This window comes from Actinomycetospora lutea, from assembly GCF_028737205.1.
GTDB classification, from domain to species: Bacteria; Actinomycetota; Actinomycetes; order Mycobacteriales; family Pseudonocardiaceae; genus Actinomycetospora; species Actinomycetospora lutea.
Map to the genome: position 1 here is coordinate 1 of NZ_JAQZAL010000017.1, position 55876 is coordinate 55876.

Genomic DNA, 55876 nt, shown 5'->3' on the forward strand with positions numbered 1-55876 from the left:
ACGCCACCAAGCCCGAGCCCGCACCTGCCACTACCGCACCCGAGCTAGACGACTACAACTCAGGCTGTAGTACTAGATGCCCAGCTCGCCCTCGAAGGCGCCGCCCTCGAGGCGGTCCTTCATGGTGGTGAGGAAGCGGGCGGCGTCGGCGCCGTCGACGATCCGGTGGTCGTACGACAGGCACAGGTAGGCCATCGAGCGCACCGCGATGACGTCGCCGCCCGAGTCGTCCTGGAGCACGACCGGCTTCTTGACGACGGCGCCCGTGCCCAGGATGCCGACCTGGGGCTGGTTGATGATCGGCGTGTCGATCAGGGCGCCGCGCGAGCCGGTGTTGGTGATCGTGAACGTGCCGCCGGCGAGCTCGTCCGGGGTGATCTTGTTGGCGCGCGTGCGGTCCGCGACGTCGGTGATCTTGCGGGCGAGCCCAGCCAGGTTGAGGTCCCCGGCGTCGTGGATCACCGGCACGATCAGCCCGGCCGGCGAGTCCACGGCGATGCCCAGGTGTTCGGCGCCGTGGTAGGTGACCTCGCTCTTCTCGGTGTCGATCGAGGCGTTCACCGACGGGTGGGCCTTGAGCGCCTCCACCGTGGCCAGCGCCATGAACGGCAGGAACGAGAGCTTGACGCCCTCGCGGCGCTGGAAGTCGCCCTTCACGCGGTCGCGCAGGCGGGCGATGCGCGTGACGTCGGCCTCGACGACGGTCGTGAGCTGCGCGGAGACCTGCAACGACTCGACCATGCGCTTGGCGATCGTCTGGCGACGCCGCGACATCTTCTGCGTGGTGCCGCGCAGCCCGGAGGTGTCCGGGGCCGGCGCGCTCGACGCGCCGCGCGCCGCGGCGGCCGCCGGCTTCTGCACCTCGCCGCCGTGCACGGTGCCGCTGCCCGAGCCGCCCGAGGGCGCGGCCTGGGCCGGGGCGTCGCCGGCCGGGGCCGCCTGCTGCTGGTCCCGCTCGTCGGCCGCCTTGACGACGTCCTGCTTGCGGATGCGCCCGCCGACACCGGTGCCCGTCAGCGACGAGAGGTCGACGCCGCGCTCGGTGGCGAGCTTGCGGACCAGGGGCGTGACGTACGGCGAGCCCGTCTCGGTGGTGCCCGAGCCCTCCGTGTCGGCGGCGGCGGACGTCCCGTTGCCCCCGCCGCGGGGCTCGAGCGCGCCGGCGTTGGCCGGGCCGCTCGCGGTGGTCGAGCGCTCGGTCTCGTGCGAGACGTAGTCGTCGGCCCCGGACGCCGCCACCGGCTCGGCCGGCTGCGAGGGCTGGGCCGGCTGTGAGGGCTGGGCCGGCTGCGACGCCTGGGCGGGCTCCGACGGCTGGGCGGGCTGCGATGCCTGGGCGGGTTCCGGAGACGGAGCGGGCTGCTCCTGCGCCGGCGCCGCCGACCCGCCGCCCGAGCCCTGCGACGCGTCGCCGATGACGGCGAGCGCCCCGCCGACCTCGACCGTGTCGTCCTCGCCGGCCTTGAGCTCCAGGACGGTGCCGGCCACGGGCGAGGGGATCTCGGTGTCGACCTTGTCGGTGGACACCTCGAGCAGCGGCTCGTCGACCTCGACGGTGTCGCCGACCTGCTTGAGCCAGCGCGTCACCGTGCCCTCGGTGACCGACTCGCCGAGCGCGGGCATCTCGACCGTCGTGCCCGAGCCCCCGCCGGACGGGGCCGAGGACGCGGCGGCGGGCGCCGGCTCCGGCGAGGAGGGCTGCTCCGGCTCGGGTGCCGCCTGGGGCTCGGGCTGGGACGGGGCGGGCTCCGGCTCGGCCGCCGCCTCGGGCTGGGGCGCCGACTGGCCGCCACCGCCGCCCGCGGCCTCGCCCTCGTCGCCGATGACGGCGAGCTCGCCGCCGACCTCGACGGTCTCGTCCTCCTGCGCCACGATCCGCTGCAGGACGCCCGCCTGCGGCGACGGGATCTCGGTGTCGACCTTGTCGGTGGAGACCTCGAGCAGGGGCTCGTCGACGTCGACGTGGTCACCCTCCTGCTTGAGCCACCGGGTGATGGTGCCCTCGGTGACGCTCTCCCCGAGGGCAGGCATCTGGACGGAGTAGGCCATCGTGCTCGAACTCCTCGCTCGGTGTCTCGGGGTCAGGAGTGGCTGTGCAGCGGCTTGCCGGCGAGCGCGAGGTGCGCCTCCCCGAGGGCCTCGTTCTGCGTGGGGTGGGCGTGGACGAGGTTGGCGACGTCGTCGGGCAGCGCCTCCCAGTTGTAGATCAGCTGCGCCTCGCCGACCTGCTCGCCCATCCGCGAGCCGATCATGTGCACGCCGACGACGGGGGCGTCGTCGTCGGTGCCGCCCTTGACGAGCTTGACCGCCCCGGCGGTCTTGAGGATCTGCGACTTGCCGTTGCCGGCGAGGTCGTAGGTCATGGTCTTGACCTCGCCGTAGAGCTCCTTGGCCTGCGCCTCGGTGAGCCCGACCGACGCGACCTCGGGCTCGCAGTAGGTGACGCGCGGGATGCCCTTCTCGTCGATCACCGGCGGGTGCAGCCCGGCGATCTCCTCGGCGACGAAGATGCCCTGCTGGAAGCCGCGGTGGGCCAGCTGGAGGCCGGGGACGATGTCGCCGACGGCGTAGATGTTGCCGACCCCGGTGTGCAGCCGGTCAGTGGTCGGGACGAACCCGCGGTCGAGCGTGATGCCGTTCTCCTCGTAGCCGAGGTCGGCGGTGTTGGGCCCGCGGCCGACGGCGACGAGCAGGAGGTCGGCCTCGATCTGCTCGCCGGTCTCCAGCGAGATCGTCACCGAGTCGGAGGTCTGCGAGACGCCGGTGAACTTCGTGCCGGTCTTGAACGCGATCTTGCGCTTGCGGAACTGGCGCTCGAGCTGCTTGGAGAGGAACTCGTCCTCGTTGGGCACCAGGTTGGGCAGCGCCTCGACGATGGTGACCTCGGCGCCGAAGCTCTTCCACACGCTGGCGAACTCGACACCGATGACCCCGCCGCCCAGGACGACGACCCGGTCGGGCACGAAGTCGAGGTTGATGGCCTCGGTGGAGGTCAGCACACGGCCGCCGAGCTCGAGCCCGGGCAGCGTCTTGGAGTACGAGCCGGAGGCCAGGACGATGTTGCGGCCCTGGTAGCGCTGGCCGTCGACCTCGACGGTGTCCTGGCCGACGAGCTTGCCCGCGCCCTCGATCAGCGTGACCTTGTTGGCCTTCACCAGGCCCTGCAGCCCCTTGTAGAGGCGGGCGACGACGTTGTCCTTGTAGGAGTTGACGCCGCTCATGTCGATGCCCGACAGCGAGCTCTTCACGCCGAACTGCTCACCCTCGCGGGCCGAGTCGGCCACCTCGGCGGCGTGCAGCAGGGCCTTGGTGGGGATGCAGCCGCGGTGCAGGCAGGTGCCGCCGACCTTGTCCTTCTCGACCAGTGCGACCGACAGGCCCAGCTCGGCGGCCCGGAACGCGCAGGCGTAACCGCCCGAGCCGGCTCCGAGGATGATGACGTCGTACGTGTCGCTCACTGCTGCTACTCCCGCGTCGGCGTGTGGCGTGCGGCGCCCTCGATCCGGAGTGGTGGCCGGGGCGAGGCGATGTCCGGCCTCATCCTTCCACCTCACCCCGTCCCCCGTCGGCGCCGCTCAGCCATGCCGCGCGATGTCGTCCAGCACGGCCGCGATCGTCCGGACGGGGACGCCGGTGCCGCCCTTGGGGGTGTAGCCGTGCGGGCCGCCGGTGTTGAACGCCGGTCCGGCGATGTCGAGGTGCACCCACGGCACGCCGTCGGCCACGAACTCGCGCAGGAAGATGCCGCCGACGAGCATCCCGCCGAAGCGGTGGTTGGTGACGTTCGCGAGGTCGGCGACGCGCGAGTCGAGGTCACCGCGCAGCTCCTCGGGCAGCGGCATCGCCCAGCCGCCGTCGCCCGCGGCCACCGCGTGCCCGGCGACGCGGTCGCGGAACTCGTCGGTGCCCATGACGCCGGGGGTGCGCGACCCGAGCGCGACGAGCTGGGCGCCGGTGAGCGTCGAGGTCTCGAGCAGGTAGTCGGGGGAGTCCTCGCAGGCGCGCGCGATCGCGTCGCCGAGCACCAGGCGGCCCTCGGCGTCGGTGTTGAGGACCTCGACGGTCGTGCCGCCGTACATCCGCAGCACGTCGCCGGGGCGGTAGGCGGTGCCCGACGGCATGTTCTCGGCCATCGGCACGGTGGCGACGACCTCCACGTCCAGCCCGAGGTCGGCGGCCAGGCAGGTCGCGGCGACGACGCCGGCGGCCCCGGACATGTCCGAGGTCATGTGGTCCATGTTCGCGGCCGGCTTGATCGAGATGCCGCCGGTGTCGAACGTGATCCCCTTGCCGACGAGCGCGACCTTCTTCCGCGGCCCGTCGGCGTGCTCCCCCGATGCCGGGGTGTAGGTCAGGCGGACCAGCCGCGGCGGCCGCGAGGACCCGCCGCCGACGCCCAGGACGCCGCCGAAGCCGCCCTCGGCCAGCGCGGACTCGTCGAGGATCTCCACCGAGACCCCCGCCGCCTCGGCCAGCGCCCGGGCCCGCCGGGCGAAGGCGTCGGGGTAGAGGTCGTTGGGCGGGGTGTTGACGAGGTCGCGGGCGTTCCGCACGGCGCGGGCGACCGTCGCCGCGCGGGTGACGGCGGCGTCGTCCGCGTCGCCGACCAGCCCGACGCGCGCGAGCTCGGTCGGCGCGGTGTCCGGGGCCTTCTTGTAGTCGGTGAAGGCGTAGTCGCCGAGCAGCACGCCCTCGACCGTCGCGGCCACGTCGAGCGTGGAGAGCGTGGTGACGACGTGCGCGGCCTTGCCGTGCAGGGCGCGCGCGGCGGCGCCGGCGGCGCGGCGGACCTGCTCGGCGAGGTCGGGCGCCTCGCCCGCGGCGTCGCCCGGCTCCTTGCCCAGCCCGACCGCGAGGACCAGCGGGGTGCCGATCGCCCCGCGCGTCGGCACCCGGGTGACCTCCTCGGCCTTGCCGGTGCCGCCGAGGAGGGCCACCAGGGCCGGGAGCTCACCCGCCAGGTCGCCGAGCACGGTCGTGTCACCCGCCACGACGGGGTCCCCACCGCCCTCGCCGGGACGGACGCCGACGACGAGCGCGTCGGCGTCGGTGAGGGTGTCGGCGCCCGGCGTGGCGCCGAGCACCTCGAGGGCGGGGGTGCTGCTCACGTGCGGTCTCTCCCCGGGTCGGCGGTCTCGATCACATGCTAGGACCGGACGCGCTCGGTTACCGTGCCGCGGGTGTCCGTCACCGATCCTCGCCGGAGTCCGCTGCACGACCACCACGTCGCCCTCGGCGCCTCCTTCGCGCCCTTCGGCGGCTGGGAGATGCCCGTGCAGTACTCGGGCACGGTGGCCGAGCACACCGCCACGCGCGAGGCCGTCGGCCTGTTCGACGTCAGCCACCTGGGCAAGGTCCGCATCAGCGGGCCGGGTGCCGCGGCGTTCGTCGACCGCTGCCTGACCAACGACCTCTCCCGCATCCAGCCGGGTAAGGCGCAGTACACGCTGTGCTGCGCGGACGACGGCGGCGTCGTCGACGACCTCATCCTCTACCTCGTCGGGCCCGACGAGGTCTTCGCCGTCCCCAACGCCGCGAACTCCGCGGGCGTCGGGCGGCGGCTTTCCGAGGTGGCACCGGAGGGGATCGCCGTCGACGACGAGCACGACCGGCACGTGGTGCTGGCCGCGCAGGGACCGGCGTCGCCGGCGGTGCTCGCCGAGGTCGGGCTGCTGACCGACGCCGACCCGCTGGACTACATGGCCTTCGTCGACGCCGAGTGGAACGGGCGCCCGGTGCGCGTGTGCCGCACGGGCTACACCGGCGAGCGCGGGTACGAGCTCATCGCCCCGTCCGACGGCGCGGGCGTGCTGTGGGACGCGCTGGCCGCCGTGGTGGCGGAGCAGGGCGGCCTGCCCGCCGGGCTCGGCGCGCGCGACACGCTGCGCACCGAGGCCGGGCTCCCGCTGCACGGCCAGGACCTGGGCCCGGACATCACGCCCCTGCAGGCGCGGTGCGGGTTCGCGGTCGGCTGGAAGAAGGACGCGTTCTGGGGGCGCGAGGCCCTGCTCGCCGAGCGCGAGGCCGGGCCGCGGCGCCGCTCGTGGGGCCTGCGGGCCACCGGGCGCGGGGTGCCGCGCGGGCACATGGCGGTGAAGCGCGGCGACGAGGTCGTCGGCGAGACGACCTCGGGCACCTTCTCGCCGACGCTCCGGACGGGCATCGCGCTCGCCCTGCTCGACACCGCCGCGGGCCTCGACGAGGGCGACGTCGTGGCGGTCGACGTGCGCGGAAGGACCCTCGAGTGCGAGGTCGTCACCCCGCCTTTCGTGGCCTCCCACGTGCGGTGAGGATGCGCGGGTGAGCTTCCCCACGGAGATCCCCGACGCCGACCCGGGCGTCTTCCGCTTCCGTTCCGAGGCCGAGCAGGCCGGGCCGGCGATCTTCCTCGCGCCCGGCGGCGTGACCGGCGGCGGGTACGGGCTCTTCGAGAGCGCCGCCGAGCCCGGGCGGATGGGCGCCGTGCCGCACTTCCACACGGGGTTCACCGAGGCGTTCTGGGTGATCTCGGGACGCCTCGCGGTGATGAGCGGGCGGGAGTGGCAGGTGCTGGGCAGCGGCGACTTCGCCCACGTGCCGGTCAACGGGGTGCACGCCTTCCGTGCCGTGGGCGACGAGCAGGCCCGGTTCCTCATCCTCTTCGTGCCCGGCTCGCCGGCGTCCCGGTATCCGCGCGAGCACTACTTCCGCGGCCTGGCCGAGCGGTTCGCCCGCGGCGCCTCGCCCGAGGAGATCGACGAGTTCGCCCTCGAGTGCGACCAGGTCAACCTGCGCGACTGGGAGAGCGGCCCCATCCCGTCATGAGCGCCCGACGCTGACGTGCACGTGGTCGAAGTGCCCGCCGGTGGCGTCCTCCGGGTCGTACACGCCGCCGCCCCGGTACGGCCGGCCCCAGCCGTCGGACGCGTCGGCGCCCCCGCGGTACCAGATGCGGCCCTGCCAGATGACGTAGCGGACGTCGAGCTCGCGGGCCTCCGCCCGCAGCCAGTGGGCCACCGCCCAGCCGTCGGCGAGGTCGTCGCCCTGCGGGAACGCGCCCGAGCGGGCGGGGAAGAAGTCGCAGGCGCGCCCGTGCGGGTGGTCGCTCGCGGGGTTCCAGGTGTGCTCGGACCAGCAGGTGATCGACCGGACCGGGGCGTCGCGGCCCGGGGCGCCGAAGCGGGCGACGGCCGCCTCGTGCAGCCGCAGCGCCGTCGGGGTCAGGCAGCCCGGCGTCGTCGGATCGCTCTCGGTGCACGGCTCCGGCGGCGGCGGGTCGACGACCTCCCACAGGTCGCGGGCGCCGAGACCGCGCTCGGCGGCCACCCACCACAGGAGGCCGGCGAGCAGCGCGAGGACCAGCAGGACGGCCGTCCCGACGGGCGCGCGGCTCCTGGTCTCCACGAGATCCACGGTAGGCGCGCCGGCGCGTGCTGATGGTGAGTCAGGGCGCGCATCCCGACAGGGCCGCCGCACGTCGGACCAGGTACCGCTGCTCGGGGCCGCTGAGCGTGCGGCGCGCGGCGCGGCGGTAGGCCGCCGCGGCGGCGTCGCGCTCACCGAGGCGCTCGAGCAGGTGGGCGCGGACGGCGTCGACACGGTGATGGCCCTCGAGCTGCGGGGCCAGCGCGTCCAGGCGCTCCAGGCCGATCCGGGGGCCCTCGACCATGGCCAGCGCGACCACGCGGTTGAGGGTGACGATCGGCGAGGGCGCGAGCACCTCCAGCGCCCCGTACAGGCCCAGGATCTGGGGCCAGTCGGTCGCCTCGGGCGAGGGGGCCTCGTCGTGCACGGCGGCGATGGCGGCCTGGACCTGGAACGGACCGGGCTCGGCGCTCGTGAGCACGCCCTCGAGCAGCCCGACGCCCTCCGTGATCACGCCCCGGTCCCAGCGTCCCCGGTCCTGCTCGGCGAGCGGGACGAGCGTCCCGTCCTCGCGGTGGCGCGCGGGCCGGCGGGCGTCGGTGAGCAGCATGAGCGCGAGCAGCCCGGTCACCTCGCCGTGCCCGGGCCACTCGCCGTGCAGCTGCCGCGCGAGCCGGATCGCCTCCGACCCGAGGTCCGGTCGCTGCAGGTCCTCGCCCGCGGTCGCGGTGTGGGCCTCGGTGAAGATCCGGTAGAGGACCTCGAGGACCGCGGGCAACCGGGCCTCGCGCTCGGCGGGCGAGGGCTCGTCGAACCGCGCGCCGGCCGCGGCGATCCGGGCCACACGGGCTGACGAGCATGACCGCCACCCCGGTCGGCGAGCCCGAGCCGTTCGTCCTGTGGTTCCGCTCGACCTACGCCCTGCGCCGCCGGGACGGTGCCTGGGCGATCGTCCACCAGCACGAGTCGGTGCCCTTCCACATGGACGGCTCGTTCCGCGCGGCCACCGAGCTGACCCCGGTCTGAGTCGCGCGGAGCGGGATCAGCGGCGGCGCCCCGGGCGCTCGGCGGCGTCGTCGAGATCGACACCGACGTGGTCGTCGAGCCACCGGCCCAGCGGCGCGAGGCGGCGCCAGGTGCCCGCGACGCGGTCGGCGAGCACGGGCTCGTGCAGCTCGTCCGACGGCGGCCAGGCGTACCAGGCGAAGAGGCTCTTGTGGCGCAGCAGCGCGAGGCGCGGATGTCCGGGGTCGACACCCCGGGGGCGCGACTTCAGCTGCTCGCCGCCGATGGTGAAGCCCTCCTCGCGCAGGCCGTCGACGATGGCCTCGAGCGCCGGCCCGTGGCGGTCGTCGTCCACCGCCGCCCGGAAGCGGGCGACCTGCGCCGAGGTCATCCGGTAGTAGCCGCCGGCCACCATCACGCCGTCGGCGGAGACCTGGACGTAGTGCGGGCCCGCGGTGGCCCCGCACTGCGTCTTGTACGGCGTCTTGTCGGCCGCGAACCGCACGTCGCGGTAGGGGCGGAACACCTTGCCCGCGCCGAACTCGCCCTCGAGGTCGGCGAGCAGCGCGACCATCGGCGCCCGCACCTGCTCGTCGTAGATCGCCTTGTTGTCGGTCCAGTACGCCTTGGTGTTGTCGGCCTCGAGACCCTCGTAGAAGTCGACGACCGCGTCGCCGAAGCCCGGGAACGTCACGGGGACATCCTGACGCGTCCACACGAGCCGTGTCCTGGGCGGTGCACGACCCGGTGGCTCGACGCGATCGGTGCGCGGCGTCACGGCGGTGCGCGGCGTCACGGCGGCGCGCCGACGCGGCCCGGGGCGCGCAGCGCGTGCCGCACCGCCGCGACCGCCGCGGGGGACGAGGCGATGCGCCAGTCGGTCTCCTTGTCGTGGTCGAACCAGACCAGGACGCGCACGTCGTGGTCGTCCGCCAGGGCGAACAGGTCGTGGACCCACGTGGCCTTGTCGCCGCCGTGCTCGGTACAGGCGACCTCGGTGATGGCGAGCGGGCGGCCCGACACCCGTCGGAGGTCCGTCAGCGACGCCGCGAACACGTCGACCAGACTGCGCCAGCCGCCCCAGGGCAGGGCCGTGCCGCCGTTGTAGCCGTCGAGTCCCACCCAGTCCACCGACCCGTCACCGGGGTACAGCGCGTCGTACCCGGCACCACCGGGGGCGTGCACGTTCACGCACCAGATCCAGGTCACGCGCCGTGCGCCGACGGCGTCGAAGACGGCCCGGACGCGGTGCCAGGCGGCGATCGCGTCGCCGGGAGTGTTCCCGTTGACACCGGCGCCCCAGGGATAGTGCGGGGCGTCGAGCTCGTGCAGGAAACGCAGCGCGAGGTGCCCACCCCAGTCGCGGATCGCCCCGGCCACCTCGGCGACCCGGTCGTCGTGCCCGCCCGCCGCGATCCGGGAGAGGGCGTACTCCGGCTGGTCGCGCCCGCGTCCGGCGATCCACGGCTCCCAGGTCAGCAGCGGCAGCGCGCCGCGATCGCGGGCCGCATCGGCCCGGGCCGTATCGAACGACGGGTTCCCGCTCCAGTCCTCGAACCAGCCGTAGACCGACGGCGTCACGCCGGTGGCGGCGGCGAAGGCGTCGAGAGCGTCCGGAGCGTCGGCCTGGAGTCCGAGGGCCAGGGGCACCGGCGCACCGTGCCGCACGCGCCCGTTCCTCCGCCAGCGACCGGCATGCAGGGCGGCGCGCACGGCCGTTCCGCCGTGGTCTGATGTAGGCCGTTCGGCCTAACAGCACGCGCAGTCGGGGGGCAGGGAGTCATGACAGAGGCGGTCGACGCCGACCGGGAGGAGCGCCGGGTCCGCGCGGCCGAGGACGTCCTCGTGAGCGCGTCGGCGCAGGGGACCGAGCGTCTCGACCGCCTGACGCGGCTCGCGCGACGGTTGTTCGGCGTGTCGGTGGCGACGGTGACCATGCTCGACCGCGACACGCAGTGGTTCCTCGCGCGGGCCGGCTTCGAGGCCGACGCCGCGCCGCGGACCCACTCGCCGTGCAACGCCACCATCGCCGAGGCCGACACGTACGTGCTGGAGGACCTCGGCGCCGACGACCGGTTCGCCGGGCACCCGATGGTCGCCGGTGATCCTCACCTGCGCTTCTACGCCGGACACCCCATCGAGGCACCCGGGAACCAGCCCGTGGGCACGCTGTGCCTGCTCGACGAACGCCCGCGCCCCTTCTCCGACGCCGACCGCGCCCTGCTCGCCGAGCTCGCGGCCTGGGCGCAGGACGAGCTCGCCCGGTCCGAGGAGCTGGACCGCGCCGCGGAGATCCAGCAGTCCCTCCTGCCCGGTCCGCCACCGGACCCCACCGGCTACGAGCTCGCGGCGCGCTGCCGGCCGGCACGTGCGGTGGGCGGCGACTTCTACGACTGGTACCCCGAGCCCGGCGCCGTCGGGTTCACCCTCGCCGACGTCATGGGCAAGGGCATCGGGGCCGCCATCCTCATGGCCACCGCGCGGGCGGCCCTGCGGTCCGCGGCGACCGAGCCGGACCCGGGCGCCACGGTCGCGACGGCCGCCGCGGCCCTCGACGCCGATCTCGGCCCCACCCACACGCTGGTCACGTTGTTCCACGGCCGCCTCGACACCGGGCGCGGTGTCGTGCGCCACGTCGACGCCGGGCACGGCCTCGCCCTCGTGCTGCGCGCCGACGGGTCGTGGACGGGAAGCCGGGGCGGCGGCCTGCCCCTCGGGGTGCTCGCCGAGCAGAGCTGGGACGTGGTCGAGGTCGAGCTCCGCCCGGGTGACACGTTCGTCGTCGTGAGCGACGGCGTCCTCGACCTGCTCCGCGACCCGCTCGCGGGGCTCGAGCAGATCGCGGATCTGCTGCGGGGCTCGCGGTCCGCGCGCGACGTGGTCGAGCGCGTCGAGGCCCTGGCCGGCGGGGACGACCTCGGCGACGACGTCACCTTACAACGAACCGATCGACCTCGTGACCACGACGGCGCGCGCGGCGGCGGCGATCCGTTACCCGCACCGCACCTGGATCCTCGACGACGGCGCACGCCCCGAGATGCGCGAGGCCGCCGAGGCCCTCGGCGTCGGCTACCTCACCCGCAGCGAGGACTGGGCCGACCGGCCCCGCCACGCGAAGGCCGGCAACCTCAACAACGCGCTCTTCGCCACCGAGGGCGAGTTCCTGCTGATCCTGGACGCCGACCAGATCCCGGAGCCGCGGATCCTCGACCGGACGCTCGGCTACTTCTCCGACCACGACGTCGCCCTGGTGCAGACCCCGCAGTGGTTCTCCAACGTCACGGAGGCCGACCCCCTGGGCAGTCAGGCCCCCCTGTTCTACGGGCCGATCCAGCAGGGCAAGGACGGCTGGAACGCGGCGTTCTTCTGCGGGTCCAATGCGGTCGTCCGCCGCGAGGCGCTGATGCAGCTGGGCATCCTGGGCTACGTCCGGGAGGTGGAGCGCGGCGTGCGCCGGGCGCTGCGCAGCGGGCGTGACCTCCTCCGCCGCGCCCGCCACGAGGCCCTGGCGGCCGGACCGGAAGCCGTGGCCGCGCTCGACCACGTGCGGTCCGCCGTCGACGACGCGATGGCCGCGCTCGACGCGGGCCACCCGGTCGCGGAGGTCACCTACCGCTTCCAGCGCGCGGTGGACGACGCCGCGCGCGGGCTGGTCACGACCGACGTCGAGCGGATGCGCGCCGACCTCGCGGTCATCGGTGAGCTGCCCACCGGCCGGCACGGTCTCGACGTCGCGGCGGTGGGCGACGACGTGCTCGACCAGCTCAGCGCGCGGGAGTGGTCGCCGCTCGGGGCGATCGAGTCGGTGCGGGCGCTCGTCGGGTCGGTCGACGTCGACCGCGGCGACGAGGCCCAGCCGGTGATGCCGATGGCGACTATCTCGGTCACGGAGGACATGGCGACCGCGATGCGCCTGCACGCCTTCGGGTGGCGGTCGGTGTTCCACCACGAGATCCTCGCGACCGGACTGGCGCCCGAGGACCTGGGCACGATGCTGCACCAACGGCTGCGGTGGGCCCAGGGCACGCTGCAGGTGATGCTGCGCGAGAACCCGCTGGTCCAGCGGGGGCTGAGCTGGGGCCAGCGCCTCATGTACTTCGCGACCATGTGGAGCTACCTCTCCGGTTTCGCGGCCCTCGTGTACATCGCGGCGCCGGTCATCTACCTGTGCTTCGGAGTGAAGCCGGTCCAGAGCTTCGGTGGCGACTTCCTCTCCCGCCTGATCCCGTTTCTCGTGGTCAACCAGTTGCTGTTCCTCGTCGTGGGCTGGGGGATCAGGACCTGGCGTGGCCAGCAGTACAGCCTGGCCCTGTTCCCGCTGTGGATCCGGGCGACCACGACGGCCGTCGCCAACGTGCTCTTCGGGCGCAGCCTGGGCTTCGTCGTCACGTCGAAGGAACGGCGCACCGGCGGACCGTCCTGGGGCCTGATCCGGCCGCAGCTGATCGCGATGGGACTGCTCGTCGTCGCCGCCGCCGCCGGGATCGTGCGGGCGGTCCTCGGCTACGCGCCGACCGTGCAGGGCACCGTCGTCAACGTCGCCTGGGTGGTCTACGACCTCGTGGTGCTCAGCGTCGTCATCCAGGCCGTCCGGTTCCGCGGCTCGGACGCGGACGCCAGTGAGGAGGAGAGCACGTGATCGACGTGGAGACCGAGGGCCTCGCGCCCGACACCGCGGTGCTGCGGCCGCACGGGCGGCTGAACATGGTGCTCGCGCCGCGCATGCGCGAGTTGGTGGCCACCACGGTCGAGGGCGGCCGGTCGCGGGTCGTCGTGGACCTCGGCAGCACGGAGTTCATGGACTCGTCGGGGCTCGGCGCCCTCATCGCGGGCCTGAAGACGGCGCGCCAGGCCGGCGGGGACCTGCGGATCGCCGCCGTCCCGGAGCAGGTGCGCACCGTGCTCTCCCTGACGAACCTCGATCGGGTGCTGCGTCCGCACGGCACCGTCGAGCAGGCCGTCGGTGAGGGCTGACGGCGCGCACCACCGCACACTGCGGGTCCCGGCCACGCCGGAGTGCCTCGAGCGGGTCCACGCGCTGCTCGCCGACCTCCTCGGCGACGTCGCCGACGTCGCCGAGGCCGACCGCCTCGGGTTCGAGACCGCGCTCGCGGAGCTCGTCGCGAACGTGATCGAGCACGCCGGGGCCCGGGAGCCCGTCCGGCTGGTCGTCGTGCTCGCCGCCGATCCGGCGGCCCTGACGGCCGACCTCTACGACGACGGGCCGCCCGCGGGGACGGACCCGGCCGGCGCCTCGTTGCCCGACCCCTCGGCCGAGCGCGGGCGCGGGCTCGCCCTCGCCCGGGCCGCGGTGGACGAGGTCACCTACGCCCGCGAGGCGGGGGCGAACCACTGGTCGATGACCCGGCGCCGGCGGGCCTGAGCCGGGGGAGGGCGCCGCCGCCCCGGCCGCTGGGCCCCGGGGCCGTCGGGGGCGCGTCCGACCCGATCGACGGACTACCCTGGCCGCATGAGTACGACCTTCACCCACGCCCCGCACCCCGCCCCGGCGACCGCGGAGCGTGTGGCGGAGGTACTGGCCGCGCCCGGGTTCGGGAAGTTCTTCACCGACCACATGGTCTCGATCTCCTGGGACGCCGCCCGCGGCTGGCACGACGCCACCGTCGGGCCGTACCAGCCGCTCTCGATGGACCCCGCCGCCGTCGTCCTTCACTACAGCCAGACGATCTTCGAGGGGCTCAAGGCGTACCGCTGGGCCGACGACTCGGTGCACGCCTTCCGCCCGGCGGCCAACGCGGACCGGATGGCCCGGTCGGCCGAGCGGCTCGCGATGCCCCCGCTGCCCGAAGAGCTGTTCCTCGACTCGCTGCACGAGCTGATCGCGGTCGACCACCGCTGGGTCCCGGCGGCCGGCGGCGAGGACTCGCTGTACCTGCGGCCGTTCATGTTCGGGTCGTCCTCGGGCCTCGGCGTGCGGCCCAGCGAGGAGTACCTCTATCTCCTCATCGCCTCCCCGGCGGGCGCCTACTTCCCGCGCGGCCTGGCCCCGGTCACCGTGTGGCTGTCCACCGACTACGTGCGCGCGGTGCCCGGCGGCACCGGCGAGGCGAAGTGCGGCGGCAACTACGCGGCCTCGCTCGCGGCGCAGGCCCAGGCGTCGGCGCAGGGCTGCGACCAGGTGGTGTGGCTCGACGGCTTCGAGCACCGGTGGATCGAGGAGATGGGGGGCATGAACCTCTTCTTCGTGTTCACCGACTCCTCGGGCGCGGTCGAGGTCGTCACCCCGGAGCTCTCGGGCTCGCTGCTCCCCGGCGTCACCCGCCGGTCGCTGCTCGAGCTCGCCCAGGAGGAGGGCGCCACGGTCACCGAGCGGCGCATCTCCACCGACGAGCTGGAGAAGGAGGTCGCCGCGGGCCACCTCACCGAGGTGTTCGCGTGCGGCACGGCCGCGGTGATCACGCCGGTCGGCACGGTGAAGCACGAGGGCGGGAGCTACGACATCGGCGACGGCACGCCCGGCCCGATGACCCACCGCCTGCGCGACCGCCTCACCGCCATCCAGCGCGGCGCGGCCCCCGACCCGCGCGGCTGGATGCACAAGCTCGCCTGAGGTCTGGCCGCCGGGGTGCTCAGGCGGTCGCCAGGACGATGAGGGCGGCGGTGGCGGCGAGCTCGGCGCAGGCGCCGAACACGTCGCCCGACACGCCGCCGAGGCGCCGGCGCGCGTGGGCCGCGACGAGCACGACGACGGCGGCGGCGAGCAGGGCCGCGACCGGCGCGCGCAGGCCGAGCACGGGGAACGCGCCCGCCGCCAGCACGACGGCCCAGGCGGGCGCCACCCACGCCGGCTGGGTCCCGGCGACCAGCGCGCCGAGGCCGTCGGGCGACGCCGCCGGCACCCCGCGACGGGCGATCCAGGCGAAGGCCGCGCGCCCGAGCCCGAGGGCCAGCGCGCCGGCGACGACGGCCGGGAGCAGGCCCCGGTCCGCGAGCGCCCCGAGCGCGCCGGCCTGCACGCCGATCACGACGACCAGCCACACCACCGCGAACGCCCCGGTGCCCGGGTCGCGCATCACCGCGAGTGTGCGGGCGGCGTCGCCGTGGCTGCCGAGGCCGTCGGCGAGGTCGGCGAGCCCGTCGAGGTGCAGGCCGCGGGTGGCCGCCGCCCCGAGCCCCACCGCGACGAGGCCCGCGAGCAGCCCCGGGGCCCCGAGGGCGAGGAGACCCGCCGCGGCCGCGCCGAGCAGCCCGCCGAGGAGCACCCCGACCAGCGGCACCACGGCGAGCGCGACCCCGGCCGCCGGCCGGTCGATCCGGGACGCGCGCACCGGGGCCACCGTGAACATCGCGACCGCGAGCGCGACGCCCGCGCCGATGTGGCTCACACGGAGACGGCCGCGCGGATCAGTCCGACCGCGGTGAGCGCTCCGGTGCCCTGACCGGCCCGCATCTGCAGGTCGAGCAGCGGCTCGAGGTCGAGGACGGTGAGCGCGAGCGCCTGCGCGGGCTCGGTGCACCGCGACCCGGCGACCCACCAGGCCCGCGCGCCGGGCGCCTCGGTGTCGGCGAGAAGCGCGGCCACGGCCGTCGCCGCGCCGTCGAGCACCACCGGGGTCCGCCGCCGTGCGGCCTGGGCGAGGAACCCCACGAGCGCGGCGAGGTCGGCGCCGCCCGCGACGCGCAGGAGGCCCTGCGGGTCGCGGCGCACCGCGCGGGCACGCCACAGGCCGTCGCGCACCGCCGCGGCCTTCACCATCCACACGCGGTCGTCGATCCCGCTGCCGCGCCCGACCGCGGCCACCGGCTCGCGGCCCGTCATCGCCGCGGCGAGCACCGCCGTGGGGGTGCTGACCCCGACGGCCAGCTCGCCCACGACGAGCAGGTCGGCACCCTCGTCGACCTCCTCGTCGGCCACCTCGCGGCCCGCGCGGACGGCCGCGGCGGCCTGCTCCCCGGTGAGCACGTCCTCGACGTCGAGGCGGCCGCCGCCCCGCACGACGGCGCGGTCGTCGCGGGCGTCGCCGACGGCGGGCTCGGCGAGGCCCACGTCGACGACCCGCAGCCCGGCCCCCGCGACCTCGGCGAAGCGGCAGACCGCCGCGGACCCGTCCCGCGCGGCGGCCACCCGCGCCGCGGTCTCGGCGGGCGCGTGCGCGGACACCCCGGCGGCGGCGATCCCGTGGTCGGCGGCGAACAGCACCGCCCGCACCCGCCGCGGCGCGCGCACCGGGGCGCGGCCCTGGCAGGCGGCGAGCCACGCGGCGAGCTCCTCGAGACGCCCGTAGCTCCCGCCCGGCATCGCCGCGAGCGCCTCGCGCCGGGCGGTCTCGTCGGGCGGCGCCACGGCGTGCGACGAGGCGGTCGGGGTCGCGGGCTGCACGCCCTCGACGGTATCCACCGGCGGCGTCACCGCAGCCGCAGGGGCACGCCGGCCACGAGCAGCCAGACCTCGTCGCAGACGGCCGCGAGCTCCTGGTTCAGCGCGCCGAGCTCGTCGCGGAAGCGGCGTCCCGCGCTGGTCGAGGGCACGACGCCGAGCCCGACCTCCGCCGAGACGAGCACCAGCGTTCCCGCGAACCCCGCGACGGCCGCGACGAGGTCCGCCCGTGCGGCCGCCACCGACGGCGCGTCGCGCTCCCAGCGGGCGTCGTCGAGCAGGCCGGTCACCCAGGTGGCGAGGTCGTCGACCAGGACCGGGTCGGCGGGCGCGCCGGCGAGCACCGCGGTGACGTCGACGTCCTCGACCGTCCGCCAGGGCGTGGGACGGCGGGCGCGGTGGACCTCGACGCGGTCGGCCCACTCGGGGTCGACGGCCGGGTCGACCCCGCGCGCGGTCGCCACGTAGAGGGCGGGCGCGTCGGCGTCGAGCAACGCCTCGGCGTACGCGGACTTGCCCGACCGCGTGCCGCCGAGGACGAGGACGCGGGGGATCAGGTCACCTGGGTGCCGCGGGCCACCCGCGGGGCCGGCATGCGCAGCTTGCGGATCTGGGTGGCGCGGGTGAACGCGTACCAGCCGTAGGACAGGCCGCCGACCTGCTCGTCCGGGAACTTCGCCCGGACCTTCGAGACCACGAGCCGCCCGAGCAGCACGCCCTCGAGCGCCATCATCACGAGCATGATCAGGCAGATCAGGCTGCCCGCCGTCTGCACCGCGGGCACCGGGACGATCACGGTCACGAAGATGACCACGGCCAGCGGCATGAACAGGCCCATGAGGTTGCGCCGGCCGTCGACGATGTCGCGCGCGTAGGCCCGGGCGGGACCGCGGTCGCGGGGCATGAGCACGGCGTCGTCGCCGGCCATCATCCGCTTGCGGCGCTCGGCGGAGGCCGATCGGCGGTCCTCCTTGCTGCCGCGCAGCGACTTCGCGCGCTTGATCGCCTCACGCTGGTTCTTCGGCGCGGGCGCGACGGGGCCGCGCTTCTTGCCCTCGGCGTCGCGGCGCGACGGCGTGGGCCGTCCCTTGCCCGCCGTCTGCGACCGCGTCCGGTCGCCGACGACGACGGCCTCGCGCGCCTCGGCACCGTCGTCCGAGGCGCTGGTGGCGTCGGTGGACTCGGAGGAGGAGGCGGTGCCGCGGCGCAGGAACTTCACGCCGACCAGGATAGGGCACACCGCCTACCCCCTACCGTGATCCGCATGCGCGTACTGCTCGCCCCCGACTCCTTCGGCGGCAGCCTCACCGCCGCCGAGGCCGCCACGGCGATGGCGGAGGGCTGGGCCCGCACCCATCCCGACGACACGACCGTGCTGCTGCCGCTCGCCGACGGCGGCACGGGGTTCGTGGAGGTCCTCCACACCGCGCGCGGCGGCACCCGGCACGACCTCGAGGTCACCGGGCCGCTGGGGGAGCGGACGACGGCGACGTGGCTGGAGCTGGACGGCCCCGGAGACGCGGCAGAGCGGAGCTCGACCCTCAGGACCGCGTACGTCGAGTCGGCCTCGGCGTGCGGCCTGCACCTGGTGCCCGAGCGCACCCCGGAGACCGCCGCCGCCGCGACGAGCCGGGGCGTCGGCGAGCTGGTGGCCGCGGCGATCGAGCGGCGTCCGGACCGGATCGTCGTCGGTCTCGGCGGCTCGGCCTGCACGGACGGCGGCGCCGGGATGCTCGCCGCGCTCGGCGCGGTCGCCGTCGACGACCACGGCCACCCGCTGCCCGACGGCGGGGGCGCGCTGGCGGGGGTGACGCGGCTGGTCGGGCTCCCCGGGGTGCGCGAGCGCCTCGCCGGCGTGGAGCTCGTCGTCGCCGCCGACGTCGACCACGTCCTGACCGGCCCCGAGGGCGCCGCGGCGGTGTTCGGCCCGCAGAAGGGCGCCGACGAGGACACCGTGGCCGCCCTCGACGCGGCGCTGGCGACGTGGGGCGGCGTGCTCGGGGAGGAGTGCGGGCTCCCGGGCCTCGCGGGGCAGCCCGGCACCGGGGCGGCCGGCGGCCTGGGGGCGGCCCTGGCCGCGCTGGGCGCCGCCCGCGTGCCCGGCGGTGAGCTCGTCCGCGACGTCGCCGGGCTGGACGCCGCGATGGACCGCGCGGACCTCGTGGTCACCGGCGAGGGACGGCTCGACGGGCAGTCGCTGCACGGCAAGCTCGTCTCGGTGGTCGCCGCGCGCGCCCGCGAGCACGAGGTGCCGTGCATCGCGCTGGCCGGGCAGGTCGACATGTCGACCGGCGAGGCGACCGAGGCCGGGCTGGACGGCGCGTACTCCGTGGCCGCCGACGTCGGGTCGGTCGAGGCGGCGCTCGCCGAGCCGGCGGCCCGCCTGGCCGACCTCGCGGAGGGCGTCGCCCGGAGGTGGGGGAACCGACCGCCGGCGTGAGCGCGCTCGCATGAAGCACCGCGCCCGGTGTGCGACGATGGGATCAGGCCGCGGGGCCGGGTATCCCCGACCCCGAGGGAACACACGGCACCGCGACCGGGTTGTGCTCGGCAAGTGGGTGCACACCGTCCGTCCCGGGAGCTCAAGGGAGAACCATGACCGTCGAGAACCCTGCCGCGCCGACCGAGGCCGAGACCAAGCCGCACGGCGTCGAGCTGACCGACTCGGCCGCCGGGAAGGCGAAGGCCCTGCTCGACCAGGAGGGCCGCAACGACATGTCGCTGCGCATCGCCGTGCAGCCCGGCGGCTGCGCGGGCCTGCGCTACCAGCTGTTCTTCGACGACCGCAGCCTGGACGGCGACCTCGAGCGCGACTTCAACGGCCTGACCGTCGCGGTCGACCGCATGAGCGCCCCGTACCTGCAGGGTGCGGTCATCGACTTCGTCGACACCATCGAGAAGCAGGGCTTCACGATCGACAACCCCAACGCGGGCGGGTCGTGCGCCTGCGGCGACAGCTTCAACTGATCGCCCCCTGACGACGACGGCCCCGGACCTCGGTGAGGTCCGGGGCCGTCGTGTGTCCGCAGGTCAGAGGACGGGGACCTCGGCGGCGACCTTGGCCCGGAGGTCCTCGGGCGGCTGGGCGCCGAGCTGGGCCACGACGTGCGAGGCCGCGACGGCGCCGATGTGCCCGGAGGTGGCGTGGCCGAGCCCGCGGCTCCAGCCGTAGAGGAACCCGCCGGCGTAGGCGTCGCCCGCCCCGGTGGTGTCGACGAGCTCGTCGGCGTCACGGACACCGATCTCCTCGACGCTGCCGTCGGCGTCGTACACCGTCGAGCCCTTCGGGCCGTGGGTGACGACGACGACCTCGCAGTTGCCGCCGTTGCCGCGCAGCAGCGAGGTGACCGGGTCGTCGCCGACCAGCGCCGCGACCTCGTCCTCGTCGGCGATGAGGATCTCGACGTTCTCCCGGGTCAGCTCGCGGAAGTACTCGCGGTGGCGCTCCACGCAGCCGGCGTCCGAGAGCGTGAGGCCCACGCGCGCCTCGCTCTTCGCGGCCGCGTCCACGACCTTGCCGATCGTGCGGCGGGCGTGCTCGGTGTCGGCGAGGTAGCCCTCGATCAGGCTGACCCGGCTGCCGGCGACCTGGTCCTGCTCGATGTCGTCGGGGCCGAGCGCGGTGCAGGCGCCCAGGAACGTGCTCATGGTGCGCTCGCCGTCGGGCGTGACCATGACCAGGCAGCGGGCCGTCGCCGGGCTGCCGGACAGGGCGGGCGTGGTGAACGAGACCCCGTGCGACCGGATGGACTCGGTGAACGAGGTCCCGAGACGGTCGTCGGACACCTTGCCGACGTAGCCGGCGTCGGCACCCAGGGCCGCGGCGATGGCGATGGTGTTGGCGACGCTGCCGCCCGAACGCTCCGTCGTGTCGCCGGCCTCGGTGTAGAGCTTCTCGGCCTGGGCCTCGTCGATGAGCGTCATGCCGCCCTTGGGCAGCTCGTGCGCGCGGATGGTGTCGTCGTCCGTGCGGAACAGCACGTCGACGATCGCGTTGCCGATACCCAGTACGTCCATGCCTGCCTCTCGAAACGCTTACGTCCTTCGGACCAGCGATCGACCCTAGGCGAAACTCAGCGCGACCGGGACCGCAGCGTTGCGTGGCGCACGTTCACGCATACACTGGGTAGTTGGGCTCGGGGATCTCCGGCCGGATGCGCTGCTCGACGAAGATGCCGTGCCAGAGCATGAACACGAGCAGCGTCCAGATGCGGCGCGAGTGGTCGACGGGACTGCTTCCCGCGGTCCAGCTCCGCTCCGCTGCGTGTCCTGCCCGGTGCTCGTCGATGAGCCGCAGCACGGCCGCCTTGTCGAGGATCGCGTCGGTCTGCGAGTCGCGGACGATCTGGCGCGCCCAGTCCAGCATGTCGTGGGCGAGCCAGTGGCGGATCGGCACGGGGAACCCGAGCTTGCGCCGGTTCAGCACGTGCGGGGGCACGATGCCGTCGATCGCCCGGCGCAGCGCGTACTTCGTGGTGCCGTGCGCGACCTTCTGCTCGGTGGGCAGGTGCGACGCGACCTCGAACACCTCGCGGTCGAGGAACGGCACGCGCAGCTCGAGCGAGTTGGCCATCGTCATCTTGTCGGCCTTGACGAGGATGTCGCCGCGCAGCCACGTGAACAGGTCGACGTGCTGCATCCGCGCCACCGGGTCCCAGCTGCCCGAGTCGGCGTACAGCGGGGCGGTGACGTCGACGTGCGAGAGGCCGGGGTCGTGGCCGCGCAGGACGGCCGCGAGCTGGTCGTTGCGGAAGATGCGCGCGTTGCCGTAGTAGCGCTCCTCGAGGGGGAGCGCGCCGCGGCGCAGCAGGTCCTTGCCGCGCATGCCGTCGGGCAGCCGGGTCGACAGCGCGCCGGCGAGCTTGCGCACGGCGCCGGGGAGCTTCTCGAACGGCGCGAGCGACAGCGGCTCCTTGTAGATGGTGTAGCCGCCGAAGAGCTCGTCGGCGCCCTCGCCGGACAGGACGACCTTGACGTGCTTGCGGGCCTCGCGCGCCACGAACCACAGGGGCACGAGCGCGGGGTCGGCGACGGGGTCGTCGAGGTACCAGACGATGAGCGGCAGCGCGTCCATCATCTCCTGGGCGTCGACGGTGCGGACGACGTGCCGCACCCCGATCGCCTCGGCGGACTCCCGGGCCACGTCGACCTCGGAGTAGCCCTCGCGCTCGAAACCGGTGGTGAAGGTGATGAGGTCCGGGTTGTGCTCGCGGGCCAGCGCCGCGATCGCCGTCGAGTCGACGCCGCCGGAGAGGAAGGCGCCGACGGTGACGTCGGCGCGCATGTGCTTGGCCACCGAGTCGCGCAGCACCTCGGTGATCTCGTGGTGCAGGCGGGCCTCGTCGTCGACCGGCTTCTCGTCGAACTGCGGGACGAAGTAGCGCTCGGCGGTCATCGGCTCGCCGGGGGAGACCGTGAAGCTCGTCCCGGACTCCACGCGCCGGATCGACCGGTGCAGCGTCAGCGGCTCGGGGACGTACTGCAGCTGCAGGTAGTGCTGCAGGGCGGTCGGGTCGGGCGCGGTGGTGGGCTCACCGAGGGCCGTCGCCAGCTCGAGCAGGCTCTTCTTCTCGCTCGCGAACGCGACCCCGTGCGGGCCGGCGGTGACGAACAGCGGCTTGATGCCGAACGGGTCGCGCGCGCCGAACAACACGCGCTCGTGGGTGTCCCAGATGACGAACGCGAACATGCCCCGCAGCCGGCGCACGGCGTCGGCGCCCCACACGTCGTAGGCGGCGACGATGGCCTCGGTGTCGCCGTCGGTGACGAACTGCGCGCCGTGGTCGCGGGCGAGCTCCTCGCGCAGCTCGAGGTAGTTGTAGATCTCGCCGTTGAAGACGATGCGGTAGCGGTCGCTCGCGTAGGTCAGGGGCTGGTGCGAGCCCTCGACGTCGATGATGGACAGCCGGTTGAAGCCGAGCACCACGTCGTCGTCGTGCCACTCACCGGACTCGTCGGGCCCGCGGTGGCGCATGCAGGTGAGGCTCTCCCGCACCGCCTCGGCGCGCGCCGGGGCACCACCGTCGGACGTGATCAATCCCATCAGGCCGCACACGCGTCCGCTGACACCTCTCGGTTCCGGGGTCGCCGTCGGGCCCGGACGAGCCGGGCCCGGGCCAGTATGACGACCCCTCGGGATCGATCCGGGGACGCCCCGACGGCCCGGAGGTCCCCGGCCTCCGGGCGCGGCCGTTCCGCTGCGTTGCGTGGCGCACGCGGGGGACGCGCCGCGCCCCTCCGACAGCGCGTAGTGGCTGGCTCGGATAGTCTCCGGACCGACGTCGGGGCCCGGGTCCGCCGGGCCGCTCACCACGCCGGTGCCGGGCTGTACGACCAGCGCGGACGTGGTGGCACCGCCCGAGAAGGAAGGCAGCCAGCAGTGCGCCGAGATGGGACGCCGGTCCGGAGCCGCACCGGTCGCGTGCGCCGGGCCGTGGGCCTGGCCGTCGCGGCCGTCGCCGTGGCCGTGACCACCGCCGGCTGCTCCGTCGACGAGGTCCTGCGCTTCGGCTGGCCCGTCGGCGTGACGCCCGAGGCCACGCAGATGCGCACGCTGTGGACCTGGGCCGCGGTCGCCGCCCTCGTCGTCGGCGCCATCGTGTGGGGTCTGACGGCCTGGACCGTCGCGTTCCACCGCAAGAAGGCCGGCGCCTCGGACCTGCCGCGGCAGTTCCAGTACAACCTGCCGCTCGAGCTGGTGCTCACGGTCGTCCCGCTGATCATCGTCGCGGTGCTCTTCTACTTCACGGTCGTCGTGCAGAACGTGGTCGACCGCAACGCGGCCGGCAACGAACTCAAGATCGACGTCGTCGGGTTCCAGTGGAACTGGGAGTTCAGCTATCCCGAGACACCGGCACCGAACGGCGAACCGGCCTCGGTGATCGGCACGACGTCGCAGGTCCCGATCCTCGTGCTGCCGACCGATCGCCCGATCGCGTTCACCCAGCAATCGCAGGACGTCATCCACTCGTTCTGGGTGCCGGAGTTCCTGTTCAAGCGGGACGTCCTCCCGAACCCCGAGGAGAACGACCAGAAGAACACCTGGGTGATCGACCGGATCGAACGCCCCGGTGCCTTCGTCGGCCGGTGCGCGGAGTTCTGCGGCGCGTACCACTCGATGATGAACTTCGAGGTCCGCGCCCTGCCGCCGGACCAGTTCGAGCAGTTCCTGCGGCTGCGGGGGCAGGTCAACCCGCAGACCGGGCAGGGCTACACCACCGCCGACGCGCTGGCGACGATGAACTGCGGCGAGCTGTGCTCCCCGCTGTCGATCACGACGCCGCCGTACGACCAGAGCCCCACCTCGCAGATCGCCGTCAAGTGAGGACCCGATGAGAGTCGAATCCCGCATCTTCGAGATCCTCACCGTCTTCTGCTTCGTCTGCGCGATCGTCTACGGGATCCTGTCGGGCGAGGAGGTCGGCATCGTCGCCCTGACGCTGACCGGCGGCCTGACCCTCATCGTCGGCACCTACTTCCGCTTCGTGGCCCGACGCCTCGAGGAGCGCCCCGAGGACAACCCCGAGGCCGAGGTGTCCGACGGTGCCGGCGACCTGGGCTTCTTCAGCCCGGGCAGCTACTGGCCGCTCGCCGTCGCCGGCGGCACCGCCATGACCGGTCTGGGCATCGCCCTGTGGCAGTGGTGGCTGATCGTCCTGGCCGGCATCGGCCTCCTGATCGCCATCTGCGGCCTCGTCTTCGAGTACCACGCGGGCCCCGAGGCGCACTGACGCCCGCCCTCACGTCCCACGGCCCCGCTCCGCACTCGTCGGAGCGGGGCCGTGGTGCGTCTGGAGGCGTGCTGCGGGGGCCTGAGACGCGTTCTGCGGGGCCGGCGGGGTGCTCCCGTGGTCTCGGGGGTTCGGCTCTGGTCGGCGGGCGGGCCCGGGAGCGAACGGCGCGTTCGTGTCGTCGGGAGCGGGCTCGTGTGGCGCGAGAGGCACGTCCGGCAGGCCGGCGAGCTCGCTGATCATGCGGTGCTTGCCGGTCGGCGGGTGGTGATGCCTGGTGATGGCGCGCCGCGTCCCACGCCCGTGATCAGGAGCGCATGGTGCGCCGGGGCCAGCGTGCGTGGGCGTACGGCGTGCTCGCCCGGTGGTCGCTCGCGGCGTTGATCAGGAGGGCGAAAGGCACCGCGCGGGGCGGGCGGGAGGTGCTTTTCCGCCTGCTGATCTCGGGAGGCGGCGCGAGTGCGTGATCAGGAGCGCGTGGTGTGCCTGAGAGGCCCCTCCGGGGCGCACCACGTGCTCGTGATCAACGGGTGGCGGGGGGGCCACGCCCACTCCCATGCCAGCGATGCCGCATCGCTCGCACACACGGCAGCAGACGCACGACGGGCCGGGAGCGTCGAGGTGACGCTTCCCGGCCCGTCGTGGGTCGTGCGGGTGCCTACTCCTGGATGTCGCGCGGACGGCCGGCGTCCGGGCGACCCGCGAGCTCGCGGGTCTCGCCGGGCTCGACCTGCAGCGGGTCGCCGCCGCCGGCGCCGAGGGCGTCCTGCTCCTCGGCCGGGTCGGGACGGAACCAGCCGCCCTTGAGGGGCTGGCCGGCCGAGCCGAGGTCGTTCATGCGCTTGGGCACCTTGGCGCCCTGGTAGGCGAGCGGCACGGCGTGGCCGTGGTCGTCGACGCCGCCGAGGGGCTGGTGGACCTCGATGAACTCGCCGTGCGGCAGGCGCTTGATGTGCCCGGTCTCGATGCCGTGCTCGAGCACCTCGCGGTCGCTGCGCTGGAGGCCCAGGCAGATGCGGTAGGTCGCGAAGTACACGAGCGGCGGGCCCACGAGCAGACCGATGCGCCCGACCCACGTCATCACGTTCAGGGAGATGTCGAACGTGTAGGCGAAGATGTCGTTCCCGCAGGCCAGCAGCAGCCAGAAGTAGAAGAACATGGCCATCATGCCGGTCGCGGTGCGCACCGGGACGTCGCGCGGGCGCTGCAACAGGTTGTGGTGTGCCTCGTCGCCGGTGAGCTTGCGCTCGATCAGCGGATAGAGCGCCAGCAGCGTGGTGAGGATGCCCATCCCGATCACGGCCGGGAAGAAGATCGCCGGGATCGTGTACCGGCCGAACAGGTACATCTCCCACGACGGCCACAACCGGACCGCGCCGTCGAACACCGCCATGTACCAGTCGGGCTGGGAGCCCGCCGAGACCTGTGTCGGGTCGTACGGGCCGAGCTTCCAGATCGGGTTGATCTGGAACATGCCCGACATCATCGCCATCGCGCCGACCGACACGACCATGAAGCCGCCGGCCTTCGTGGCGAACGTCGGCAGGATGCGGACACCGACGACGTTGCGCTCGGTGCGCCCGGGGCCGGGGAACTGCGTGTGCTTCTGGAACCACACGAGCGCCACGTGCACCGCGATGACCGCGGTGATGATGCCGGGCAGCAGGAACACGTGGACGATGTAGAGGCGCGGGATGATGATCGTGCCCGGGAACTCGCCCCCGAGGATCGCCCAGTGCAGCCACGTCCCGATCACCGGGATCGAGAGCACGATCGCCGAGAGGCCGGTGCGCAGGCCCGTTCCGGAGAGCAGGTCGTCCGGCAGCGAGTAGCCGAGGAAGCCCTCGATCATGCCCGTGAGCAGCAGCACGACGCCGAGGATCCAGTTGGTCTCGCGCGGGCGGCGGAACGCTCCGGTGAAGAACGTCCGCATCATGTGCGCGATCATCGCGGCGACGAAGAGCAGTGCCGCCCAGTGGTGCACCTGGCGGATGAACAGGCCGCCGCGGACGTCCATCGAGATGTTGACGGTGGACTCGTAGGCCATCGACATCGTGACGCCCCGGAGGCCGGGGTAGGTGCCCTCGTAGGTGGTCTCCGCCATCGACGGGTCGTAGAAGACCCCCAGCCACGTGCCCGAGATCAGCAGCACGATGAAGCTGTACATCGCGACTTCGCCGAGCATGAAGGACCAGTGCGTCGGGAAGACCTTGTTGATCTGACGACGGATCGGGCCCGCGGGATGGACGCGGCTGTCGACCTCGTCGGCGGCGGTGCCGGCGAGCTTCATCGCCAGGCCACCGCCCTTGCGGGTGGGTGTGGTGATCGAGCTCATGAGTTCCGCTCCCAGAACGCCGGACCCACCGGTTCGATGAAGTCGCTGCGTGCGTACAGGTACCCCTGATCGTCCACCGTGATCGGTAGTTGCGCCAGTGGACGGGCAGCGGGGCCGAAGACCGGCTTGGCGTACTCGTTCGCCTGGAACTGCGACTGGTGGCAGGGGCAGAGGATGCGGTTCGTCTGGTCCTCGTACAGCGACGTGGGGCACCCCATGTGGCTGCAGATCTTCGAGTAGGCGAACAGCGTGCCGTAGTTGAAGTCCTCCTGACCCTCGCGCTTGATGACCGCGACGTTGGGCCGGAGGCGGATGAGCATGACCGGGGAGTCGGAGGAGCGCAGGACCTCCTTGAGGTGCTCCTCGTCCTCGCGGTCGGACTCGCGGAACGGGAAGACCGTCTCCATGGCGCCGGGCTCGAGGTCACCGGCCCGGACCAGGACCACGTCGGTCGGGACGCCGGAGTTCTTGCGCAGGTAGACGCGCTCGCCGTCCTTCGACTTCCAGTCCGTGACGAGCAGCGGCGAGTTCGGGCCCTCCTTCCACGGGTTCTTCACGAGGCCGCCGAACGCCGCGACGAGGACGCCGAGGCCCAGCACACCGCCGGCCGCGCCCATGGAGCGGTAGATCAGCTTGCGGCGCGAGAGCCCGCTCTGCTGCCCGGTCTGCACGAGACGCGCGGCGGCCGTGCGGCGATCGACCTCCGAGGAGCGCCCGTCGTGGCGCTGCTGGATCGTCAGGTCCTCGGGCAGCAGCTTCTTCGAGTACGCGATGACGCCCATGCCCACCGCGAAGACCGCCAGCCCGAAGGTGATGCCGATGATCGGGGTGTAGAGCGCGTAGACCCACGCGCCCTCCTCGGTGGGGGAGCGGTACTCCCAGGGCCACGCGATGAACGCGACGATGAACGCGATCCCCGAGATCAGCGCGATGATGAACCAGCCGGCGACCTGGCGCTCGGCGCGCTTCTCGGCGCGCGTCCCGGGGACCGGGAAGCGCTCGCGGGACGAGACGACCTCGATGTCGTCGATCTGGTTGCCCAGCCGGACGAGGTCGTCGGTGCTCATCTGCGCGAGCTCCTCGTCCGACGGGATGCGCGGGGTGGCGTCCGTCGGGTGGGGCTCGCTGGGCGCGTTGGCGCCGCGGTCGGCGGGGCGCGTGCTCACTGGCGGCTTCCGATCCAGAGGGAGATACCGATCAGGGCGGCGAGGCCGACGAAGAACGCCACGATGCCCTCGGGCACGGGGCCGAACCCGCCGAGGCCGTTGCCGCCCGGGTTCGCGCCGGTGTTGTTGCTCGACACCGACTTGATGTAGCCGATGATGTCGCGCTTCTCCTCGGGGGAGAGCTGTGAGTCCGCGAACGTCGGCATGTTCGCCGGGCCCGAGAGCATCGCGGCGTAGATCTGGCTCTCGTTCGCCGGGTCGAGGTTCGGGGCGAACTTGCCCGACGACAGCGCGCCGCCGCGACCGGTGAAGTTGTGGCACGAGGCGCAGTTGAGGCGGAACAGCTCGCCGCCGCGCCCGAGCTCCTCGCCGCGCAGCGCCTCGCCGCGCTCCTCGGGCAGCACCGGGCCGCCGCCGTTGGCCTGGATGTAGGCGCCGAGGGCGTCGACCTGGGCCTCGTCGTAGCGCGGGGGCTTGCGCTCCGCGGCCGCGCCCTGCGCGGCGAGCGGCATCCGGCCGGTGGAGACCTGGTAGTAGACCGAGGCCTCGCCGACACCGACGAGGCTCGGGCCGCGCCCCTCCACGCCCTGCAGATTGCTGCCGTGGCAGGTGATGCAGGAGTTGTCGTAGATCTGCTGGCCCTCACGGACGATCGCCGGGTCCGCCGCGATCGCCTGGTCCGGCTTCGGGGTGAACACGGTGTAGAGGCCGCCGACGGCGACCAGGGCCACGCCCAGCGCGAGCAGCCCGGACAGGCGACGGCGCATCTTGGATCCGCGCCGTGCCCGCGTGCGGGCGGGACGCGGCTTCTCGTCACTCATCGGGTGCCCAACCTCGAGCTCTCCTCGCCGTGGGTGGTGGTCCTGGCGGTCGTGCGGCGTGTCGTCGTGCGGGGTCGCCGCCATCAGCGGATGAAGTAGATGACGGCGAACAGGCCGATCCAGACGACGTCGACGAAGTGCCAGTAGTACGACACGACGATCGCGGCCGTGGCCTGCGCCGGGGTGAACCGGCTGAGGAACGTGCGGGCTATGAGCAGGATGAACGCGATCAGACCGCCCGTGACGTGCAGCGCGTGGAAACCGGTCGTGATGTAGAAGACCGACCCGTAGGAGCTGCTGGAGATCGTCGTCGCGTGCTCCGTGACCAGCGTGTGGTACTCGACGACCTGCCCGAGCACGAAGATCGTGCCCATCGCGAAGGTGATCGCGTACCAGCGCCGCAGGCCGAAGACGTCCCCGCGCTCGGCCGCGAACACGCCGTACTGGCACGTGAACGACGAGGCCACGAGGATGATCGTGTTGACCAGCGCGTACGGCACATCGAGCTCGGTGGGTTCCGGCGGCCAGCCCTCCGTCGCGTTCGCGCGCGCGACGAAGTACATGGCGAACAGCCCGGCGAAGAACATCAGCTCGCTGGAGAGCCAGATGATGGTCCCCACGCTCACGACGTTGGGCCGGTTGAGGGAGTGGATCCTCGCGCTGAAGGAAGGCGCCGGCGCACCCTGGGCGGTCGTCACGGGCGTCATGATGACACCTCCGGCCCACACGAGCCCGTCGGGGCGACGGCTCGTGGTGTCGCCGCCGTGTCGTCCCGCGGCGCCCGCCGCGGCGGCCCCCGGACCCGCGCCGACCTGCACCACCTCTCACCTGTGTGTTCTCCTACCCGCCGTCGTACGTCGGGGCGTCGTACCGATCCCGGCCCGTGTCGGCAGGTGGTCGTGACGCCGTGCGCCGCCCGCTAGCATCCGGGCATGCACGACACGGAGCGCAGCACCCGATGACGACACCGACCCCGACGCTCACGGTCGTCGTCATGAGCCACCGGCCGGAGGTCCGCGAGGCCATCGCCGGGGCCGTCGGGCGCCGGCCCGCCCCCGACCTCCCGCGCCTGCGCTTCGTGGAGGCCGGCAACGTCGCCGACGTGCTCGGCGCGGCCGACGCGGGCGAGATCGACCTCGCCGTGCTCGACGGCGAGGCGCAGCCCACCGGCGGGATGGGGGTCTGCCGCCAGCTCAAGAACGAGAGCGACGATCCGCCGCCGGTGATCGTCGTCGTGCGCCGCCGCGACGACCACTGGCTCGCGACGTGGTCGCAGGCCGACGCCGTCCTGGTGCAGCCGCTCGACCCGGTGACGGCGGCCGAGACCGTCGCCACCGTCCTGCGCGAGCGCGCCCTCCCCACCGTCAGCGGGTGACCGTGCCGGGCGGGGCCCCGAGCTGGCCCGGGCTCATCGGCCGCCTGCTCGCGGGCCAGGACCTCGCGGCCGACGAGACCGAGTGGGCGATGGACCAGGTGATGTCCGGCGAGGCGTCGCCCGCGCAGGTGGCCGGGTTCGTCGTGGCGCTGCGCGCGAAGGGGGAGACGGCCCCCGAGGTCGCCGGGCTCGCGACGGCGATGCTCGCCCACGCGCGGACGGTCGAGGTCCCGGGCCCGGTCGTCGACATCGTCGGCACCGGCGGCGACGGGGCCCACACGGTCAACATCTCCACCATGTCCGCCGTGGTGATGGCCGCGGCGGGCGCGCGCGTGGTCAAGCACGGCGGGCGCGCCGCGTCCTCGCAGAGCGGGTCGGTCGACGTCCTCGAGGCGCTCGGCGTCCCCGTCGACCTCGGCCCGGAGGCCGTCGCGCGCTGCGTCGACGAGGTGGGCATCGGCTTCTGCTTCGCGCAGGTGTTCCACCCCGCGATGCGCCACGCCGGCCCCGTGCGCGGGCAGCTCGGCGTCCCCACCGCGTTCAACCTGCTCGGGCCGCTGACCAACCCGGCCCGCCCGGGCGCGGCGCTCATCGGGTGCGCCGACGTGCGCTTCGCGCCGATCCTGGCCGAGGTGCTGGCCGCGCGCGGCGACCGCGCCGTGGTGGTGCGGGGCGACGACGGGCTGGACGAGGTCACCACCGCCACGACCACCACCGTCTGGCACGCGGGCCCCGGCGGGGTGCGTGTCGAGACCCTGGACCCGACGTCGCTCGGGGTGCCCGTCTCCGCGGCGGGCGACCTGCGGGGCGGCGACGCCGCGCACAACGCGACGGTGGCCCGCGCGGTGTTCGCGGGCGAGCACGGGCCGGTCCGCGACGCCGTGCTGCTCAACGCCGGCGCCGCGCTCGCCGCGTACGAGGAGGCCGTCACCGGGACGGCGATGACCGACCTGCACGAGGGCGTGGCGGCCGGGCAGCGCCGCGCCGCGCAGGCCGTCGACTCGGGCGCGGCGACCGCGCTGCTGGAGCGCTGGTCGGCCGTCGCCCGCGCCGTCCGGGGCTAGGTCCTCGAGGTCCTCGTCGGTCGAGCGGCTAGTCCAGCCCGACCGAGAAGGCCGAGGCGTCGTCGCGCGAGGAGTACGAGCGGAAGGCGATGTGGGTGGTCGTGCTCTGCACCCCCTCGACCTTGGACAGCCCGCCGGCGATCGCGTCGGCGAGCTGCTCGTGCTCGCGCACGCGGACCACGGCGACGAGGTCGACGTCGCCCGCGCAGGAGTAGACCTCGGTCACGCCGTCGAGGTCGGCGATGGCCTGCGCGGTCTCGGGGATGCGGTCGGCGTCGGCGTGGACCAGCACGAAAGCCGTGATCACGGGCGCTCCTCGGTGATCGGTGGGTGGTGCGCCCGGGCAGTCTAGGGCGGCTCGCCCGGCGCTCCGACGGGATCGCGGCGCGCCTCGCGGGCCCGACCCACCCAGCCGGCCCACGCCCCGGCGCCGAGCGCGGGCATCGCCCAGGGCGTCGTGGTGCGCACCATGCGCGTGCCGGGCTTCTCGAGCCACCGCGTGACCACCGCGACCTCCTCCGGCGGCGCGCCCCGCAGCGGCCCGTCACCGGGGACCACGGTCTCCGCCGACGCGACCAGCGCCTCGACCACCGGCATCGGCGGCACCCCGCGGCGCGCCCGCCCGGCACTCGCGAGGCGGCCGTGGCGCACGACGGCGAGATCCCACCCGCGGGCGCCGTCGGGGCGCGCGGCGATCATCTCGGGCGCACCCGCCACCGACGAGAGCCGCTGCACCCGCCCGAGCGCGGTCGCCAGGTCGGCGAGGCGGTCGCGGTGGGCGGCCGCGTCCTCGAAGCGCTCGGCGTCGGCGAGCGCGTCGAGCGTCGCCGAGAGCCGCCGCAGCCCGGTGTCGTCGGCGCCGCGGACGAGCGCGCGGGCGTCGGCGACGACGGGCCGGTAGGCCTCGACGTCCAGGTGACCGGCGCACGGCGCGCCGCAGCGTCCCATCTCGTGCAGGGCGCACGGCGTGCCCGAGGCCCCGCGCGCGGGGATGCGCTGGGTGCACGGGCGCAGCGGCAGCGCGTCCTGGAGCGCCGCGACCGCGTTGACGGCGTCCGGGCGGCGCCCGAACGGCCCGACCGCGTCCGCGCGGGGCGTGCGGACGACCGACAGCCGCGGGAAGGGCTCGTCGGTGAGCGCCACCCACCAGCCGCGGTGGGGGAAGCGCGAGCGGCGGTTGTAGCGCGGCGCGTGCCCGGCGAGCAGGCGCAGCTCGCGGACCTCGGCCTCCAGCGCGGTGGAGCAGACGACCCAGTCGACCCGCTCGACCAGGCCGATCATCTCCTTCATGCGCGCCCGCTTGTCGCCGCCGGTGAAGTAGGAGCGCACGCGTCGTCGCAGGTCGCGGCTGGTGCCGACGTAGAGCACCTCGTCGCCGGGCCCGCGGAACAGGTACACGCCGGGCTCCTCGGGCACGGCGTCGGCGAGGTGGCGCTTGGCGCGCTGGGCGGGGCTGACCTCGACCTGCAGCGCCAGGAGGTCCTCGAGGGTCGAGACGCCGCGGCTGCCGACGCGCTCGAGCAGGCCGTGCAGGACGTCGACGGTGGCCTGGGCGTCGTCGAGGGCGCGGTGGATCGGGCGCGTGCGCGCGTGGAAGAGGGTCGCCAGCGCCGAGAGCCGGCAGGACGGCGCCTCGTCGCGGGTGAGCACGCGGCTGCCCAGCCGGGCCGTGCACACGACCGCGGGACGCGCCCACGGCGGGCCGTGGCGCCGGCAGGCCGCGCGGAGGTGGCCGATGTCGAACGGGGCGTTGTGGGCGACGAGCACCGCGCCCGCGCAGAACTCCAGGAACGCGCCGAGCACGGCCGGCAGGCGCGGGGCGTCGCGCACCATCGCGGTGGTGATCCCGGTGAGCGAGACGATCTGCGGGGGGACCGCGACCCCCGGGTCGACGAGGGTGGCGAACTCGCCGACGACCTCGCCGCCCCGCACCTTGACCGCCCCGATCTCGGTGATCGCGTCCGAGTCGGGCGGCCCGCCCGTCGTCTCCAGGTCGAGCACCACGAACGTGACCGCCGAGAGCGGCGTGCCGAGCTCGCCGAACGAGAGCTGGGGGTCCGGGCCGGTGACCGGACGGGCGGGGGCGTCCATCGCCGGCGGACGCTAGGCGCGACCCCCGACAGCCCCGGCGACGACGGTCGGCCCGGGTCGTCGCGTCGGGTCTAGCCTGACCGGTCATGGAGGAGGGGGCCGCCGAGCCGGACGACGTCGCGGCCGCCTGCTCGTCGCCGTCGCCCGAGGTCGCCGAGGTGCCGGAAACGCCGTCGGAAACGCCGTCGGAGACGCCGTCCGAGACGTCGTCGGGGGAGCCGGACGAGGACGTCGCCGCCCGGTCCGCGGTGCGGGTCCGCCTGCTCGAGGCCGCCCCGGAGACGGTGCGCGCGAAGGTCGCCGAGCTGGTCGCGGTCGCGGTCGGGAACCTGCCCGTCGCCGACCTCCCGCCCCCGGTCCGCCCGGTGGCCCGGTTCGCCCCCGCGAAGCGGGCCCGGGCCGGCGCGGGCCCGCTGCTGGGGGCGCTCGGCAGCACGGCGGGGTTCGCCACGCTCGTCGTCGACTGGTGGACCGAGGAGCGCCCGGCGGACTGGCGGCCCCCGGTGCCCGACCCGGTGCACGCCGCGGCCGTCGCGGTGCTCGAGGGCCGCGAGGAGGGCTCGGGGCTGGTCCGCGACCTCGGGGAGCGTGCGGACGCGGGGCGGGCGCGCGCCGAACGGGACGCCGCGGTCGCCCGTGCCGACCGCCTCGAGGCCGAGGTGCGCCGTGTGACCGCCGAGCTCGACCGGGCCCGCACCGCCGTCGAGACGGCGACGGAGGGCAGCCGCGACGAGGTCGCCAAGCTGCGCGCGCGACTGCGCGAGCAGGGCACCCGGGTGCGGCGCGCCGAGGACGAGGCCGCCGAGCTGCGAGCCGCCCGGGAGGCCGGCGACGGCGGCCTGCGCGCCGAGCTGGAGGAGCTGCGCCGCGACCGGGACCGCCAGCGCGAGCTCGCCGCCGCCGCCGAGGACCGCGCCCGGCGCGCCGCGGACGACCTGGCGAACGCCCGGCGTGCCTCGGTCGAGGCCCGCCGCGCCGACGACGCGCGGCTCGCGCTGCTCGTCGACACGGTCGCGGGTGCCGCGGAGGGCCTGCGCCAGGAGCTCGGGCTGCGCGCGGGGGACACCGGGGCGCGGCCGGCCGAGCTGGTCGGCGCCGGGTCCGGGTCGGCGCCCAAGGCCCGCGTCACCGACCCCGCCGCGCTGGACCGGCTGCTCGCGCTGCCCGAGGTGCACCTGGTCGTCGACGGCTACAACGTCACCAAGACCGGCTGGCCGGAGCTGTCCCTGGCCGTCCAGCGCGAGCGGCTCGTGGCGGCGCTCGCCCCGCTCACCGCGCGCACGGGCGCGGAGACGACGCTCGTGTTCGACGGGGCGGGCATCACCGGGGTGCCCACGCACTCGGTGCGCGGGGTGCGGGTGCTGTTCAGCGACCCCGGGGTGCTCGCGGACGACCTCATCCGCTCGCTGGTCGGCGCCGAGCCGGAGGGGCGCCCGCTGGTCGTGGTGACCTCGGACCGCGCGGTGGTCGACTCGGTGCGCCGCCAGGGCGCCCACCCCGTGCCCTCGAGCGTCCTGCTGACCCGGCTCTCACGCATCTGACCTGGGGACACCCGGCGTTGTCGGGGGTCGCTCCTAGCGTGCACCGCACCACCCCGGACCGGCCGGGGCGACGCTCGGAGGCCCCGATGCTGATCGACTGCGACACCTGCACCGTCCGCGACGTGGCGTGCCACGACTGCGTGGTCGGCGTGCTGCTCGGCACGCCCACGGTCCCGGCGGGCGGCGACGGAGCGGTCCGCCCCTCCGACGCCGCGCCCGGCGGGCCGCTGCCCCTCGAGTTCGGCCCCGTCGAGCAGCGGGCGCTCGAGGTCCTGGCCGACCACGGCCTGATCCCGCGGCTGCGGCTCGTGCCGCCCACCCCGCAGGCGCCGCCACGGACGCGGTCGGGGGGTCCGGCCGCGCGCCGCGCCCGGGGGGTCGGGTGAGCGCAGGCCGCCGTCGGCGCGTCGGACCCGCCGCCGCCCGGGCGCCCGCCGTTCGGAGCCGGTCGGTGCAGGGCGCCGCTGACGCATCGGTAGGGTTCGCTCACCCGCGAGGCGCCGGTGGCGCCGCGGGCTCCGGATCGTGGCCGTCGGGGGCCGACGCGTCCGGCGCAGGGGCGGTGCTCGAGGGCCGCCCGCGGCGCCGGGAGTGCGGTCGGGCCGGGCAGCGCAGAGAGGACCCGACGGGACCGTGGTCGCGGTGGCCAGTACCCGACGCCGCATCGTCCGGGCGCTGGGCGCGGGTGTCGTCACCGCGCTCGTGGCGGTACTGCTCGCGACCGGGCTCGCCGCCGCCCCGCCCGCCGCGGCCGACCCCATCGTCCCGCCCGGAGCCTCCGACGCCGTCACCGCGCTCGCCGCGGCCAACGCCCGCGCGGCCGACGCCACGGAGGCGTCGCTGGACGCCGAGGAGCAGCTGCGGGTGCGCCGCGGGGAGGCCGACCGCACGCGGCGCGACGCCCGGGCGGCCCGCGGGGTCGCCGACTCCGCGCGCGGCGAGCGCGACCGCGCGTTCGTCGACGTCGACCGGATCTCCCGCGCCGCCTACCAGGGCGGGCAGCTCGACGCGCTGGCCGCGGTGCTGGGCAGCGAGTCGCCGCAGGCCTACCTCGAGCGCACCACCCTGCTCGACACGATCTCCACCGAGAACCGCGCCGTCGTCCAGCGCTTCCTCGACGCCACCGCCGCGGCCGAGTCCGCCGAGCGCGACGCCGAGGCCCGCGCGCTCGACGCCGACCGGTCGGCCTCCGACGCGGCGCGCACCGCCGAGGACGCGCGGCGCCGCCAGGCCGACGCCGACCGCGAGGTCGCCGCGGCCGAACGCGCCCTGGAGGACGCCTCGCCCGCGACGCTGGGCGCGCTGCGCCGCGGGGGCACCACCGACTTCCCCACGAACATCCCGGGCTCGGGGATCGCGATCGAGGCGCTGCGGGTCGCGCTGACCCAGCAGGGCAAGCCCTACCTGTGGGGCGCCACCGGCCCGAGCACCTACGACTGCTCGGGGCTCGTGCAGTGGGCGTACCGCCAGGTCGGGGTGGGGCTGCCGCGGGTGAGCCGGCAGCAGGCGCTGGTCGGCATCCCGGTGTCGATGCAGGACGCCCGCCCCGGCGACCTGCTGTTCTTCAACAACCCCGTCACCCACGTCGGGTTCTACGTCGGCGACGGCAAGTTCCTCGAGGCCCCGCAGTCCGGCGACGTCGTCAAGGTCTCCGACGTCCGCTCCAGCCTCAGCGGCGTCCGGCGCATCGCGCTCTGAGACGCGGTCCGGGACGCCCGATTGACACGGTGGTGGTCCACACCACAGTCTCCGCACCCATGAGCGCCGCGCGAACGATCACCGTCCCCCACCTCGGCTCCTCGCACATCGGGTACGCGCTCAGCGAGCCCTTCGACGAGACGCTCCCGACGCTCGTCATGGTCAACTCGTTCACCACGTCGACCGACCTCTACGTCCCGCAGTTCCACGACGAGGAGCTCGGCCGGACCGCGAACCTGCTCGCGGTCGAGCCGTACGGCCACGGCAGCACCCGCGCCGGGTACGCCGACTTCACCTACTGGGACAGCGCCGCCGCCGCGCTGCAGGTGCTCGACGCCCTCGGCATCGAGCGGGCGTTCGTCCTCGGGACCTCGCAGGGCGGCTGGATCGCCGCCCGGATGGCCCTGCTCGCCCCGGACGTCGTCCAGGGCATCGTCCTGCTGGGCACCTCGATGGACTTCGAGAGCCCGCGCAGCCGCGAGCTCGGGTGCTGGGACGGCATCGCGTTCCTCTCGCCGGCGATCGAGGCCCTCGCCGAGCCCGTCGGCGACGGCTGGGTGATCCCGGTCGAACTCGTCGACGCGGTGCTCGCCGAGGGGCTCGGCGCGGAGGTGGACGAGGAGACCCGCTCGTTCTGGCACACCGTCCACCAGCAGAACTACACCGGCGACGCCGGGCGCCGCCGCCTCCGGACGTCCTCGATCAACCTGCGGGACCGCGACGGGCTGCACGGCCGCCTCGACGAGATCCGCTGCCCGGTGCTCTGGCTGCACGGCACGGCGGACCCGGTGTACTCGGTGCCCAACGCCCAGGACGAGATCGGCCGGTTCACCCGCTCCCCGCACGCCGAGCTGCGGATCGTCGAGGGCGGCCAGCACTTCCTGAGCGCGTCGCACCCCGAGGTCGTCGACGCGGCGACCGTCGAGTTCATCGGCCGCTGGGTGTAGTCCGCCTCCGCGAACGGCCGGTGCCGGCCGTCCGGGGTGCCCGTGCGAGGCTCCGGCGGTGGCGCGCACGCTGCTGGTCACCAACGACTTCCCGCCCCGCCCGGGCGGCATCCAGTCCTACCTGCACGCGCTCGCCACGCACCTGCCGTCCGACGAGCTGGTGGTCCTCGCGTCCACCTGGAAGCGCACCGACGACGCCCGCGACGCGTGCCGGCGCTTCGACGCCGAGCAGCCGTTCGAGGTCCACCGCCTGCCGACCACGATGATGCTGCCGACCCCGGACGCGACCCGCCGGGCCGCGGAGCTGGTCCGCGCCCACGGCGCGCGCACCGTGTGGTTCGGCGCGGCGGCACCCCTGGGCCTCATGGCGCCGGCGCTGCGGCGCGCCGGTGCGGAGCGCGTGCTCGCGAGCACCCACGGCCACGAGGTCGGGTGGTCGATGCTCCCGGGGAGCCGCCAGCTCCTGGCGCGCATCGGGCACGACAGCGACGTCGTGACGACGGTCAGCAAGTACACGCGCGGGCGGATCGCGCCGGCGCTCGGGCCCGACGCCGCCCTCGAGCCGCTGCCGTCGGGGATCGACACCGAGCGGTTCCGCCCCGACCCCGGCGGGCGTGCGGAGATCCGGCGCCGCCACGGGCTGGGGGAGCGGCCGGTGGTGGGGTGCGTGTCCCGCCTGGTGCGCCGCAAGGGCCAGGACGTGCTGATCGGGGCGCTCCCGCGCCTGCGCCGGGCCGTGCCGGGCGCGGCGCTGCTGATCGCCGGCGACGGGCCCGACCGCGACCGCCTGCGCCGTCTCGCGCGCCGCCACGACGTCGCCGACCACGTGGTGTTCACCGGTCCGATGACCCCCGACGAGGTGCCCGCGCACCACGCCGCGGCCGACGTCTCCGCGCTGCCGTGCCGGACGCTGGGCGGGGGCCTCGACGTCGAGGGGCTGGGCATCGTGCTGCTCGAGGCCCAGGCGTGCGGCGTGCCGGTGGTCGCCGGCCGGTCGGGCGGCGCGCCCGAGACCGTGCGGCCCGGGGAGACCGGGCGCCTGGTCGACGGGCGCGCCACCGCCGACGTCGCCGACACCCTCGCCGGCCTCCTCGCCGCGCCCGACACCGCCCGCGCGATGGGCGAGGCGGGCCGGCGCTGGATGCGCGCCGACTGGACGTGGGACGCCCGCGCCGCCCGCCTGCGCTCCCTCGCCACCGGCTGAGCCGCCGGACGCACCCGGGCGAGTGCCCTCGCCCGGGTGGTCGGTCAGCGCTGGTAGACGGCCTCGATGTCGTCGGCGCGCTTCTCGGCGATGACGTTGCGCTTGAGCTTCATCGTCGGCGTGAGCTCGCCGCTCTCCTCGGTGAAGTCGGTGCCGAGGATGCGCCACTGGCGGATCGCCTCGGCGCGCGAGACGGCCCGGTTCGCGTCGTCGATCGCGGCCGAGATCTCCGACTGGATGTCCGGGTCGTCGGCGAGGGCGGCCGGGTCGGAGGAGTCCTTGCCGTGCTCGGTGCTCCAGCCCGGCAGGGCCTCGGCGTCGAGGGTGATCAGCGCGCCGATGTAGGGGCGGTTGTCGCCGACCACGAGCGCCTGGCTGACGAGGCGGTGGGCGCGCACCCGGTCCTCGAGCACCGCGGGGGCGACGTTCTTGCCGCCGGCGGTGACGATCAGCTCCTTCTTGCGCCCCGTGATCGAGAGGTAGCCGTCCTCGTCGAGGCTGCCGAGGTCGCCGGTGTGGAACCAGCCGTCGACGATCGACGAGGCCGTCGCCTCCGCGTTGTTCCAGTAGCCGCGGAACACCACGTCGCCCTTGGCGAGGACCTCGCCGTCCTCGGCGATGCCGATCGTGATGCCGGGGATGGCCTTGCCGACGGTGCCGACCTTGATCGCCCCGTTGGGGTTCGCCGTGATCGCCGCGCTGGTCTCGGTCAGGCCGTAGCCCTCGTGGATCGGGACGCCGACGCCGCGGAAGAAGTGTCCGATGCGGGCGCCGAGCGCGGAGCCGCCGGAGACCGCGCCGATCACCTTGCCGCCGAGCGCGGCGCGGAGCTTGCCGTACACGAGCTTGTCGAACAGCGCGTGCTGCAGCCGCAGGGCGATGCCGGGCCCGCCGTCGTCGAGCGACTTCGAGTAGTTGACCGCGGTGGTCTCGGCGATGTCGAAGATCCGGCCCTTGCCCTCGCTGTGGGCCTTGGCCTTCGCGCCGTTGTAGACCTTCTCGAACACGCGCGGCACCGAGAGCAGGAAGTCCGGCTGGAAGCGCGGCAGCTCGGCGGTCAGCTTCTTCGTGTCGGCGAAGTGGCCGATCGTGTAGCGGTACTCCTGGGCGGCGCACTGGATGACGCGGGCGAAGATGTGCGCCAGCGGCAGGAACAGCAGCGTGCTGTTGCCGGGCTGCATGAGGTCGCCGAACGTGTCGGCGACGGCGCGGACCTCGAACAGCAGGTTGCGGTGGGTGATCTCGCAGCCCTTGGGGCGCCCGGTGGTGCCCGAGGTGTAGATGAGGGTCGCGAGGTCGTCGGCGTGCACCGCGGTGCGCCGCTCCTCGAGCGTCGCGTCGTCCACCCCGGCGCCGCCCTCGCGCAGCTCGTCGATCGCGCCGGCGCTGCCCTCGATCTGCCACACGTACGCGAGCTCGGGGAGCTTCTCGCGCAGCGCCTCGACGATGCCGCGGTGCTCGTCGGACTCGATGACCACGCCGCGCGCGCCCGAGTCGGAGAGGCACCACTCGACCTGGTCGGACGAGGACGTCTCGTAGATCGGCAGCGTGACGGCGCCCGCGGCCCAGAGCGCGTAGTCCACGAGCGTCCACTCGTAGCGGGTCTTCGAGATCAGCCCCACCCGGTCGCCGGGCTGCAGGCCGGCGGCGATGAAGCCCTTGGCCACGGCGGCGACCTCGTCGCGGAAGGCCGCGAACGTGACGGGCTGCCACGCGTCCTGGGCCAGGCGCCGGTAGGCGACGTCGCCGCCGTGCGCCTCGGCGTTGGCCCACGGCGCGGACGTGAGGTTGTCGTCGTCGGCGACCTTGCCGACAGCCGGCTCCGTGTACTGCTGCATCTGTCACCTCTCCGCCGCGCCTCACTGCGTCGGCTGTGACCATAGTCGCGGGGACTACCTCCGGGTAGCCGGACAATCCGCCCAACGGCGGCGCCGGCACGGGACCGGTCGAGCCTGTCAGGCTGGGTGTGTGGCGACCGTCGACGTGGTGGACGAGACCTTCCTCGCCGTGCCGCCCGGGCGGCTGGCGCCCGAGTTCGCCGACCCGGGGGCGTGGCGCCGGCTCTGGCCGGACCTGGAGCTGCGGGTCTTCGCCGACCGCGGTGAGAAGGGCGTGCGCTGGAGCGTCGTCGGCGACGCGTGGCGGGGCAGCATGGAGGTCTGGCTCGAGGCCGTCGGGGACGGCACGGTGCTGCACTGGTTCCTGCGCGTCGACCCGGTCGGCGAGGCGCTGCCGCGGCGCGCCGCGACGCGGGAGGCCGTGCGGCGCCAGCGGGCGGCGAAGGCGCTGGCGTTCGGGCTCAAGGACCGGCTCGAGGCGGGCCGCCCGCCGGGCGTGCCGCCCGCGCAGTGGCACCGGTCCTGAGGGCCCGCTCACCTCGCCGCCGCCGGGTGGGAGCCCGATCACGCGCCGTCGCTCGTGGTCGCACCGGGCGTGCCCGCCCCGTCGGGCGCGGCGGTAACCTCTCGCGCCATGGCCGACGAGTCGACCCAATCCATCACGATCGCGGCGCCGGCCTCCGACGTGCTCGGGGTCATCGCCGACTTCGAGGCCTACCCCGAGTGGGCGGACTCGATCACGTCGGCGACGGTGCTGACGCACGACGACGAGGGGCGTCCCGAGCAGGTCCGGTTCAACCTGGACGCCGGACCGATCAAGGACACCTACGTGCTGGCCTACGACTGGGTGGACGACGGCGTCACCTGGGACCTCGTGTCCGGGCAGATGCAGCGCTCGCAGCGGGGCCGCTACCGGGTCGCCGACGGCGGCGACAGCACCGAGGTGACGTACACCCTCTCGGTGGATCTCGCTGTGCCGCTGCCCGGCCTCCTCAAGCGGCGGGCCGAGAAGCGCATCATGGACCAGGCGCTGACCGGGCTGAAGCGTCGCGTGGAGGGCTGAGTGCGGGTCCTGCTGTTCACCGGCAAGGGCGGGGTCGGGAAGACGACCACGGCGGCCGCGACGGCCGTGGCGCTCGCGCGCGGCGGGCGCAAGGTGCTCGCCCTCTCGGCCGACCCCGCGCACTCGCTGGGTGACGCGCTCGCCACCCGCCTCGACGGCAGCCCCCGCGAGATCGCCCCCGAGCTCTACCCCGGGCTCTTCGCCGCCCACATCGACACCCGCGCGCTCGTCGACGACGCGTGGGAGCCGCTGCGCACGCAGCTGCGCACGCTGCTCGCGGGCGCGGGCGTCGACGAGATGGTCGCCGACGAGCTGACCGTGCTGCCCGGCGTCGAGGAGCTGCTCGCCCTCGAGGACGTGCGCCGCGCGACGATCGACGGGCCCTGGGAGGTCGTCGTCGTCGACTGCGGGCCGACCGCCGAGACCCTGCGCCTGCTGGCCCTGCCCGACGCCCTGGGCACCTACCTCGAGCGGCTCTTCCCGACCCACCGGCGCGCCGTGCGCGGCGTGCTGGCCGGTCTCGCCGGCAGCAGCACCACGGTCGCGAAGTGGGACGCCGCCGCGGCGTCGCTGTCGCGGCTCGCCGAGCAGCTCGCGGGCCTGCGTGACCTCCTCGCCGACCACCGCACGACGACGATCCGGCTCGTGCTGACCCCGGAGCGGGTCGTGGCGGCCGAGACGCGCCGCACCCTGACCGCCCTGGCGCTGCACGGGCTGCATGTCGACGGGATGGTCGCGAACCGGCTGGTGCCCGACGCCGGCAAGGGTCGCGGCGAGGCCGCGGCCTGGGTGCGTGCCCGGCGCGAGGACCAGGAGGCCGTGCTGGCCGACCTCGCCGGCGCGGGCGGCGACGTCCCGGTCCGGCGGGTGCCGCACAGCGCGGGCGAGCCGGTCGGCGTCGACGCGCTCGCCGAGCTCGCCGACACCCTCTACGGCGACGACGACCCGCTCGACGGCCCCGACGGCCGCGCGCTCGTCGCCGTGCGCCGCACCGCCGGGGTCGGGACGGCCCCGGACAGCGAGTTCGTGCTCGACCTGCACGTCGCGGGCATCGGCGACGCCGACGTCGACCTGGCGCGGATCGGCGACGAGCTCGCCGTCACCGTCGACGGCCGCCGCCGGGCGGTCGCGCTGCCGCCGGTGCTGCGCCGCTGCGAGGTCACCGGCGCCGACCTGGACGACGACCTGCTGTCGGTGGTCTTCCGCCCGGACCCCGCGGTGTGGATGCGGTGAACACGCCGGGCGGAGGGGCGGGGGACGCCGGGCGCGCCGCGCAGGAGCGCCTGACCGAGGAGGCCCGCGCGACGGCGTCGGCCCTGATCGACTGGCTCTCCACCCGCGTCGAGACGGCATCGGCGGGGTCGCACAGGACGCACGGCGCGCCCGGGTCCCCGGGCCCGACCCGGACCGGACGGGCGCGGCTCGGCATGCGGCCGCCGCAGAGCCCCGGACCGTGCTCGTGGTGCCCGGTCTGCGCGCTCGTCGCGGCGCTGCGGGGCGAGCAGCCGGAGCTGACCGCCCGCCTCGCCGAGCAGGCCTCGGGACTGATGATGCTGCTGAGGCTGATGGTGCAGACCCACCAGGACCCCGCGCACGGCCACCACGCCCACACCACGCCCGCGCCACCGGCTCCGCCCGCGCCGCCCCCGCCGCCCACGCCGCCGGCGTCCGGCGAGGGCCCGCCCGCGGGCTGGCCGGCCGAGTGGGGCGCGTGGGACGGGTGGGGCGCGACGCCGCCGCGCCCCGAGACCGGCGCCGGCGTGCCCGCGGGCGGCGACGCGCCGGCCGGGGCCCCCGACGCCCCCGCGGCGCCCCGCGCGTCGGCGCGCTCCCGCCGACCCGGCGCTCGCGGCGACGATCGCGGCCGACAGCAGGGCCCCGCGGGTGGACCGGCGGGCCGGCGGGTGCCGGTCCGCCGGGCATCGCCCCGCTCCGCGGCCTTCCGCGACGCGGGGGGCGGGACCGGGACCTCGGCGACCGTGCCGCCCGCCACGGACGGGGCGACGGACGGGGCGACGACCGGGCCGGACGCGGCCGGGACGGTCCCGGCGAGCCCGGCGGCCACGACGACCCCTCCCACGACGACCCCGACCACGCCGGACGCGGCCGGGGCGTCCCCGAGCAGCGGCGCGGCGCGGCCGTCGGTGCAGCGGATCGCGATCCGCCGCCCCGAGCGCGAGGGCCGGCGCGCGTCGGGCCAGGACCGTTCCCCGGGCCCGCCCGACGGTCACGCGTCGTGCTGACCGTCGGCGTCGACATCGGCGGCACGTCGGTGCGCGCCGCGGTGGTGGACGCCGACGGGACGGTGATCGCCGACGTGAGCGCGGCGCCGACCCCGGACCGCGCCGGCGAGCTGGACGACACCGTCGCCGAGCTCGTCGGCGGGCTCGCCGCGCGCCACGAGATCGCCGCGGTCGGGCTCGCGGTCGCCGGGTTCGTCGACCCCGACAAGCGCACCGTGGCGTTCGGGGCGCACCTGCCGTGGCGCGGCGACCCCGTGGTCGACCGGCTCGGCGAGCGCCTCGGTGTGCCCGTGGTGCTCGAGCACGACGCGAACGCCGCGGGCCTCGCCGAGCACCGGGTCGGCGCGGCGGCCGGCGCGTCGGTGGCCGTGCTCGTGGCCCTGGGCACCGGCATCGGGGCGGCGCTGCTCGTCGACGGCGTCGTGTTCCGCGGCGCGCACGGCGTGGCCCCGGAGCTCGGGCACCTCACCGTCGTCCGGGGCGGGCGTCCGTGCCCGTGCGGCAAGCGCGGCTGCCTGGAGCGCTACTGCAGCGGCACCGCGCTGGGGCGCTCGGCGGAGGAGCTCGTCGCCGCGTCCGAGGACTTCTCGGTGCTGCGGGCGAGCTGGGAGCGCGCCGAGCCGATCACCGGGCGGGACGTCGCCCACGCCGCCGAGGCGGGCGACGCGCTGGCCCGCCGGGTGGTGGACGAGTTCGCCGAGTGGCTGGGGCAGGCCCTCGCGCTGGTCGCCGACGTGTTCGACCCCGACGTGGTGGTGATCGGCGGCGAGGTCTCGGCGTCGGCACCCCTCTACCTGGACCGCGCGCGGCGGCGCTACGCCGAGGAGGTCACCGGCGGCGGGCACCGTCGGATGGCCGAGGTCCGCCCGGCGGCGCTGGGCGGGCGCGCCGGGATCATCGGCGCGGCCCTCGACGCCCGCGAGCGGGCGGCACGCTCCGGGACGGCGGGTCCTTAGAGGATCGCCCCGTCGTCCGGCCCGTCCTCGGGCTCGCGGTGGCGGCGCAGCCCGAACACGAGCCAGCCCAGCCCCGCGGTCATCGCGAGCAGGCCGGGCACGATGCCCAGCCCGACCGGCCCGCCGAGCAGGCCGGGCACGGCGAGCAGCACGACCCCGACGACGAGCAGCGCGAGGCCGAGCAGGCTGCTCAGACCGAGGCGGGGCAGCGGCGGCGGCTCCGGCGGGACGTAGTGCTCGTCCTCCGGGGGCGTCGGCGGCGTGTGGCGACGGGGACCGCCGGCGCCGGGGTCGACCCGCGGGCGCACCGCGGGGCTCGGCGCGTCCGGGGCCGGCGGCGAGGGCCGCTGCCCGCGCGGCGGCGTCGCGGTGCCCAGGCCCGAGGACGGCTGGTCGTCGGTACTGGCCCGCGGCGCCTCCGGTGCCCCGGGCTCCTCGTCCGGCCAGCGCGGGGCGCCGTCGGCCGCCCAGTCGGCGACGATCGAGGCGAAGGCGGCGTCGACGTCCTCGGGCAGGTCGGGGCGCCGGCCGGTCGGGTCGGGGCGGACCCCGTCGGGGCCGGTGGCGTCGGGGTCGGGCGCGGTCATGCGGTGGTCCCTGAGGTGGAGCCGGCGGGGTTCGTCACGCGGTCTCCGCCGGAGCGGGCGGCGTGCACGCGGCGGACGAACGCCACGCTGTCGGTGAAGATGCGGGGCGCGTCGTTGTCGAGCGTCGCGACGTGGTGGCTCTCGTGCAGGACCACGTCGGTGACGTCGTCGGACCCGACCCCCTCGAGGACGAGGGTGCTGTTGACCGGCTCCACGACGTGGTCGGTGGGCGAGCGGAACAGCAGGACGGGGCAGCGCACCCGGCCGAGGTCGGAGCGCACGAGCCGCCACAGGGCGGTCAGCGACACCGCCGCGCGGGTGGGCAGCCGGTCGTAGGCCAGCTCGGTGGCGCCGGGCTTCTTGATGTCGTTGGCGACGCCGGGCACCCAGGGCACGACCCACTGGATGTACGGGGCGACCAGGGCGTCCTTGCGCAGCGTCGTCACCGACGGGTTGACCAGCGCGATGCCCGCGAGGTCGGCGCCGCGCTCCTGCGCGAGGCGCAGCGTCAGCGTCCCGCCCATCGACTGGCCGAACACGAACACCGAGCGGTACTCGCGGCGCAGGTCGTCGACGGCGTGCTCGACCTCGGCGTACCAGTCGGGCCAGCGGGTGCGGTTGAGGTCCTGCCAGCGCGTGCCGTGCCCGGGCAGCCGGGGCCCGCGCACGCCGATGCCCTCGGCGGCCAGGTGCTCGCCCCACGCCCGCATGCTCTGCGGCGTGCCGGTGAGCCCGTGGCTGAGCACGACCCCGATCTCGCGCGCTCCGTCGCCGGGATCGGAGGCGAAGGGCTCGGCTCCGGGCAACACGGGCACGGGGTCCTCCGGGCGCCGGACGGCGCGGCGTCGGGCCGCCACGGGGGCGGGGGAGCGGTCGGGATCCCTATCGTGGCATGTCCCACACGGTCGGGTCACGCGCCGGGTCCCGTGTCGCGCCGGACGGTCCCCGCCTGCGGCGAACCGGGTGCCCGGGCTCCGGTGATCGGACGCACGACGGGGTGTGACCCGTCGCGCGGCGGTGCCGCCGCGGGCCCGCCACGACCTAGGCTCGTCGCCGCCGGCGGGGGCGAACGGACGGGAGGACCGATGCTGTACTGGATCATGAAGTACGTCCTGCTCGGGCCGCTGATGCGCGTCGCGTTCCGGCCCCGGGTGCAGGGCGCCGAGAACCTGCCGCGCCGGGGCGGGGCGCTGGTCGCGTCCAACCACCTCGCCGTGATCGACTCGTTCGTGCTGCCGCTGATGGTGCCGCGGCGGATGGCGTTCCCCGCGAAGGCGGAGTACTTCACCCAGCCCGGCCTCGTCGGCACCCTCAAGCGCTGGTTCTTCACCGGCATGGGCCAGGTGCCCATCGAGCGCGGCAACGGCCGCGCCGCGCGCGCCGCCCTCGACACGGGCATCGGCGTGCTGCGCGAGGGCCGGCTGTTCGGCATCTACCCCGAGGGGACGCGCTCGCCCGACGGGCGGCTCTACAAGGGCCGCACGGGCGTCGCCCGGATGGCGCTCGAGGCCGGCGTGCCCGTCGTGCCGGTCGCCATGATCGGCACCGACCGGGCCAACCCCGTCGGCTCCCGGTTCTGGCGCCCCTGCCGCATCGGCATCCGCGTCGGCCCGCCGCTGGACTTCACGCGCTACGCCGGGATCACCGACGACCGCCAGGTCGAGCGGGCCATGACCGACGAGATCATGGACGCCGTGCGGGTGCTCTCCGAGCAGGAGTACGTCGACGTCTACGCCAGCACCGTCAAGGACCAGGCCGCCCCGCAGGCGGCCTGAGGCGCGGGCCGCGACAATGGACGCGTGGCCCGGTACTTCTACGACTGCGAGTTCATCGAGGACGGGACCACCATCGAGCTGGTCTCGGTGGGTGTGGTCGACGAGCAGGGCCACGAGTTCTACGCGATCTCCCGCCAGTTCGACCCGATGCGCGCCGGGCCGTGGGTCCGCAGGAACGTCCTCGACAAGCTCCCCCCGATGTCCGACCCCGCGTGGAAGAGCCGGCTCGCCATCCGCGAGGCCTTCTACGAGTTCGTGACGGCCGGCGAGGGCCCGGTCGAGCTCTGGGCCTGGTACGCCGCGTACGACCACGTCGCGATCGCCCAGCTCTGGGGCGCGATGCCCGACCTCCCGCGCGCCCTGCCCCGCTTCACCCGCGACCTGCGCCAGCGCTGGGACGACGTCGGGCGCCCCGAGCTGCCCCCGGCCCCCGCCGACGCGCACGACGCCCTCGCCGACGCGCGCCACAACCTCGCGCGCTGGCAGGTGATCGACGCCCACTGGCGGCGCCGCTCCGGCAGCGATCACGCCGCCGTCCGGTAGCCGACACGCGCGGGCGAGGTGGTGGTCGCGGGGAACACAGCCGGCGCTCCTGACCGCACCATTACGCTTGCGTGTCGTGTGGTCCGTCGACCTTCCCGTGGATGCTCTGCCCGGTCTGCCCCCGCTGCCCTCCCACCTGCGCGAGCGCCTGGACGACGCGTTGTCGCGTCCGGCGCTCCAGCAGCCGGAGTGGCCGGACGCGCAGGCGGTGACGGACGTGCGCACGGTGCTCGAGCACGTCCCGCCGATCACCGTGCCCGCCGAGGTCGACCGGCTGCAGACGCAGCTGGCCGCCGTCGCCCGCGGCGAGGCCTTCCTGCTCCAGGGCGGGGACTGCGCGGAGACCTTCGCCGACAACACCGAGCCCCACCTGCGCGGCAACATCCGCACGTTGCTGCAGATGGCCGTGGTGCTCACCTACGGCGCCTCGCTGCCCGTGGTGAAGATCGGCCGGATCGCCGGCCAGTACGCCAAGCCCCGGTCGTCGGCGACCGACGCGCTGGGCCTGCCGAGCTACCGCGGCGACATGGTCAACTCGCTGGCCGCGCACGCGGAGCGTCGCGTGCCCGACCCCGGCCGCATGATCCGCGCCTACGCCAACGCGGGCGCGGCGATGAACCTGGTCCGCGCGCTGACCTCCGGGGGCATGGCCGACCTGCACGAGGTCCACGAGTGGAACCGCGAGTTCGTGCGCACCAGCGCGGCCGGTGAGCGCTACGAGGCGGTCGCCGCCGAGATCGACCGGGCGCTGCGGTTCATGTCCGCGGCGGGGGTCGACGACCACTCGCTGCGCGGCACCGAGATCTTCGCCAGCCACGAGGCGCTGGTGCTGGACTACGAGCGGGCTCTGCTGCGCCTGGACTCGCGGGTCGAGGCCAGCAGCCGCGAGGACGCGCGCCTGTTCTCCCTGGGCGCGCACTTCCTCTGGATCGGCGAGCGCACCCGCGCCCTCGACGGCGCCCACATCGCGTTCGCCGAGCTGCTCGCCAACCCGATCGGCATCAAGATCGGGCCGGGGACCACTCCCGAGCAGGCCGTGGAGTACGTCGAGCGCCTCGACCCCCACCGCCAGCCCGGCCGGCTGACCCTGATCTCGCGCATGGGCGCGGGCAAGGTGCGCGACGTGCTGCCCGCGATCGTCGAGAAGGTCACCGCCTCGGGCCACCAGGTCATCTGGCAGTGCGACCCCATGCACGGCAACACCGTCGAGGCCTCCACCGGCTACAAGACCCGGCACTTCGACCAGGTCGTCGACGAGGTCCAGGGGTTCTTCGAGGTCCACCAGCGCCTCGGCACCCACCCCGGCGGCATCCACGTCGAGCTCACCGGCGAGAACGTCACCGAGTGCCTCGGCGGCGCCCAGGACATCTCCGACACCGACCTCGCCGGGCGCTACGAGACCGCCTGCGACCCGCGCCTGAACACCCAGCAGTCGCTGGAGCTGGCGTTCCTGGTCGCGGAGATGCTCCGGGGGTAGCCGGCCCGGCTACTACCCCGGCAGGCCGATCCCCCACCCGGCGGCCCCGGCCGCCACGGTCGCGATCGCCTCGAGCAGGAGCCACGCGGCGAGCAGCCGGCGCGAGCGCGACCGCGCGCGCCGGCGCTCGATCTGCTCGATCGCGACGTCGATGTCGTCGACCGGCCCGTCGGCGCGGCGGCGCCCGGCGGGCCGGTCGTCGTCCTCGTCCTCGTCCTCGTCCTCGTCGAGGTCGTCGTCGAGGTCCCCGGGCTCGTCGAGGAGGTCCTCGTCGGGGCCCTCCTCCCACGCCTCGCCCTCCCAGGTGCCGTCGGGGAGGTCGTCGTCGTGGTCGTCGCGCGGCCGGGACGGCGGCGGCGGGCGCCGGGTGCGCGGCCCGTCCTCGCCGAGGTCGAGCAGCCGCGTGCCCCGCAGCGGACGGGAGCCCCCGGTGCTCGCGCGGCGCGGCGGCAGTGGCACGGGGTGGAAGGGCAGGTCGGCGTCCATCCGCACGCCGCGGGCGGCGGCGAGGAACGCCTGGGCGTCGGGGAGGCGCACCTCGGGGTCGCGGTGGGTCGCGGCGATCACCAGCCGGTCCAGCGCCCGCGGGACGCCCCCGACCACCGACGACGGGGGTGGCACGTCGTTCTCCACGTGCCGGCGCGCGACCGACACCGCGTCCCCGCCGCCGTGGGGCGGGACGCCGGTGAGCAGCTCGAACAGCACGACGCCGGTGGCGTAGAGGTCGCTGCGCGCGTCGGCGCGGCCGTCGGTGACCTGCTCGGGCGCCAGGTAGGCGACGGTGCCGAGCACCATCTCCCCGGAGTCCTCGGGGTCGGTCTCCCACGCGGCCGCGACCAGCCCGAAGTCGGCGACCTTCACCGACCCGTCGCGCCCGATCAGCACGTTCTCCGGCTTCACGTCGCGGTGCACCAGGCCCCGGTCGTGCGCGACCTGCAGGGCCGTGACGACCTGCTCGGCCACGGTCAGCGCCGCCGCCGGGTGCAGCCGGCCCTGGTCGCGCAGGACGTCGCGCAGGGTCCCGCCCTCGACGAGCTCGAGGACGAGGAAGACGGTGCCGTCGGGGTCGCGACCCTGGTCGTGGACGGCGACGATCCCGGGGTGCGCGAGGCGGGCCGCGGCCCGCGCCTCCCGCTCGAAGCGCCGCACGAACGCCGGGTCGGCGGCCAGCGCGCGGTCCAGGACCTTGATCGCCACCGGGCGCTCCAGGCGCAGGTCCACGCCCCGGTGCACCACCGACATCCCGCCGCGCGCGAGCACCCCGTCCATCCGGTACCGCCCCTCCAGCACCGTCCCCTCGGGGTGGATGGTGGGTGCGGCCATGGCCGCGATGCTACGAGGACGGTGATGACCTGCGGGGATCCTCGACCGCGACGCGCGGTCCCCGTCGGGTGACGGCCCTAGGGTGCTCGGCATGACGACATGGCTGCTGCTGGCCGGGGCGGGTGGTGCGGGGTGGTACTGGCACCTGGTGGCCGAGCGTCTGCGCGCCCGCGGCGACGAGGTCGTGGCGCCCGACCTGCCGGCCGACGACCCGACGGCCGGCATCCCGCGCTACGTCGAGGTGGCGCTCGCCGCGCTGGGTGAGGTGTCCGAGGGCGACCGGTCCGACGTCGTGGTCGTGGGGTCCTCGCTGGGCGGGCCGAGCGCCGCCGAGATCGCGCGCACCACGCCGGTGCGCCGGTGGGTGCTGGTCAACGCCATGATCCCCGCGGTCGGCGAGTCGCCGGGGGACTGGTGGACGGCCTCGGGGCACGAGGAGGCCAAGGAGGCGGCGGTCCGCGCGGCGGGGCGCGAGGACGCCGGGTTCGACGAGGAGTGGGAGTTCCTCCACGACGTCCCGCCCGACCTCGCCGCGGCCGGTGCCGAGCACCAGCGCGAGCAGACCGACGGCCCGTTCGTCGACGGCTGGTCGCTGCCCGCGTGGCCGGACGCGCCGGTGACGGTCGTCGTCGGGCGCGACGACCGATTCTTCCCCGCCGACTTCCAGGTCCGCCTGGCCCGCGAGCGCGCCGGCGTCGAGGCGGTCGTGATCCCGGGCGGGCACCTGCTCGCACTGGCCAATCCCGACGGGCTCACCGAGGCGCTGCTCGACGCCGTCCCGGACCCGGCGCGTGCGGGGTCCGAAAGCGCTCCTCCTCTGGCACAGTGACCGCGTGTCCGAGTCCGCCGTCGCCGCCATCGTGGGCCACGACATCGAGGTCGAGACGCTCGCCCGGGTCGCCGAGCGTCTGGGCGTGCCGCGCACGCGCGTCAGCCAGATGATCAAGCAGGGCCAGCTGCTCGGGATCCGCGAGGACGACCGGTGGGTGGTCCCCGCCGCGTTCCTCACCGCGGACGGGGTGGTCAAGGGCCTGCCCGGCACCATCCAGGTGCTCCGCGACGGCGGCTACGCCGACGGCGAGATCCTGCGCTGGCTCTTCGCGCACGACGAGTCGCTGCCGGGCATGCCCATCGACGCCCTGCGCTCCGACCGCGGGCGCGAGGTCAAGCGCCGCGCCCAGGCGATGGCCTTCTGATCCCGGCCCGCACGGCGTCGCCGAGCACGCCGTGGGCGCGCAGGGCGGCGACGAGGCGCGCCGTGCGGCGCGCCCCGAGCCGGCGGACCAGCGCCGGGACCACCGCGGACCCGGTCCAGGCGCGGACCCGGTCGTCGCCGTCGGTCGCGGTGATCTCGATGAGCGTGGGTGCGTCGCGCTCCACGCCGGCCTCCGCCCGCCACAGCGCGACGCGGTAGTCGGCGAGCGGCAGCACGTCGAGGTCGGGGCGCCCGGCGCCCGACAGTGTCTCCGCCACGGTCGCGGCCACCGCGCGGCAGCGCCCGCAGTCGGCGTCGAAGGCGAGGACGAGCTCGCTCACGCCGCCGCCCCGGTGACGCGGTGGCGCCACCGGGTGCCGACGGCGTGCGCGAGCCGGGGGAGGGCCACGGCGACCCGCCGGCCGGAGCCGACCGCCACGCGCCGGGCGAGCACGTCGTAGTCGGCGGCCACGATCTCGTCGAGGATCCCGCCGTAGAGCACGTGCGCGGTCCGCACGCACGGCCGCGACACCGGGTGGAGCAGGGCGATGCCGCGCTCGGCGCGCCGGTAGACCGCGCGGGTGCGGGCGACGAGGTGGGCCAGCGCCCGGCGCACCCGCGGGTCGGTGCGCCCGATCGCCCGGCCGTGCGCGAGCAGCTCGCGGTCGACGCCGAAGGCCGCCAGCTCGTCGCGCGGGAGGTAGACGCGCCCGCGGTCGAGGTCCTCGCCGACGTCGCGCAGGAAGTTCGTGACCTGGAACGCCACGCCCAGGTCGGCGGCGTAGGGCGCGGCCTCCTCGCGGGGCACGACCGTCCCGAGCACGGGCAGCACCTGCAGCCCGATCACCGCGGCCGAGCCGTGCACGTAGCGGGCGAGGTCGTCGAACGTGGGGTAGTCGGTGACGGTGAGGTCCATGGCCATCGAGTCCATGAAGTCCTCGAGGTGGCGGTGGTCGATCCCGTAGCGCGCGACGGTGTCGGCCAGCGCCGCGACCACCGGCTCGCCCTCGGCCACGAGCTCGCGCGGGTCGGTGCCCGCGAGCCCGCGGCGCATGCGCGCGCGGACCTCCTCCAGACGGGCGGCGACGGCGGCCGGCGAGGCGTCGGCCGCGGGGTCGTCGACGACGTCGTCGGCCATCCGCGCGAATCCGTAGAGCGCGTGGATCGCCGGGCGCTGGGCGGGGGCGAGCAGGCGCGTGGCCAGGAAGTAGGTGCGCCCGTGCGCGGCGTTCAGGCCCCGGCAGCGCGTGTAGGCGTCGCGCAGCGCGGGGTCGGTGACCCCGGCGGCGTCGAGCTCCGACGGCACGGCCGGTCTCATCCCGTGATCCGCGCCGCGGCGAGCTTGCCCGAGACGAGCACCGTCGGGACCCCGACCCCCGGCGTCGTGCCGGAGCCCGCGAGGACGACGTTGCCCTCGCCGCGCACGAGGTTGCCGGCCCGGAACGGGCCGGTCTGGGCGAACGTGTGCGCCGCCGAGAACGGGGTGCCCGCCGCGAGGCCCAGGCGGCCCCAGTCGTCGGGGGTGATGAGGTGCTCGGCGACCGGCTCGCCGAGCTCGATCCCGCGGCCGGCCAGCACCCCGCGCAGCTCGTCGCGGTAGCGGGGACCGATCCGGTCCCAGTCGAGCGGGGCGAGATCGGTGTTCGGGGCGGGTGCCAGCACGCTGACCAGCTCGTGGCCCTCCGGCGCGAGCGACGGGTCGGTCGCCGTCGGGTGCGTGACCAGCAGCGACGGGTCGGACATCAGCCGGCCCGCGGTGATGATCTCGTCGAACGTGCCGGCCCACGCGTCGCCGAACGAGATCGTGTGGTGGCCCAGCCCGGTGCCCGCGGGGACACCGGCGTGCCACACGAAGGCCGACGGCGACCAGCGCATCGGGACCGCGCGCCGCGGCGTGCGCCCGAGCAGGCCGTACGCGACGGGCAGGTCGCAGGTCAGCACGACGGCGTCGGCGGCGAGGCGCTCGCCGTCGGCGGTCGGCTCGCCCGTCGGGGCGGTGCGCAGGGCCCGCACCCGGCCGGCCGAGCGCTCCAGCCCCGTCACCGTGGTCCCGTACCGGAACTCGGCGCCCGCGTCGGCGGCCGCGTCGGCGAGGGCCTGGGGCAGGGCGCGGACCCCGCCCTTCGGGAAGGAGACGCCCGCGATCGTGTCCATGTAGGCGATCACGGCGTAGGCGGCGAGCGCGCGGGCCGGCGGGACCCCGGCGTAGAGCGCCTGGAAGGAGAAGATGCGGCGCAGGCGCTCGTCGGTGAGGTACTTCCCGATCCGCGGCCCGAGCCGGCCGAACCCGCCCAGGACGCCCAGGCGGGCGAGGTCGGGGGACAGGACGTCGAGCGGGGAGTCGAAGTTGGCGTCGATGAACGTCGCCATCTGCACCCGGTAGAGCTCGGTCATCCAGTCGCGCAGCCGCCGGTAGCCCTCGGCGTCGGCCGCGGAGACCTTCTCGCGGATCTCCTGCTCCATCGCGCCGGGCTCGGTGTGCACGTCGATTGCCGAGCCGTCGGCGAAGCGGGCGTGGTACGCGGGGTGCAGGCCGACCATCTCGAGCCGGTCGCCGATCTTCTCGCCGACCGCGCCCAGGGCCTCGTCGATGAGCTCGGGCATCGTGATGACGGTCGGGCCGGTGTCGAGGCGGAAGCCCTCCAGATCCAGCCGCCCGGCGCGGCCGCCCGGGGTGGGGTCGCGTTCGACGACGGTGACGTGGCGGCCCGCGCCGAGCAGGTGCAGGGCCGTCGCCAGCCCGGCGAGACCGGCGCCGACGACGACGACGTGGTCGGTGGGCGACCGGACGGTGCGGGTCATCGGGTGCGCCTGGTCGCCGCGACGGCGAGGTCGGCGAGCCGCTCCGGGGCGGGCGCGGCGAGGACCGGGGCGTCGGCACCCCGGACGGCGTCGAGGGCCGACACGGTGAGGTCGGCGATGCGCTGCTCGACGTCGTCGACGACACCGAGGGCGTGGAGCGCCTCGCGGGCGGCCGCGAGCTCGTCGGCGCCGAGGTCGGGCTTGCCGAGGGTCCCCTCGACCACGGACGCCGTCGCGCGGTCGGGGTGGGCGCGGGTCAGCGCGACGAGCAGGGTGAGCTTGCCCTCGCGCAGGTCGTCGCCCGCGGGCTTGCCGGTGACCGCGGGGTCGCCGAACACGCCGAGCAGGTCGTCGCGCAGCTGGAAGGCGATGCCGAGGTCGCGGCCGTAGTGGCGCAGGGCGCGCACGGTCGCGTCGTCGGCGTCGGCGATGGCCGCCCCGAGGTGCAGCGGGCGCTCGATCGTGTACGCCGCGGTCTTGTAGCGGCTGATGCGCAGCGCGGTCTCGGGGCGCGAGTCCGACGAGGCGTGGCCGCTGACGTCGAGGAACTGCCCGCCGAGCACCTCGGTGCGCATGGCCTGCCAGACGGGGCGCGCGCGGGCGATCGCGGCGGGGTCGAGACCGGCGTCGTGCAGCATGTCGTCGGCCCAGGCCAGCGCCACGTCACCCAGCAGGATCGCGACCGCGGCGCCGAAGCGGGTGGGGTCGCCCGCCCACGCGGCGTCGGCGTGCCGCGACGACCACCGCGCGTGCACGGTCGGCTCGCCCCGGCGGGTCGCCGAGTCGTCGATGAGGTCGTCGTGCACGAGCGCGCAGCCCTGGATCAGCTCCAGGGCGCTCACGGCCCGCAGCACGGTGCCGGCGTCGTCGAGCCCGCCCGCGGCGCGCCAGCCCCACCAGGCGAACGTCGGGCGCAGGCGCTTGCCGCCCGCGAGGACGAAGCGCGTGAGGTCGTCGGTGGCCTCGGCGAACTCCTCGGCGACGTCGAGGACGTCGTTGCGCCGGCCGGCCAGGTAGTCCGCGAGCTCGGCGGTGACGGCCGCCGGCAGGTCACGTTCCCGGGCGGCGAGGTCGTCCCCACCGTCGGTGTCGAAGGGGTCCGCAGGCCCGCTCCCGACCGTCGTCGAGGTCCCGCCCACCGTCATCCGCGCTCTTCCCCTCCGGACGTCCGCCGTGTATGGGAGCGAGCGTAGGGGCGTCCGGCGGAACCGGCTGATCGGGCGGTCCCGGTCACAAGGCCCCTCCGCGTGGACGCCCCGTCACCGTAGGGTCGGCGGATGGCTACTGTGACGGAGCGCATCCAGCGCGGGGTGCCGACGTTCTCGGCGGAGTTCTTCCCGCCCAAGGACGACGAGGGCGAGGCGACCCTCTGGCGGACCATCCGTGACCTCGAGCCCCTGGACCCGGCCTTCGTG

At 75.1% G+C, this 55876-nt stretch carries 56 protein-coding genes and 1 pseudogene (1 of these 57 cut by a window edge); 30 read left to right on the top strand and 27 right to left on the bottom strand.

The window, feature by feature from the left end:
* Positions 1-72: 72 nt before the first annotated feature.
* The 3 genes from sucB to PHK61_RS18785 all read right to left on the bottom strand — a co-directional run bounded on the left by sucB (position 73) and on the right by PHK61_RS18785 (position 5108).
* The gene (gene sucB, locus PHK61_RS18775; RefSeq protein ID WP_274282541.1) at positions 73-2049 is read right to left on the bottom strand and encodes a 2-oxoglutarate dehydrogenase, E2 component, dihydrolipoamide succinyltransferase; all 1977 of its coding nucleotides are present in this window, start codon (positions 2047-2049) and stop codon (positions 73-75) included.
* Between the two features lie 32 nt (positions 2050-2081).
* Positions 2082-3458, bottom strand: coding sequence for a dihydrolipoyl dehydrogenase (lpdA, locus tag PHK61_RS18780; protein ID WP_274282542.1), 1377 nt, complete (start codon positions 3456-3458; stop codon positions 2082-2084).
* A gap of 117 nt (positions 3459-3575) precedes the next feature.
* A complete protein-coding gene (locus tag PHK61_RS18785) occupies positions 3576-5108 on the bottom strand; it encodes a leucyl aminopeptidase (RefSeq protein WP_274282543.1) in 1533 nt (510 codons plus the stop codon).
* A 72-nt stretch (positions 5109-5180) separates the two neighbouring features.
* Here PHK61_RS18785 and gcvT point away from each other — a divergent pair, with 72 nt between their 5' ends.
* Entirely contained in the window at positions 5181-6290 is a 1110-nt protein-coding gene (gene gcvT, locus PHK61_RS18790; RefSeq protein ID WP_274282544.1) for a glycine cleavage system aminomethyltransferase GcvT, read from the top strand.
* A gap of 10 nt (positions 6291-6300) precedes the next feature.
* A complete protein-coding gene (locus PHK61_RS18795; RefSeq protein ID WP_274282545.1) occupies positions 6301-6804 on the top strand; it encodes a cupin domain-containing protein in 504 nt (167 codons plus the stop codon).
* Here PHK61_RS18795 and PHK61_RS18800 read toward each other — a convergent pair.
* Together PHK61_RS18800 and PHK61_RS18805 are read right to left on the bottom strand one after the other, a co-directional pair.
* Positions 6799-7383, bottom strand: coding sequence for a VldE C-terminal domain-containing protein (locus tag PHK61_RS18800; protein WP_274282546.1), 585 nt, complete (start codon positions 7381-7383; stop codon positions 6799-6801). The genes PHK61_RS18795 and PHK61_RS18800 overlap by 6 nt on opposite strands.
* Positions 7384-7423: 40 nt before the next feature.
* Positions 7424-8188, bottom strand: a complete 765-nt coding sequence (locus PHK61_RS18805; protein ID WP_337993977.1) for an RNA polymerase sigma factor — start codon at positions 8186-8188, stop codon at positions 7424-7426.
* A gap of 14 nt (positions 8189-8202) precedes the next feature.
* On the opposite strand from PHK61_RS18805, the gene PHK61_RS18810 reads away from it, so the two are divergent.
* Positions 8203-8370 (top strand): nuclear transport factor 2 family protein, encoded by a 168-nt coding sequence (locus tag PHK61_RS18810; protein ID WP_274282547.1) that lies wholly within the window; start codon positions 8203-8205, stop codon positions 8368-8370.
* Between the two features lie 16 nt (positions 8371-8386).
* Here PHK61_RS18810 and PHK61_RS18815 read toward each other — a convergent pair whose 3' ends face one another.
* Positions 8387-9043, bottom strand: a complete 657-nt coding sequence (locus tag PHK61_RS18815; RefSeq protein ID WP_274282548.1) for a DUF2461 domain-containing protein — start codon at positions 9041-9043, stop codon at positions 8387-8389.
* A 98-nt stretch (positions 9044-9141) separates the two neighbouring features.
* Positions 9142-9999, bottom strand: a complete 858-nt coding sequence (locus PHK61_RS18820; RefSeq protein WP_274282549.1) for a glycoside hydrolase family 26 protein — start codon at positions 9997-9999, stop codon at positions 9142-9144.
* A 132-nt stretch (positions 10000-10131) separates the two neighbouring features.
* On the opposite strand from PHK61_RS18820, the pseudogene PHK61_RS32100 reads away from it, so the two are divergent.
* The 5 genes and pseudogenes from PHK61_RS32100 to PHK61_RS18845 all read left to right on the top strand — a co-directional run.
* A pseudogene (locus PHK61_RS32100) lies at positions 10132-11226 on the top strand (PP2C family protein-serine/threonine phosphatase); the annotation flags it as partial.
* Between the two features lie 70 nt (positions 11227-11296).
* Positions 11297-12988, top strand: a complete 1692-nt coding sequence (locus tag PHK61_RS18830; RefSeq protein ID WP_274282677.1) for a glycosyltransferase family 2 protein — start codon at positions 11297-11299, stop codon at positions 12986-12988.
* On the top strand, positions 12985-13323 hold the full coding sequence (locus PHK61_RS18835) for an STAS domain-containing protein (RefSeq protein ID WP_274282551.1): 339 nt from the start codon (positions 12985-12987) through the stop codon (positions 13321-13323). The genes PHK61_RS18830 and PHK61_RS18835 overlap by 4 nt, the downstream gene beginning before the upstream one ends.
* Positions 13313-13732: an ATP-binding protein gene (locus PHK61_RS18840; RefSeq protein WP_274282552.1), complete on the top strand. Its 420-nt coding sequence runs from the start codon at positions 13313-13315 to the stop codon at positions 13730-13732. The genes PHK61_RS18835 and PHK61_RS18840 overlap by 11 nt, the downstream gene beginning before the upstream one ends.
* Before the next feature lie 87 nt (positions 13733-13819).
* On the top strand, positions 13820-14920 hold the full coding sequence (locus tag PHK61_RS18845) for a branched-chain amino acid aminotransferase (protein ID WP_274282553.1): 1101 nt from the start codon (positions 13820-13822) through the stop codon (positions 14918-14920).
* A gap of 19 nt (positions 14921-14939) precedes the next feature.
* Here the strand turns inward: PHK61_RS18845 and PHK61_RS18850 are convergent, their stop codons facing one another.
* From PHK61_RS18850 to PHK61_RS18865, 4 genes are read right to left on the bottom strand one after another with little or no spacing between them, the layout of a single operon-like run.
* The gene (locus PHK61_RS18850; protein WP_337993978.1) at positions 14940-15695 is read right to left on the bottom strand and encodes an adenosylcobinamide-GDP ribazoletransferase; all 756 of its coding nucleotides are present in this window, start codon (positions 15693-15695) and stop codon (positions 14940-14942) included.
* Positions 15692-16690, bottom strand: a complete 999-nt coding sequence (locus tag PHK61_RS18855) for a nicotinate-nucleotide--dimethylbenzimidazole phosphoribosyltransferase (RefSeq protein WP_274282554.1) — start codon at positions 16688-16690, stop codon at positions 15692-15694. The genes PHK61_RS18850 and PHK61_RS18855 overlap by 4 nt, the downstream gene beginning before the upstream one ends.
* 26 nt (positions 16691-16716) lie before the next feature.
* Positions 16717-17244, bottom strand: a complete 528-nt coding sequence (gene cobU, locus PHK61_RS18860; protein ID WP_274282679.1) for a bifunctional adenosylcobinamide kinase/adenosylcobinamide-phosphate guanylyltransferase — start codon at positions 17242-17244, stop codon at positions 16717-16719.
* Positions 17241-17906: a DUF3043 domain-containing protein gene (locus PHK61_RS18865; RefSeq protein ID WP_274282555.1), complete on the bottom strand. Its 666-nt coding sequence runs from the start codon at positions 17904-17906 to the stop codon at positions 17241-17243. Before PHK61_RS18865 ends, cobU begins: the two co-directional genes overlap by 4 nt.
* Before the next feature lie 45 nt (positions 17907-17951).
* On the opposite strand from PHK61_RS18865, the gene PHK61_RS18870 reads away from it, so the two are divergent.
* Together PHK61_RS18870 and PHK61_RS18875 are read left to right on the top strand one after the other, a co-directional pair.
* On the top strand, positions 17952-19127 hold the full coding sequence (locus PHK61_RS18870; RefSeq protein ID WP_274282556.1) for a glycerate kinase family protein: 1176 nt from the start codon (positions 17952-17954) through the stop codon (positions 19125-19127).
* A gap of 155 nt (positions 19128-19282) precedes the next feature.
* Positions 19283-19654, top strand: coding sequence for a HesB/IscA family protein (locus PHK61_RS18875; protein WP_274282557.1), 372 nt, complete (start codon positions 19283-19285; stop codon positions 19652-19654).
* Between the two features lie 63 nt (positions 19655-19717).
* On the opposite strand, the gene PHK61_RS18880 is transcribed toward PHK61_RS18875, so the two are convergent.
* Both PHK61_RS18880 and asnB read right to left on the bottom strand, forming a co-directional pair.
* The gene (locus tag PHK61_RS18880) at positions 19718-20704 is read right to left on the bottom strand and encodes an adenosine kinase (protein ID WP_274282558.1); all 987 of its coding nucleotides are present in this window, start codon (positions 20702-20704) and stop codon (positions 19718-19720) included.
* A gap of 94 nt (positions 20705-20798) precedes the next feature.
* The gene (asnB, locus tag PHK61_RS18885) at positions 20799-22742 is read right to left on the bottom strand and encodes an asparagine synthase (glutamine-hydrolyzing) (protein ID WP_274282559.1); all 1944 of its coding nucleotides are present in this window, start codon (positions 22740-22742) and stop codon (positions 20799-20801) included.
* Positions 22743-23108: 366 nt separating this feature from the next.
* Between asnB and ctaC the strand changes: the two genes are divergently transcribed.
* Both ctaC and PHK61_RS18895 read left to right on the top strand, forming a co-directional pair.
* On the top strand, positions 23109-24011 hold the full coding sequence (gene ctaC / locus PHK61_RS18890; RefSeq protein WP_274282560.1) for an aa3-type cytochrome oxidase subunit II: 903 nt from the start codon (positions 23109-23111) through the stop codon (positions 24009-24011).
* A 7-nt stretch (positions 24012-24018) separates the two neighbouring features.
* Positions 24019-24417: a cytochrome c oxidase subunit 4 gene (locus PHK61_RS18895; protein WP_274282561.1), complete on the top strand. Its 399-nt coding sequence runs from the start codon at positions 24019-24021 to the stop codon at positions 24415-24417.
* A gap of 658 nt (positions 24418-25075) precedes the next feature.
* On the opposite strand, the gene qcrB is transcribed toward PHK61_RS18895, so the two are convergent.
* The 4 genes from qcrB to ctaE form a co-directional block, all read right to left on the bottom strand.
* Positions 25076-26752, bottom strand: a complete 1677-nt coding sequence (gene qcrB / locus PHK61_RS18900; RefSeq protein WP_274282562.1) for a cytochrome bc1 complex cytochrome b subunit — start codon at positions 26750-26752, stop codon at positions 25076-25078.
* Positions 26749-27846, bottom strand: a complete 1098-nt coding sequence (gene qcrA / locus PHK61_RS18905) for a cytochrome bc1 complex Rieske iron-sulfur subunit (RefSeq protein WP_274282680.1) — start codon at positions 27844-27846, stop codon at positions 26749-26751. The genes qcrB and qcrA overlap by 4 nt, the downstream gene beginning before the upstream one ends.
* A gap of 68 nt (positions 27847-27914) precedes the next feature.
* A complete protein-coding gene (gene qcrC / locus PHK61_RS18910) occupies positions 27915-28739 on the bottom strand; it encodes a cytochrome bc1 complex diheme cytochrome c subunit (protein WP_274282563.1) in 825 nt (274 codons plus the stop codon).
* Between the two features lie 83 nt (positions 28740-28822).
* Positions 28823-29446 carry an aa3-type cytochrome oxidase subunit III gene (gene ctaE / locus PHK61_RS18915; RefSeq protein ID WP_274282564.1) on the bottom strand — a complete coding sequence of 208 codons (624 nt, stop codon included), beginning with the start codon at positions 29444-29446 and terminating at the stop codon, positions 28823-28825.
* Between the two features lie 251 nt (positions 29447-29697).
* On the opposite strand from ctaE, the gene PHK61_RS18920 reads away from it, so the two are divergent.
* Positions 29698-30114: a response regulator gene (locus PHK61_RS18920; RefSeq protein ID WP_274282565.1), complete on the top strand. Its 417-nt coding sequence runs from the start codon at positions 29698-29700 to the stop codon at positions 30112-30114.
* Between the two features lie 2 nt (positions 30115-30116).
* Positions 30117-31178, top strand: a complete 1062-nt coding sequence (trpD, locus tag PHK61_RS18925) for an anthranilate phosphoribosyltransferase (protein WP_274282681.1) — start codon at positions 30117-30119, stop codon at positions 31176-31178.
* A gap of 28 nt (positions 31179-31206) precedes the next feature.
* Here trpD and PHK61_RS18930 read toward each other — a convergent pair whose 3' ends face one another.
* Both PHK61_RS18930 and PHK61_RS18935 read right to left on the bottom strand, forming a co-directional pair.
* Positions 31207-31485, bottom strand: a complete 279-nt coding sequence (locus tag PHK61_RS18930; protein ID WP_274282566.1) for an Lrp/AsnC family transcriptional regulator — start codon at positions 31483-31485, stop codon at positions 31207-31209.
* A 41-nt stretch (positions 31486-31526) separates the two neighbouring features.
* A complete protein-coding gene (locus PHK61_RS18935; RefSeq protein WP_274282567.1) occupies positions 31527-33269 on the bottom strand; it encodes a DEDD exonuclease domain-containing protein in 1743 nt (580 codons plus the stop codon).
* Positions 33270-33355: 86 nt separating this feature from the next.
* Between PHK61_RS18935 and PHK61_RS18940 the strand changes: the two genes are divergently transcribed.
* From PHK61_RS18940 to PHK61_RS18960, 5 genes are all read left to right on the top strand, one after another.
* Positions 33356-34810 carry an NYN domain-containing protein gene (locus tag PHK61_RS18940; RefSeq protein WP_274282568.1) on the top strand — a complete coding sequence of 485 codons (1455 nt, stop codon included), beginning with the start codon at positions 33356-33358 and terminating at the stop codon, positions 34808-34810.
* 86 nt (positions 34811-34896) lie between these two features.
* Positions 34897-35196, top strand: coding sequence for a hypothetical protein (locus tag PHK61_RS18945; RefSeq protein ID WP_274282569.1), 300 nt, complete (start codon positions 34897-34899; stop codon positions 35194-35196).
* A 256-nt stretch (positions 35197-35452) separates the two neighbouring features.
* On the top strand, positions 35453-36508 hold the full coding sequence (locus PHK61_RS18950; RefSeq protein WP_274282570.1) for a C40 family peptidase: 1056 nt from the start codon (positions 35453-35455) through the stop codon (positions 36506-36508).
* 59 nt (positions 36509-36567) lie between these two features.
* A complete protein-coding gene (locus PHK61_RS18955; protein ID WP_274282571.1) occupies positions 36568-37455 on the top strand; it encodes an alpha/beta fold hydrolase in 888 nt (295 codons plus the stop codon).
* A gap of 58 nt (positions 37456-37513) precedes the next feature.
* Positions 37514-38659: a glycosyltransferase family 4 protein gene (locus tag PHK61_RS18960; protein WP_274282572.1), complete on the top strand. Its 1146-nt coding sequence runs from the start codon at positions 37514-37516 to the stop codon at positions 38657-38659.
* A 44-nt stretch (positions 38660-38703) separates the two neighbouring features.
* Here the strand turns inward: PHK61_RS18960 and PHK61_RS18965 are convergent, their stop codons facing one another.
* Positions 38704-40497: an AMP-dependent synthetase/ligase gene (locus PHK61_RS18965; RefSeq protein WP_274282573.1), complete on the bottom strand. Its 1794-nt coding sequence runs from the start codon at positions 40495-40497 to the stop codon at positions 38704-38706.
* A gap of 130 nt (positions 40498-40627) precedes the next feature.
* On the opposite strand from PHK61_RS18965, the gene PHK61_RS18970 reads away from it, so the two are divergent.
* The 5 genes from PHK61_RS18970 to PHK61_RS18990 all read left to right on the top strand — a co-directional run bounded on the left by PHK61_RS18970 (position 40628) and on the right by PHK61_RS18990 (position 44759).
* Positions 40628-41023, top strand: a complete 396-nt coding sequence (locus tag PHK61_RS18970; protein WP_274282574.1) for a polyketide cyclase / dehydrase and lipid transport — start codon at positions 40628-40630, stop codon at positions 41021-41023.
* A gap of 108 nt (positions 41024-41131) precedes the next feature.
* Positions 41132-41560 (top strand): SRPBCC family protein, encoded by a 429-nt coding sequence (locus PHK61_RS18975; RefSeq protein ID WP_274282575.1) that lies wholly within the window; start codon positions 41132-41134, stop codon positions 41558-41560.
* Positions 41561-42793, top strand: a complete 1233-nt coding sequence (locus PHK61_RS18980; RefSeq protein ID WP_274282576.1) for an ArsA family ATPase — start codon at positions 41561-41563, stop codon at positions 42791-42793.
* Positions 42790-43803 carry a hypothetical protein gene (locus PHK61_RS18985; RefSeq protein ID WP_274282577.1) on the top strand — a complete coding sequence of 338 codons (1014 nt, stop codon included), beginning with the start codon at positions 42790-42792 and terminating at the stop codon, positions 43801-43803. The genes PHK61_RS18980 and PHK61_RS18985 overlap by 4 nt, the downstream gene beginning before the upstream one ends.
* Complete coding sequence (locus PHK61_RS18990; RefSeq protein ID WP_274282578.1) at positions 43797-44759, top strand: ROK family protein; 963 nt, start codon at positions 43797-43799, stop codon at positions 44757-44759. Before PHK61_RS18985 ends, PHK61_RS18990 begins: the two co-directional genes overlap by 7 nt.
* Here the strand turns inward: PHK61_RS18990 and PHK61_RS18995 are convergent.
* Both PHK61_RS18995 and PHK61_RS19000 read right to left on the bottom strand, forming a co-directional pair.
* Positions 44756-45346: a DUF308 domain-containing protein gene (locus PHK61_RS18995; RefSeq protein ID WP_274282579.1), complete on the bottom strand. Its 591-nt coding sequence runs from the start codon at positions 45344-45346 to the stop codon at positions 44756-44758. The two genes, PHK61_RS18990 and PHK61_RS18995, sit on opposite strands and share 4 nt — an antisense overlap.
* Positions 45343-46161: an alpha/beta hydrolase gene (locus PHK61_RS19000; RefSeq protein WP_274282580.1), complete on the bottom strand. Its 819-nt coding sequence runs from the start codon at positions 46159-46161 to the stop codon at positions 45343-45345. Before PHK61_RS19000 ends, PHK61_RS18995 begins: the two co-directional genes overlap by 4 nt.
* 270 nt (positions 46162-46431) lie before the next feature.
* Between PHK61_RS19000 and PHK61_RS19005 the strand changes: the two genes are divergently transcribed.
* The 3 genes from PHK61_RS19005 (at position 46432) to PHK61_RS19015 (ending at position 49141) form a co-directional block, all read left to right on the top strand.
* The gene (locus PHK61_RS19005; RefSeq protein ID WP_274282581.1) at positions 46432-47121 is read left to right on the top strand and encodes a lysophospholipid acyltransferase family protein; all 690 of its coding nucleotides are present in this window, start codon (positions 46432-46434) and stop codon (positions 47119-47121) included.
* Between the two features lie 24 nt (positions 47122-47145).
* Positions 47146-47664 carry a polyadenylate-specific 3'-exoribonuclease AS gene (locus PHK61_RS19010; RefSeq protein ID WP_274282582.1) on the top strand — a complete coding sequence of 173 codons (519 nt, stop codon included), beginning with the start codon at positions 47146-47148 and terminating at the stop codon, positions 47662-47664.
* Between the two features lie 76 nt (positions 47665-47740).
* Positions 47741-49141, top strand: a complete 1401-nt coding sequence (locus tag PHK61_RS19015; RefSeq protein WP_420791408.1) for a class II 3-deoxy-7-phosphoheptulonate synthase — start codon at positions 47741-47743, stop codon at positions 49139-49141.
* A gap of 12 nt (positions 49142-49153) precedes the next feature.
* Here the strand turns inward: PHK61_RS19015 and PHK61_RS31925 are convergent, their stop codons facing one another.
* Positions 49154-50464 (bottom strand): protein kinase domain-containing protein, encoded by a 1311-nt coding sequence (locus tag PHK61_RS31925; protein WP_337993980.1) that lies wholly within the window; start codon positions 50462-50464, stop codon positions 49154-49156.
* 91 nt (positions 50465-50555) lie between these two features.
* Between PHK61_RS31925 and PHK61_RS19025 the strand changes: the two genes are divergently transcribed.
* Together PHK61_RS19025 and PHK61_RS19030 are read left to right on the top strand one after the other, a co-directional pair.
* Positions 50556-51293 carry an alpha/beta fold hydrolase gene (locus PHK61_RS19025; protein WP_274282584.1) on the top strand — a complete coding sequence of 246 codons (738 nt, stop codon included), beginning with the start codon at positions 50556-50558 and terminating at the stop codon, positions 51291-51293.
* Between the two features lie 4 nt (positions 51294-51297).
* Entirely contained in the window at positions 51298-51660 is a 363-nt protein-coding gene (locus PHK61_RS19030; RefSeq protein ID WP_274282585.1) for an Rv2175c family DNA-binding protein, read from the top strand.
* Here PHK61_RS19030 and PHK61_RS19035 read toward each other — a convergent pair.
* From PHK61_RS19035 to PHK61_RS19050, 4 genes are read right to left on the bottom strand one after another with little or no spacing between them, the layout of a single operon-like run.
* On the bottom strand, positions 51629-52000 hold the full coding sequence (locus PHK61_RS19035; protein WP_274282586.1) for a hypothetical protein: 372 nt from the start codon (positions 51998-52000) through the stop codon (positions 51629-51631). The genes PHK61_RS19030 and PHK61_RS19035 overlap by 32 nt on opposite strands.
* Positions 51997-52977, bottom strand: a complete 981-nt coding sequence (locus PHK61_RS19040) for a phytoene/squalene synthase family protein (protein ID WP_274282587.1) — start codon at positions 52975-52977, stop codon at positions 51997-51999. The genes PHK61_RS19035 and PHK61_RS19040 overlap by 4 nt, the downstream gene beginning before the upstream one ends.
* The gene (gene crtI, locus PHK61_RS19045; protein ID WP_274282588.1) at positions 52974-54461 is read right to left on the bottom strand and encodes a phytoene desaturase family protein; all 1488 of its coding nucleotides are present in this window, start codon (positions 54459-54461) and stop codon (positions 52974-52976) included. The genes PHK61_RS19040 and crtI overlap by 4 nt, the downstream gene beginning before the upstream one ends.
* Positions 54458-55606, bottom strand: coding sequence for a polyprenyl synthetase family protein (locus tag PHK61_RS19050; RefSeq protein WP_274282589.1), 1149 nt, complete (start codon positions 55604-55606; stop codon positions 54458-54460). Before PHK61_RS19050 ends, crtI begins: the two co-directional genes overlap by 4 nt.
* A gap of 132 nt (positions 55607-55738) precedes the next feature.
* Here PHK61_RS19050 and PHK61_RS19055 point away from each other — a divergent pair, with 132 nt between their 5' ends.
* Positions 55739-55876, top strand: the beginning of a protein-coding gene (locus PHK61_RS19055; protein ID WP_274282590.1) for a methylenetetrahydrofolate reductase. It continues 750 nt past the right edge of the window; only the first 138 of its 888 coding nucleotides appear in the window; it begins with the start codon at positions 55739-55741; its stop codon lies beyond the right edge, outside the window.

Coding starts and splice junctions, on each gene's coding strand:
- sucB (WP_274282541.1), bottom strand. CDS start 2,049: ATGGCCTACTCCGTCCAGATGCCTGCCCTCGGGGAGAGCGTCACCGAG.
- PHK61_RS18810 (WP_274282547.1), top strand. CDS start 8,203: ATGACCGCCACCCCGGTCGGCGAGCCCGAGCCGTTCGTCCTGTGGTTC.
- PHK61_RS18845 (WP_274282553.1), top strand. CDS start 13,820: ATGAGTACGACCTTCACCCACGCCCCGCACCCCGCCCCGGCGACCGCG.
- PHK61_RS18870 (WP_274282556.1), top strand. CDS start 17,952: ATGCGCGTACTGCTCGCCCCCGACTCCTTCGGCGGCAGCCTCACCGCC.
- PHK61_RS18875 (WP_274282557.1), top strand. CDS start 19,283: ATGACCGTCGAGAACCCTGCCGCGCCGACCGAGGCCGAGACCAAGCCG.
- PHK61_RS18880 (WP_274282558.1), bottom strand. CDS start 20,704: ATGGACGTACTGGGTATCGGCAACGCGATCGTCGACGTGCTGTTCCGC.
- PHK61_RS18895 (WP_274282561.1), top strand. CDS start 24,019: ATGAGAGTCGAATCCCGCATCTTCGAGATCCTCACCGTCTTCTGCTTC.
- qcrB (WP_274282562.1), bottom strand. CDS start 26,752: ATGAGCTCGATCACCACACCCACCCGCAAGGGCGGTGGCCTGGCGATG.
- qcrC (WP_274282563.1), bottom strand. CDS start 28,739: ATGAGTGACGAGAAGCCGCGTCCCGCCCGCACGCGGGCACGGCGCGGA.
- ctaE (WP_274282564.1), bottom strand. CDS start 29,446: ATGACGCCCGTGACGACCGCCCAGGGTGCGCCGGCGCCTTCCTTCAGC.
- PHK61_RS18920 (WP_274282565.1), top strand. CDS start 29,698: ATGACGACACCGACCCCGACGCTCACGGTCGTCGTCATGAGCCACCGG.
- PHK61_RS18935 (WP_274282567.1), bottom strand. CDS start 33,269: ATGGACGCCCCCGCCCGTCCGGTCACCGGCCCGGACCCCCAGCTCTCG.
- PHK61_RS18940 (WP_274282568.1), top strand. CDS start 33,356: ATGGAGGAGGGGGCCGCCGAGCCGGACGACGTCGCGGCCGCCTGCTCG.
- PHK61_RS18945 (WP_274282569.1), top strand. CDS start 34,897: ATGCTGATCGACTGCGACACCTGCACCGTCCGCGACGTGGCGTGCCAC.
- PHK61_RS18955 (WP_274282571.1), top strand. CDS start 36,568: ATGAGCGCCGCGCGAACGATCACCGTCCCCCACCTCGGCTCCTCGCAC.
- PHK61_RS18965 (WP_274282573.1), bottom strand. CDS start 40,497: ATGCAGCAGTACACGGAGCCGGCTGTCGGCAAGGTCGCCGACGACGAC.
- PHK61_RS18975 (WP_274282575.1), top strand. CDS start 41,132: ATGGCCGACGAGTCGACCCAATCCATCACGATCGCGGCGCCGGCCTCC.
- PHK61_RS18995 (WP_274282579.1), bottom strand. CDS start 45,346: ATGACCGCGCCCGACCCCGACGCCACCGGCCCCGACGGGGTCCGCCCC.
- PHK61_RS19005 (WP_274282581.1), top strand. CDS start 46,432: ATGCTGTACTGGATCATGAAGTACGTCCTGCTCGGGCCGCTGATGCGC.
- PHK61_RS31925 (WP_337993980.1), bottom strand. CDS start 50,464: ATGGCCGCACCCACCATCCACCCCGAGGGGACGGTGCTGGAGGGGCGG.
- PHK61_RS19025 (WP_274282584.1), top strand. CDS start 50,556: ATGACGACATGGCTGCTGCTGGCCGGGGCGGGTGGTGCGGGGTGGTAC.
- PHK61_RS19040 (WP_274282587.1), bottom strand. CDS start 52,977: ATGAGACCGGCCGTGCCGTCGGAGCTCGACGCCGCCGGGGTCACCGAC.
- crtI (WP_274282588.1), bottom strand. CDS start 54,461: ATGACCCGCACCGTCCGGTCGCCCACCGACCACGTCGTCGTCGTCGGC.
- PHK61_RS19050 (WP_274282589.1), bottom strand. CDS start 55,606: ATGACGGTGGGCGGGACCTCGACGACGGTCGGGAGCGGGCCTGCGGAC.